General features: G+C 74.7%; 46 protein-coding genes. 23 read left to right on the top strand and 23 right to left on the bottom strand.

What is annotated here, in order from left to right; genetic code table 11:
* Window positions 1–126 precede the first annotated feature (126 nt).
* Window positions 127–765, bottom strand: a complete 639-nt coding sequence (locus ABT122_RS23940) for a CGNR zinc finger domain-containing protein (RefSeq protein WP_351555807.1) — start codon at window positions 763–765, stop codon at window positions 127–129.
* Between the two features lie 165 nt (window positions 766–930).
* On the opposite strand from ABT122_RS23940, the gene ABT122_RS23935 reads away from it, so the two are divergent.
* The 4 genes from ABT122_RS23935 to ABT122_RS23920 are packed head-to-tail and all read left to right on the top strand — an operon-like array spanning window position 931 to window position 3,833.
* Window positions 931–1,386, top strand: coding sequence for a VOC family protein (locus ABT122_RS23935; protein WP_351555805.1), 456 nt, complete (start codon window positions 931–933; stop codon window positions 1,384–1,386).
* Between the two features lie 46 nt (window positions 1,387–1,432).
* A complete protein-coding gene (locus ABT122_RS23930) occupies window positions 1,433–2,362 on the top strand; it encodes a pyridoxamine 5'-phosphate oxidase family protein (RefSeq protein ID WP_351555802.1) in 930 nt (309 codons plus the stop codon).
* Window positions 2,363–2,412: 50 nt separating this feature from the next.
* Window positions 2,413–2,616: a ferredoxin gene (locus tag ABT122_RS23925; protein WP_351555799.1), complete on the top strand. Its 204-nt coding sequence runs from the start codon at window positions 2,413–2,415 to the stop codon at window positions 2,614–2,616.
* Window positions 2,613–3,833 carry an NAD(P)/FAD-dependent oxidoreductase gene (locus tag ABT122_RS23920; protein WP_351555796.1) on the top strand — a complete coding sequence of 407 codons (1,221 nt, stop codon included), beginning with the start codon at window positions 2,613–2,615 and terminating at the stop codon, window positions 3,831–3,833. Before ABT122_RS23925 ends, ABT122_RS23920 begins: the two co-directional genes overlap by 4 nt.
* A 24-nt stretch (window positions 3,834–3,857) precedes the next feature.
* Here ABT122_RS23920 and ABT122_RS23915 read toward each other — a convergent pair whose 3' ends face one another.
* From ABT122_RS23915 to ABT122_RS23895, 5 genes are all read right to left on the bottom strand, one after another.
* Window positions 3,858–4,064 carry a ferredoxin gene (locus ABT122_RS23915; protein ID WP_351555793.1) on the bottom strand — a complete coding sequence of 69 codons (207 nt, stop codon included), beginning with the start codon at window positions 4,062–4,064 and terminating at the stop codon, window positions 3,858–3,860.
* 3 nt (window positions 4,065–4,067) lie between these two features.
* A complete protein-coding gene (locus tag ABT122_RS23910; protein WP_351555790.1) occupies window positions 4,068–5,318 on the bottom strand; it encodes a cytochrome P450 in 1,251 nt (416 codons plus the stop codon).
* A gap of 320 nt (window positions 5,319–5,638) precedes the next feature.
* Entirely contained in the window at window positions 5,639–6,079 is a 441-nt protein-coding gene (locus ABT122_RS23905; protein ID WP_351555787.1) for a GNAT family N-acetyltransferase, read from the bottom strand.
* Between the two features lie 10 nt (window positions 6,080–6,089).
* Window positions 6,090–6,917 (bottom strand): ABC transporter permease, encoded by an 828-nt coding sequence (locus ABT122_RS23900; protein WP_351555785.1) that lies wholly within the window; start codon window positions 6,915–6,917, stop codon window positions 6,090–6,092.
* A complete protein-coding gene (locus tag ABT122_RS23895) occupies window positions 6,914–7,828 on the bottom strand; it encodes an ABC transporter ATP-binding protein (protein ID WP_351555782.1) in 915 nt (304 codons plus the stop codon). Before ABT122_RS23895 ends, ABT122_RS23900 begins: the two co-directional genes overlap by 4 nt.
* A gap of 101 nt (window positions 7,829–7,929) precedes the next feature.
* Here ABT122_RS23895 and ABT122_RS23890 point away from each other — a divergent pair, with 101 nt between their 5' ends.
* On the top strand, window positions 7,930–9,144 hold the full coding sequence (locus ABT122_RS23890) for a sensor histidine kinase (RefSeq protein WP_351555779.1): 1,215 nt from the start codon (window positions 7,930–7,932) through the stop codon (window positions 9,142–9,144).
* On the opposite strand, the gene ABT122_RS23885 is transcribed toward ABT122_RS23890, so the two are convergent.
* The 3 genes from ABT122_RS23885 to ABT122_RS23875 all read right to left on the bottom strand — a co-directional run bounded on the left by ABT122_RS23885 (window position 9,108) and on the right by ABT122_RS23875 (window position 12,643).
* On the bottom strand, window positions 9,108–9,785 hold the full coding sequence (locus ABT122_RS23885; protein WP_351555777.1) for a response regulator: 678 nt from the start codon (window positions 9,783–9,785) through the stop codon (window positions 9,108–9,110). The two genes, ABT122_RS23890 and ABT122_RS23885, sit on opposite strands and share 37 nt — an antisense overlap.
* A gap of 405 nt (window positions 9,786–10,190) precedes the next feature.
* Window positions 10,191–11,540 (bottom strand): IS21-like element helper ATPase IstB, encoded by a 1,350-nt coding sequence (gene istB, locus ABT122_RS23880; RefSeq protein WP_351555816.1) that lies wholly within the window; start codon window positions 11,538–11,540, stop codon window positions 10,191–10,193.
* A 137-nt stretch (window positions 11,541–11,677) separates the two neighbouring features.
* On the bottom strand, window positions 11,678–12,643 hold the full coding sequence (locus ABT122_RS23875; RefSeq protein ID WP_351555774.1) for an NAD(P)/FAD-dependent oxidoreductase: 966 nt from the start codon (window positions 12,641–12,643) through the stop codon (window positions 11,678–11,680).
* Window positions 12,644–12,720: 77 nt separating this feature from the next.
* On the opposite strand from ABT122_RS23875, the gene ABT122_RS23870 reads away from it, so the two are divergent.
* The 6 genes from ABT122_RS23870 to ABT122_RS23845 all read left to right on the top strand — a co-directional run bounded on the left by ABT122_RS23870 (window position 12,721) and on the right by ABT122_RS23845 (window position 16,436).
* Complete coding sequence (locus tag ABT122_RS23870; RefSeq protein WP_351555771.1) at window positions 12,721–13,320, top strand: helix-turn-helix domain-containing protein; 600 nt, start codon at window positions 12,721–12,723, stop codon at window positions 13,318–13,320.
* Between the two features lie 190 nt (window positions 13,321–13,510).
* The gene (locus tag ABT122_RS23865; protein WP_351555768.1) at window positions 13,511–13,852 is read left to right on the top strand and encodes a hypothetical protein; all 342 of its coding nucleotides are present in this window, start codon (window positions 13,511–13,513) and stop codon (window positions 13,850–13,852) included.
* A 35-nt stretch (window positions 13,853–13,887) separates the two neighbouring features.
* Window positions 13,888–15,102 carry a helix-turn-helix domain-containing protein gene (locus tag ABT122_RS23860; RefSeq protein WP_351555765.1) on the top strand — a complete coding sequence of 405 codons (1,215 nt, stop codon included), beginning with the start codon at window positions 13,888–13,890 and terminating at the stop codon, window positions 15,100–15,102.
* Between the two features lie 88 nt (window positions 15,103–15,190).
* Complete coding sequence (locus ABT122_RS23855) at window positions 15,191–15,550, top strand: hypothetical protein (RefSeq protein ID WP_351555762.1); 360 nt, start codon at window positions 15,191–15,193, stop codon at window positions 15,548–15,550.
* Entirely contained in the window at window positions 15,547–15,780 is a 234-nt protein-coding gene (locus ABT122_RS23850; protein WP_351555759.1) for a hypothetical protein, read from the top strand. Before ABT122_RS23855 ends, ABT122_RS23850 begins: the two co-directional genes overlap by 4 nt.
* 92 nt (window positions 15,781–15,872) lie before the next feature.
* Window positions 15,873–16,436 carry a GNAT family N-acetyltransferase gene (locus ABT122_RS23845; protein WP_351555756.1) on the top strand — a complete coding sequence of 188 codons (564 nt, stop codon included), beginning with the start codon at window positions 15,873–15,875 and terminating at the stop codon, window positions 16,434–16,436.
* 104 nt (window positions 16,437–16,540) lie between these two features.
* Here the strand turns inward: ABT122_RS23845 and ABT122_RS23840 are convergent, their stop codons facing one another.
* A complete protein-coding gene (locus ABT122_RS23840) occupies window positions 16,541–17,101 on the bottom strand; it encodes a peptidoglycan-binding domain-containing protein (RefSeq protein ID WP_351555753.1) in 561 nt (186 codons plus the stop codon).
* Window positions 17,102–17,579: 478 nt separating this feature from the next.
* Window positions 17,580–17,984 carry a pyrophosphohydrolase domain-containing protein gene (locus tag ABT122_RS23835; protein WP_351555813.1) on the bottom strand — a complete coding sequence of 135 codons (405 nt, stop codon included), beginning with the start codon at window positions 17,982–17,984 and terminating at the stop codon, window positions 17,580–17,582.
* A gap of 484 nt (window positions 17,985–18,468) precedes the next feature.
* Between ABT122_RS23835 and ABT122_RS23830 the strand changes: the two genes are divergently transcribed.
* The gene (locus ABT122_RS23830) at window positions 18,469–19,533 is read left to right on the top strand and encodes an alpha/beta fold hydrolase (protein WP_351555750.1); all 1,065 of its coding nucleotides are present in this window, start codon (window positions 18,469–18,471) and stop codon (window positions 19,531–19,533) included.
* A 65-nt stretch (window positions 19,534–19,598) separates the two neighbouring features.
* Here the strand turns inward: ABT122_RS23830 and ABT122_RS23825 are convergent, their stop codons facing one another.
* Window positions 19,599–20,477: an alpha/beta fold hydrolase gene (locus ABT122_RS23825; protein ID WP_351555747.1), complete on the bottom strand. Its 879-nt coding sequence runs from the start codon at window positions 20,475–20,477 to the stop codon at window positions 19,599–19,601.
* Between the two features lie 258 nt (window positions 20,478–20,735).
* On the opposite strand from ABT122_RS23825, the gene ABT122_RS23820 reads away from it, so the two are divergent.
* The 6 genes from ABT122_RS23820 (at window position 20,736) to ABT122_RS23795 (ending at window position 31,068) form a co-directional block, all read left to right on the top strand.
* Entirely contained in the window at window positions 20,736–21,209 is a 474-nt protein-coding gene (locus ABT122_RS23820) for a hypothetical protein (RefSeq protein ID WP_351555744.1), read from the top strand.
* 592 nt (window positions 21,210–21,801) lie between these two features.
* Window positions 21,802–22,791, top strand: coding sequence for an alpha/beta hydrolase family protein (locus ABT122_RS23815; RefSeq protein ID WP_351555741.1), 990 nt, complete (start codon window positions 21,802–21,804; stop codon window positions 22,789–22,791).
* A complete protein-coding gene (locus ABT122_RS23810) occupies window positions 22,788–24,968 on the top strand; it encodes a vWA-MoxR associated conflict system protein (protein WP_351555738.1) in 2,181 nt (726 codons plus the stop codon). The genes ABT122_RS23815 and ABT122_RS23810 overlap by 4 nt, the downstream gene beginning before the upstream one ends.
* Window positions 24,965–25,996, top strand: a complete 1,032-nt coding sequence (locus ABT122_RS23805) for a MoxR family ATPase (protein ID WP_351555735.1) — start codon at window positions 24,965–24,967, stop codon at window positions 25,994–25,996. Before ABT122_RS23810 ends, ABT122_RS23805 begins: the two co-directional genes overlap by 4 nt.
* 376 nt (window positions 25,997–26,372) lie before the next feature.
* On the top strand, window positions 26,373–29,981 hold the full coding sequence (locus ABT122_RS23800; protein ID WP_351555732.1) for an SAV_2336 N-terminal domain-related protein: 3,609 nt from the start codon (window positions 26,373–26,375) through the stop codon (window positions 29,979–29,981).
* A 94-nt stretch (window positions 29,982–30,075) separates the two neighbouring features.
* Window positions 30,076–31,068: an ABC transporter substrate-binding protein gene (locus ABT122_RS23795; RefSeq protein ID WP_351555729.1), complete on the top strand. Its 993-nt coding sequence runs from the start codon at window positions 30,076–30,078 to the stop codon at window positions 31,066–31,068.
* A 278-nt stretch (window positions 31,069–31,346) separates the two neighbouring features.
* Here the strand turns inward: ABT122_RS23795 and ABT122_RS23790 are convergent, their stop codons facing one another.
* Window positions 31,347–31,502, bottom strand: a complete 156-nt coding sequence (locus ABT122_RS23790; RefSeq protein ID WP_351555726.1) for a hypothetical protein — start codon at window positions 31,500–31,502, stop codon at window positions 31,347–31,349.
* A 530-nt stretch (window positions 31,503–32,032) separates the two neighbouring features.
* Window positions 32,033–33,046, bottom strand: coding sequence for a ferric reductase-like transmembrane domain-containing protein (locus tag ABT122_RS23785; protein WP_502976195.1), 1,014 nt, complete (start codon window positions 33,044–33,046; stop codon window positions 32,033–32,035).
* A gap of 325 nt (window positions 33,047–33,371) precedes the next feature.
* Here ABT122_RS23785 and ABT122_RS23780 point away from each other — a divergent pair, with 325 nt between their 5' ends.
* On the top strand, window positions 33,372–33,998 hold the full coding sequence (locus ABT122_RS23780) for a hypothetical protein (RefSeq protein ID WP_351555721.1): 627 nt from the start codon (window positions 33,372–33,374) through the stop codon (window positions 33,996–33,998).
* Between the two features lie 77 nt (window positions 33,999–34,075).
* Entirely contained in the window at window positions 34,076–34,675 is a 600-nt protein-coding gene (locus tag ABT122_RS23775) for a sigma-70 family RNA polymerase sigma factor (RefSeq protein ID WP_351555718.1), read from the top strand.
* A gap of 340 nt (window positions 34,676–35,015) precedes the next feature.
* Here the strand turns inward: ABT122_RS23775 and ABT122_RS23770 are convergent, their stop codons facing one another.
* The 5 genes from ABT122_RS23770 to ABT122_RS23750 form a co-directional block, all read right to left on the bottom strand.
* Window positions 35,016–36,080 (bottom strand): ParB/RepB/Spo0J family partition protein, encoded by a 1,065-nt coding sequence (locus ABT122_RS23770; protein ID WP_351555715.1) that lies wholly within the window; start codon window positions 36,078–36,080, stop codon window positions 35,016–35,018.
* Window positions 36,081–36,544: 464 nt separating this feature from the next.
* On the bottom strand, window positions 36,545–37,780 hold the full coding sequence (locus ABT122_RS23765) for an ABC transporter permease (protein ID WP_351555713.1): 1,236 nt from the start codon (window positions 37,778–37,780) through the stop codon (window positions 36,545–36,547).
* Complete coding sequence (locus ABT122_RS23760; protein WP_351555711.1) at window positions 37,777–38,577, bottom strand: ABC transporter ATP-binding protein; 801 nt, start codon at window positions 38,575–38,577, stop codon at window positions 37,777–37,779. The genes ABT122_RS23765 and ABT122_RS23760 overlap by 4 nt, the downstream gene beginning before the upstream one ends.
* On the bottom strand, window positions 38,574–39,872 hold the full coding sequence (locus tag ABT122_RS23755; protein ID WP_351555709.1) for an efflux RND transporter periplasmic adaptor subunit: 1,299 nt from the start codon (window positions 39,870–39,872) through the stop codon (window positions 38,574–38,576). Before ABT122_RS23755 ends, ABT122_RS23760 begins: the two co-directional genes overlap by 4 nt.
* A gap of 17 nt (window positions 39,873–39,889) precedes the next feature.
* The gene (locus ABT122_RS23750) at window positions 39,890–40,471 is read right to left on the bottom strand and encodes a hypothetical protein (RefSeq protein ID WP_351555706.1); all 582 of its coding nucleotides are present in this window, start codon (window positions 40,469–40,471) and stop codon (window positions 39,890–39,892) included.
* Window positions 40,472–40,728: 257 nt separating this feature from the next.
* Here ABT122_RS23750 and ABT122_RS23745 point away from each other — a divergent pair, with 257 nt between their 5' ends.
* Both ABT122_RS23745 and ABT122_RS23740 read left to right on the top strand, forming a co-directional pair.
* Window positions 40,729–41,379, top strand: a complete 651-nt coding sequence (locus ABT122_RS23745) for a response regulator transcription factor (RefSeq protein ID WP_351555703.1) — start codon at window positions 40,729–40,731, stop codon at window positions 41,377–41,379.
* A gap of 117 nt (window positions 41,380–41,496) precedes the next feature.
* Window positions 41,497–42,786, top strand: coding sequence for a sensor histidine kinase (locus ABT122_RS23740; protein ID WP_351555701.1), 1,290 nt, complete (start codon window positions 41,497–41,499; stop codon window positions 42,784–42,786).
* 124 nt (window positions 42,787–42,910) lie between these two features.
* Here the strand turns inward: ABT122_RS23740 and ABT122_RS23735 are convergent, their stop codons facing one another.
* From ABT122_RS23735 to ABT122_RS23720, 4 genes are all read right to left on the bottom strand, one after another.
* Window positions 42,911–47,830 carry a non-ribosomal peptide synthetase gene (locus ABT122_RS23735; protein WP_351555810.1) on the bottom strand — a complete coding sequence of 1,640 codons (4,920 nt, stop codon included), beginning with the start codon at window positions 47,828–47,830 and terminating at the stop codon, window positions 42,911–42,913.
* An 85-nt stretch (window positions 47,831–47,915) separates the two neighbouring features.
* A complete protein-coding gene (locus ABT122_RS23730) occupies window positions 47,916–50,021 on the bottom strand; it encodes an ABC transporter ATP-binding protein (RefSeq protein WP_351555699.1) in 2,106 nt (701 codons plus the stop codon).
* Window positions 50,018–50,260, bottom strand: a complete 243-nt coding sequence (locus tag ABT122_RS23725) for an MbtH family protein (protein ID WP_351555696.1) — start codon at window positions 50,258–50,260, stop codon at window positions 50,018–50,020. The genes ABT122_RS23730 and ABT122_RS23725 overlap by 4 nt, the downstream gene beginning before the upstream one ends.
* Before the next feature lie 331 nt (window positions 50,261–50,591).
* Window positions 50,592–53,561: a helix-turn-helix transcriptional regulator gene (locus ABT122_RS23720; protein ID WP_351555693.1), complete on the bottom strand. Its 2,970-nt coding sequence runs from the start codon at window positions 53,559–53,561 to the stop codon at window positions 50,592–50,594.
* A 484-nt stretch (window positions 53,562–54,045) separates the two neighbouring features.
* Here ABT122_RS23720 and ABT122_RS23715 point away from each other — a divergent pair.
* Window positions 54,046–56,043, top strand: a 1,998-nt coding sequence (locus tag ABT122_RS23715) for an AAA family ATPase (protein ID WP_351555690.1), incomplete at its 3' end; no start/stop codon positions are given.

Genomic DNA, 56,043 nt, shown 5'->3' with positions numbered 1-56,043 from the left:
GGCCGGAGCGGCCGGTGCCGGGCCGGAGCGGCCGGTGCCGGGCCGGAGCGGCCGGTGCCGGGCCGGAGCGGCCGGTGCCGGGCCGGAGCGGCCCGGGGAGAGGCGCGTTCTCCCCGGGCCGCCGTGTCAGTCCCGCGCGGCGGGGCTCTTCGCCGGCGCGTCCCGGCCCTCCCGGTCCGCCGCGCCCTTCTCCCCGTCCTGGAGGTGCCGGGCGTAGTGCCGCAGTGCCTTGGCGCGGTTGCCGCAGCCCGCCATGGAGCACCAGCGCCGGGTGCCGTTCTTGGAGACGTCGTAGAAGTGCAGCACGCACTGGGGGTTGGCGCAGGGGCGGATGCGCGCGGGGCGGTCGGCGAGCAGCCCCAGGTAGTTGTCGGCGGCGGTCCAGGCGGGCCGCCAGGACGGCTCGTCCAGCTCGACGCCGATCTCGGGGCCCTCCGGGCCGAGGGTGTGCCGGACGGCCCCGTGCGCCAGGACGGCGTTGAGCGCGGCGACCGCCTCGGCTGGGTAGGGCGGGGTGGCCGTGATGAGGGTTTCGAGTGCCGTGCGCGCTTCCAGCAGATACCGCAGGGTGTGCTCATCGGCTGGAATCCGATGGTCGCGCAGGGCCTCGCCCGCGGCGTCGCCGGCCAGCCAGATCGTCAGCCCCTCAAGGGAATCCAGCAGGTCATGCGGGCCCGTGGCGTCGATCCAGCGGGTGTTGAGCAGGTCAATGGCGAGCGGCTCGCCGGTCAGCGGACGGGGGTCCGCCTCAAAGGGTCGCGGCACGGAACGTCCTTCCTTGGCGGGAAGTCGCGTGTCTCGCGCTCCCCTCTATCCACACTAACCGGTCACAACAAGATTACCGGTTGCGCTCCCGCTACCTAACCCCTAAAGTCATTTTCACCGGTTACGGGGATGTCCCGTAACCCCTACGGAGGGCATGGGACGAAGATGAGCAAGGCCACAACCCTGCAGACCGGTCACGTCGGGCTGAACGTCACGGACCTGGACCGCTCGCTCGCCTTCTACCGCGAGGTCTTCGACTTCGGGGTGATCGCCGAGGGCAAGGAGGAGGGCCGGCGCTGGGCCTTCCTGGGCCGCGACAACCAGCTCCTCGTCACCCTCTGGCAGCAGAGCGAGGGCGCCTTCCGCACCGACGCCCCCGGTCTGCACCACCTCTCCTTCCAGGTGGAGTCCATCGAGGCGGTCAACGCCACGGCCGAGGTGCTGCGCGGCCTCGGCGCGGAGTTCACCTACGACGGAGTGGTTCCGCACGGCGAGGCCGGCACCTCCGGCGGGATCTTCTTCACCGACCCCGACGGCATCCGGCTGGAGATCTACGCGCCCACCGGCGCCGACCCGGCCGACGCCCCCACCCCGGGCGCGCCGACCTGCGGCTTCTTCTAGACAGCAGCGCGAGAGACATCACAGCGCACGACCGGAAGGGAATGCCGTGGCCGACTACCACCGGGGCGAGGCAGCCGTACAGGACCGCGCGGGCCTCCTCGACCACGCGAAGTCCTCGCTCGGCGCCATCAACGACGCCATCCCCGAGATCGCCGCGGCATTCCTCGCCGAACAGCCGATGATCGTTGTCGGGGGCACCGACACCACGGGCCGCATCTGGGCCACACAGCTGACGGGGCCGCCCGGATTCCTCCGGGCGGCCACGCCCCGGGTCCTCACCATCGGCACCCTGCCCATCCCCGAGGACCCCCTGGCGCACCTGCTGACCGGGGCCGGGCCGGCCGGCGGGGCCGTACCGCTCGGCATGATCGCCATCGAGCCCGCGACCCGGCGCAGAATGCGGATCAACGGCCGGGCGGTCCGGGACGGCGACGGACTGAGGGTCGACCTCGACCAGGTCATCGCCAACTGCCCCAAGTACATCCAGAAAAGGGCCCCGCACACCGCCGGCCCGGCCGGCGGCGGCGCCGGAGCGCGCACCGTGACCGACAGCGACGCGCTCGACGAGGCCCAGCGGCGCGCCGTCCGCGCGGCGGACACCTTCTTCATCGCCACCGCGTCGGACCGGGGGGACACCGACGCCTCCCACCGGGGCGGCAACCCCGGCTTCGTCGAGGTGCTGTCCCCCACGCGGCTGCGCTGGCCCGACTACACGGGCAACGCCATGTTCCTGACGCTGGGCAATCTGGCGCTGAACCCGGCCGCCGGAATCGTCCTGCCCGACTGGGCGACCGGCTCCACCCTCCATCTGTCCGGCACGGCGCACACCGTGTGGGACCCGGAGGAGACCGCCCGCGTCCCGGGCGCCCAGCGCCTGGTCGAGTTCTCCGTCGAGGCGGTACGGGAGATCTCCGCCGCCTCCCCGCTGCGCTGGAGCGACCCCGCGTACTCCCGCTTCAACCCCCCGGTGCGCTGAAGCCCCGCCGCCGGGCGGCACCCATCCGCACCCTCCCACCGGAGCACCCCATGCAGATCACCGTGGACATGAAGGTCTGCGAGAGCCACGGGCAGTGCGTCTTCGCGGCGCCCGAGGTGTTCTCGTTCGACGACGACGACTACCTCGTGCACGAGGCCACCGCACCCGAGGCCCTGCGCGACAAGGTCGAGAAGGCCGCGTCCGCGTGCCCGGTCCGCGCCATCACCCTCTCCGCAGCCCCGGCCGTCCGGTGAGCCCGGTCCGCGAGCACCTGGTGATCGTGGGCGCATCCCTCGCCGGGCTGCGGGCGGCCGAGGCCCTGCGCGGCCAGGGATTCACCGGCGGTCTGACCCTGATCGGCGCCGAGGAGCACCTCCCGTACGACCGTCCGCCGCTCTCCAAGGCGGTGCTCACCTCCGACGCCGAGCAGCCCCCCGACACCGCGCTGCCGCTGCCGGCGGCGCTGGACGCGCGGTGGCTGCTGGGCCGGCCCGCCACCGGGCTCGACCCGGACGCGCACACCGTCACCCTCGCCGACGGCACCCGGATTCCGTACGACGGGGTGCTGATCGCCACCGGGGCGACGGCCCGCGCCTGGCCCGAGGCCTTTCCCCGGCCACCGGCCGGGGTGCTGACCCTGCGCGGCCGGGACGACGCGGCGCGGCTGCGGGAGCGGCTGCTCCCCGGCCGGCCCGTGGTGGTCGTCGGCGCCGGGTTCCTCGGCGGCGAGATCGCCGCCGCCGCGCGCGCGCGAGGCGCCGAGGTCACCCTGGTGGAGGCGGCGGCGCAGCCCCTGGCGGGGCCGATCGGCGCCGAGGGCGGGGCGTTCGTGGCCGGTCTGCACCGGGCGGCGGGGATCGATCTGCGGACCCGCACCACGGTCACCGCGTTCACCTCCCGGGAGGGCCGGCTCACCGGGGTCACGCTCTCCGACGGCTCCCGGCTCCCGGCCGAGACGGCGGTACTGGCGCTCGGTGCCGAGCCCGCCACCGGCTGGCTCGCGGACTCGGGGCTCGACACCGGCGCCGGGCTGCGCTGCGACCCGTATCTCCGCGCGCTCCGCCCCGACGGGAGCGTCGTCCCCGACGTGGTGGCGGCGGGCGATGTGGTCCGGGCGCCGTACGCGCTCGCCGGGGGCACCCCGCTGCTGCTCGGCCACTGGACCAACGCCGCCGAACAGGGCGAGGCCGCGGCCCGCACCCTCCTCCAGCCGGAGCGTCCGCAGCCGTTCGACAGCATCCCGTCCTTCTGGTCGGATCTGCACGGCACCCGGCTCCGCTCGGTGGGGCTGCCCGCGCTCGCGGACACCACCGAGGTCCTCGAACTCGACGAGGGGGCACGGCGGCTGGAGATCGCCTACCACCGCCACGGCCGGCTGATCGGCGCGCTGACCATCGGCCGCACCAGCCGCCTCGCCGGCTACCGGGAGCGGCTCCGGCACACCGCCGGGCAGTCACCGGTGCCGGTCTGACCGGCCGTCCGGCCCCCTGCCGGGCTATCGAGAGGTGATGTCCGGGAGGAGGATCGCCCCGGCGGGGCAGGAGCCCGCGGCGAGACGGACCGCGCCGAGACGGGCGGCGGGCGGGGCGGGGTCCAGGAGGAGCACCCGGCCGTCCTCGTCGTCCTGGTCGAACACCTCGGGGGCGGTCAGCGCGCACATCCCCGCGCCGACACACCGCTCACGGTCGACGGCGAGCCCCATCGCCTACTCCTCGTCCCAGGTGACGGGGAGCCGCTGCACCCCGTACAGCCCCGGGCCGCCGCGCAGCGGCACCTCCTCCGGCGGGACGGCGAGGCGCAGCCCCGGGAAGCGGGTGAGGAGGGCGGGGAAGGCCACCCGCATCTCGACCCGGGCCAGTTGCTGCCCCAGGCACTGGTGGATGCCGTGGCCGAAGGCCAGATGGCCGGTGGCCCGGCGCCGCACATCGAGGGTGTCGGGGTCGGGGAAGCGCTCCGGGTCGCGGTTGGCGGCGCCCAGCGCGATGGTGACGGACTCGCCCGCCCTGATCAGCCGGCCGTCGATCTCGACATCCTCCAGGGCCGCGCGCACCCCGGTGTGGGCGATGCTCAGATAGCGCATCAGCTCCTCGACGGCCGTCTCGGCGAGACCGGGATCGGCGCGCAGGGCGGCGGCCTGGGCGGGGTTGCTCAACAGGGCGAAGGTGCCGAGCGCGAGCATATTGGCGGTGGTGTCGAGCCCGGCGGCGAGCAGGAAGCCGCCGATACCGGCGAGTTCCTCCTCGGTCAGGTCGGTGGTGGTGAGATCGCTGAGCAGGTCGTCGGTGGGGTGGGCGCGCTTTGCCGCGACCAGTTCCCGGACGTACTCCGTCAGCGCGGCGAACGCGGTCATCATCTCGTCGATGGTCGCGCCGGTGCCGCTCACCTCGGCGGCGAGACGCTTGAACTCGTCCCGCTCGGACGGGGGCACACCCAGCAGTTCGCAGATCATCAGCGCCGGAATGGGGTGCGCGTACATCCCCACCAGATCGAGCCCGGGGCCGTGGCGCTCCATGGCGTCGAGATGTTCGGCGGTGATCTCCTCGACCCGCTCGGTGAGCGCCCGCATCCGGCGGACCGTGAACTTGCCCGCGAGCAGGCGCCGGTAGCGGGTGTGCTCGGGCGGGTCGACGCCGGTGAGGTCGCCGATCGGCGCCGCGGGCAGCTCACCGACCGCGAGCCCCGGGAACGGGTTGTGCATCAGTTCGAGCCGTGAGCTGAAGCGGGGGTCGGCGAGTATCGCCCGGACGGTGGCGTGCCCGGTGCCCAGCCAGCCCACGTGTCCGTCGTCGTAGCGCAGCCGGCGCAGCGGCTGCTCCTCGCGCAGCCGGGCCAGCGCGGCGGGCGGATCGAAGGGGCAGCCCTCGGTCCGGTCGGCCGGAAGGGTGAGCGGCTCGTCGTCGGGTAACGCGGGGTTCTCCCCGGCGGCGGGGGCGGCGGTGCGGGGTTCCTGACGCATGGTGTCCTCCTGTACGGGAATGGTGGGCGCGGCCCGCGGGCCGGTCAACGGGGGCGGTCCGCAGGGCCGGTGATAGGCCGGTGACGGATCGCCCCCGGGGTCGCGGGCGGCGCCGGTGACCGGGCCCCGGCGGGCCGGAAGCGACCGCCCGGGCGGGCCGGGCCCGGCGGGCGGTGGCAGCCGCGGCCGGAAGCCGCCGGGGGCCCGGGGTGGCGCCACCGGGCGGGGGAGATCCATAGCGCCACTATGGCATCACACTAGCGCCACCACAAGCCCAAGTGGTGCCAACGTAGCGCCACGGCAACCCCGCTGACGGAGCGTCACACTCTTCGGTGCATCCCCACCGACGCGGGCGCGGTCTCCGTGAAGCCGTACCGCGCGTACAGCCGGCGGGCCTCCCCGTCGGCGATGAGCGAGACATACGCCCCGGCGGGGGCCCGCCGCTCCAGCTCCCCGGTCAGCTCGGCCATGATCCGTTTACCCAGGCCGCGGCCCTGGTGCTCCGGGAGGACGCAGATGTCGACGACCTGGAAGAAGCACCCCCCGTCCCCGACGATCCGCCCCATCCCGACCGTCTCGCCGCCGTGGTGCACGGTGACGCCGTGCCAGGTGGCGGGCAGCCCGATCACCGCCGCCTCGACCGGCCAGACGGTGAGACCGGCGGCGCCGCGCAGCCGCCCGTACAGCTCGACCGCCGGGACGCCCACCCGGAGTTCATAGGGGTCGCCATCCCGACGGTAAGAGTCACTATTCCTATTCATGCCTTACACATTAGCGTCCGGCGATGTCCCGCCCCCGCATCCGTACCGCCGCGACGGCCAGGGGCAGCAGGGCGTACAGACAGAGCACGGCGGCGGCGGCCCACGGCGGCAGCACCGCGCCGTAGACGCTGTCGTCGTTGCCGGTGCCCGCGAGCTGGCCGGGGAGGCTCCCCGGCAGCAGGGAGGTGACCCGGTCGCCCCAGAGGCCCGGCAGATGCTGGGTGAGCAGCGGCCCCACGTACAGCAGCACGACCACGGTCACCACCGCCCCGGTCGTGGAGCGGAGCAGCGCACCGAGACCGAGGCCCAGCAGGGCGAGCGCCATCACCGAGGCGCTCAGGGCGAACAGCAGGCCCGGGGTGTGGGACGACTCGTCGGAGAAGAAGGGGACGGGCCGGTCACCGACGATCGCCCGGGTGAGCCAGGAGGTCGTGAACACACCGGCCAGCCCGGCGGCCAGACCGGTGACCCCGACGACCCCGGCCTTGGCGCCGAGCAGCCGCACCCGGCCGGGGACCGCGACGACCGTGGTCCGGATCATCCCGGTGGCGTACTCCGAGGTGATCGTCAGCGTGCCCAGCACCGCCAGCGCGATCTGCGCGACCACCGCCACCAGCGGTTCGAGCGGCGAGAGGGCCACCCCTTCCCGCTCCGCGCCGGAGAGCCCGTCCCAGGTGCCCGCGATCGAGGCCGCGAGCACACAGGCCAGGGCCACGGCGACGGCCACCGTGCCGAGCAGATGGGCCGTGGAGCGTACGGTGCGCAGCTTCAGCCACTCGGCCGCGAACACATCGGCGGTCCCGCTCGCGCGGGTCCCGCTCACCGGGGCCGGGCTCATCGCGCCGCCTCCGTCGCACGGTGATCGGCGGCGCCCGCGGTCAGCTCCATGTACGCCTCCTCCAGGGACGCGGTGCGCGGGGTCACCTCCCACACGGCGATCCGGTGCGCGGCGGCCAGGTCGCCGATGCCGGAGACCTCCATCCGCGTCACGGTCAGCCGGTCGCTCCCCGGCTCCCGCACCACCCCCGCCCCCGCGTTCTCCAGGACGGTCGCCAGCTCCGCCGCGCGCGGGGACCGGACGAGGACGCCCTTGCCGAAGCGCTCGGTCAGCTCGGTGACCGAGGTGTCGGCGATCAGCCGTCCGCGCCCGATGACGACCAGACGGTCGGCGGTCAGCTCCATCTCGCTCATCAGATGGCTGGAGACCAGGACGGTGCGGCCCTCGCCGGCCAGGGCCCGCATCTGCTCGCGGAACCAGCGGACACCGTCGGGGTCGAGCCCGTTCACCGGCTCGTCGAAGATCAGCACACCCGGATCGCCGAGCAGGGCGGCGGCGATGCCCAGGCGCTGCCGCATCCCCAGCGAGAAGGTGCGGATCTTCCTGGACGCCACGTCGGCGAGCCCGGTCCGGCCGAGAACGGCGTCGACCCTGGCCCTGCCGATGCGGTGGGTCCGGGCGAGCCAGCGCAGATGGGCGACCGCGCTCCGGCCTCCGTGCACCGCGCTCGCGTCCAGCAGCGCGCCCACCCGGGTCATCGGGCGGTCCAGCGCCGCGTAGGGGGTGCCGTCGACGGTGGCCCCGCCCGACGTGGGGACGTCGAGCCCGAGAACGACCCGCATGGTGGTGGACTTGCCCGCCCCGTTGGGGCCGAGGAACCCGGTCACCCTGCCCGGCCGGGCCCGGAAGGACAGCCCGTCGACGGCGGAGGTCCGCCCGTACCGTTTGGTCAGCCGATTGACTTCGATCATGGCCGCCATGCTCGGGCGGGCGGACGCGCGGCGCATCGGGCCGCCGTATGACATCCCCCGGCAGGAGGTGCGGCCGCCGCGGGTCCGGATACCGTCGCCGGGTGGACGACTCCGGACCGCGCACCCTGTTCGCCCAGCCGCTGACCGGGCGGCGGCTGATCGCGTTCGACGCCCTCGCCGCGGTGGTGTTCACCGCCGTGGCCGTACCGGCCGCCCGGGACTCCGGCTGGCCCGCGTGGGCACAGGTACTGATCGCGCTGGGGGCGGGCGGGCCGGCCGCCGTCAGGCGGCTGTGGCCCGTGCCGGTGTTCTGGGTGGTGCTGGGGGTGTCGCTGGTCGCGGAGGTGTGGCTGGGCGCGCGGACCCTCTTCGCCGCCCCGGCCTTCGCGCTCTACACGGTCGCCGTCACCCAGCCGCCCCGCCGCTGGCTGCCGACACCGGCCATCGCCGCGCTGGGCGCGGCCGGGATGTTCGGGCTGACCGCGACGGGGGCGTCGGAGACCGGGGGGTTCGATCCGGTGCGGGTGCTGTCGGCGGCGGGGGTGCTGGGCGGGACCTGGACGATCGGGCGCGCGGTGGCCGAGCGGCGCGCCTTCGCCGAGCGCTCGGCGCGGCAGCTCGCGGCCCGCGCGGTGGTGGAGGAACGGCTGCGGATCGCGCGCGAGCTGCACGACATCGTCACCCACAGCATGGGGCTGATCGCGATCAAGGCGGGGGTCGCCAACCATGTGGCCGAGGCCCGGCCGCAGGAGGCGCGGGACGCCCTGAGGATCATCGAGTCCACCAGCCGGGGCGCGCTGACCGAGATGCGCCATCTCCTCGGCGTCCTGCGCTCGGAGAGCGCGGGGCCCCCGGAGAACGGCCCCGAACTGAGCCCCGCCCCGGGGGTGCCCGCCCTCCCCGGGCTGATCCGGCGGGCGGAGGCGGCCGGGGTCCGGGTCACCGCGGAGGTGGCGGGGGCGGAGGGCGTGCCGGAGGGGGTGGGGCTCTCGGTGTACCGGATCGTGCAGGAGGCGCTGACGAATGTCGCCCGGCACGCCCCGGCCGCGCGCTGCCGGGTGTCGGTCCTGGGCGGCGACGGGGAGGTACGGGTGGAGGTCACCGACGACGGTCCCGGAAGCCCCGGAACCGGAACCGGAACCGGGGTGGCCGGGGGTGGCGGTCACGGTCTCATCGGGATGCGGGAGCGGGCCGCGCTCTACGGCGGCAGCCTCACGGCGGGCCCCGCCGACCGGGGCGGGTTCCGGGTGGTGGCCCGGCTGCCGTACGGGCGGGCCGCTCAGCGCGGAGCCGCCACCACCAGGCCCGTCTCATAGGCCGTGATCACCAGTTGGACGCGGTCGCGGGCCCCCAACTTGTCCAGCAGACGGCTCACATGGGACTTCACCGTGGGCAGCCCGATCCGCAGCCGCCCGCCGATCTCGGCGTTGGAGAGCCCCCGGGCCACCAGGACGAGCACCTCCCGCTCCCGGTCGGTCACCCCGCCCAGGTCCGCCGGGAGACCGGCGATGTCCGCGTGCCGCTCGGGCAGCCGCCCGAACTCGGCGATCAGCCGGCGGGTGATCCCCGGCGCGAGCAGCGCGTCGCCGGCGGCGACGACCCCGATGGCGGTGAGGAGTTCGGCGGGCGGGGTGTCCTTGAGCAGGAAGCCGCTGGCGCCCGCGCGGAGCGCCGCGTACACGTAGGTGTCGAGGTCGAACATGGTGAGGATGAGCACCCGGACCCCGGCGGGTCCGTCCGGCCCGCAGATGCGCCGGGTCGCCTCGATGCCGTCGGTTCCCGGCATCCGCACATCCATCAGCACCACATCGGGGCGCTCGCGCTCGGCCAGCGCGACGGCCTCGTCCCCGTCCGCGGCCTCACCGACCACCTCGACCCCCGGTGCGGTCTCCACCAGCACCCGGAAGCTCCCGCGCAGCAGCGCCTGATCGTCCGCGACGACCACCCGGATCGGCATATCGGCGTGCCTCCGTCCGTCGGGGGGAAGGGTATCGCGGGGGGGGTGGGGTGGGTGCCGGGGGCGGGAGCCGGGAGCCGGGTCCCGGGCGTCGGGTCCCCGGGGCGGAGGGTCCGTCCTCAAACGCCGGACGGGCTGAACGACTCCGGAACCGACCGCCCTTCGGAGCGTGGGCACCCCGGGGCAGGGGTCCGTCCTCAAACGCCGGACGGGCTGGATGATGCCGAGAGCCGTCCTCGAACGCCGGAGAGGCCGGATGATGCCGAGAGCCGGCCCCAGACGCCGGAGAGGCCGGATGATGCCGAGAGCCGGCCCCAGACGCCGGAGAGGCCGGATGATGCCGAGAGCCGGCCCCAGACGCCGGGCGGGCTCAATGGCGCCAGCTCCGGGTATCGGGGGTCCGGGTCAGTGGGGGTCGGATGCCGAGGTCAGGGATCGGTCGAGGGCGTGGCCCCGGAGGCGGTAGCTGTCGCCCTTCAGGGTGACCACGTCGGCGTGGTGGGCGAGGCGGTCGATCATCGCGAAGGTCACCGGGGTGTCCCCGAAGACATCGGTCCAGCGGCCGAAGGGCTTATCGCTGGTGACGACCACCGAGGCCCGTTCGTAGCGGTGGGAGACGAGCCGGAAGAGCAGATGGGTCGCCTCGGCGTCGAAGGAGCTGTAGCCGATCTCGTCGACGATCAGCAGGGCGTACCGGTCGAGCCGGGCCAGTTCCTCCGAGAGCCGGCCGGCGGCACGGGCGTCGGTGAGGCGGGACACCCACTCGGCGCCGGTGGCGAAGAGGACCTCGTGCCCGGCCCGGCAGGCCCGCATGCCCAGGGCGATGGCCAGATGCGTCTTGCCGGTGCCGGGCGGGCCGAGGAAGACGGCGTTGCTCCGGGACTCGACGAACTCCGCCGTTCCCAGACGGGTGATGGTCTCCCAGTCGATGAAGCGCTGGTGGTCGTCGTCGAACTCCTCCAGCACCTTCCTGGCCGGGAACCCGGCCGCGCGAATCCGGGCCTCCGCGCCCGCGCCGTCGCGGGACTCGCGGGCCTCACCGCTCTCCCGGGGCGTGCCCTTGCCCTGGGCGGGGATGAACTCCCGCAGGACGACCGGGGGCGTCGGTCCCCGTCCCCCCGGTGGCAGTTCGGGCAGCTCCCCGATCTCCGGCAGCTCCGGCAGATTGAGGTCACCGGAGGGCAGGGTGGCCCGCCGGCCCGCCGGGTGGCCGTGGGCGGAGTGGCCGCTCTCCATGGGGCCCGACATATAGGCGAGGATCGCGGCCGAGAGGATGAACGCCATATGGATCACCGTTCCCCACAGCAGTGAGTGGTGGGAGGTGTGGTCCACGTCCACGAACATCTGGAGCAGGTGGACGGAGGAGATACCGACGATCGCCGTGGCCAGTTTGACCTTCAGCACATTGGAGTTGACGTGTGACAGCCACTCGGGCTGGTCGCGGTGGCCCTGGAGGCCGATACGGGAGACGAAGGTCTCGTACCCGCCGACAATGACCATGATCAGCAGATTCGCGATCATCACCACGTCGACGAGCTTCAGCACCGCGAGCATGACGTGGGTCTCGTTCACCTGGCCGCTGATCACATGCAGGATCAGATGCCAGAGCTCGTTGAAGAACTTGTAGACGTAGACGCCCTGCGCCGCCACCAGGCCGAAGTACAGCGGGGCCTGGAGCCAGCGGGTGGCGAACAGCGCGTAACCGAGTGAAGGAGCCGCATAGCTCCGGAAGTCGTGCTTGGGGGGCGCGGACATGGCCTGGCCGAGCAACAGCGTCTCCAAAGGTGACATGGCGAAGTACGGGCGCAGCCCGCGTACACGCCTCCAACGACCCCGTGCGCGGGGGCGTCACGGACACCACGCCGGCAACCGGGGCACGACCCCCGGGCGGGCTACTCCTCACGTGCCGGGGCGGCGCTCCGGCGGCGGGCGACGGCGCGGGCGGTCTCCTCCTCCACCAGACCGTGGTTGATGCCGATCGCGGCGGCCGATCCCATGCCGGCTGCGGTGATCACCTGCGAGCGGGGGTCGGCGACATTGCCCACCGCCCACACCCCGGGGACACCGGTGCGGCCCGACGCGTCGGTGACCGTCCACCCCTGGTCGTCGACGGGGCAGCCCAGTCCGCTCAGCAGGGTGTCGCGCGGCACCATGCGCGGCTGCACGAAGACCGCGTCGCGCGGGACGGTGCGGCCGTCGGCGAGTTCGACCCCGCGCAGCGGGCCGTTGTCCGTGATCAGCCGCCGGACCTCGCCGCCGACGATCCGGACCTCGCGGGCGGCCAGGCGCTCGCGCTGCTCCCCGGTGAGCTCCAGGGTGTGGGTGAAGAGGGTCACGTCACCGGACCACTGGAGGAGGAGCAGGGCCTGGTCCACGGCGCGCGGCTCCGTGGCGAGCACCCCGAGGGGCCGGTCGCGGACCTCGTGGCCGTGGCAGTAGGGGCAGTGCAGGACGTCCCGGCCCCAGCGGTCGCGCACGCCGGGGAGCGCGGGGAGTCCGTCGCGGAGGCCGGTGGCGACGAGGACCCGGCGGGCGGGGAGGACGGGGCCGCCGGAGAGCCGGACGAGGAAGCCTCCGCCGGCGGCCGGGGTGATCTCGTCGACCGTGCCGTCGATCAGGTGCGCCCCGTACCCGGCGGCCTCCGCGCGCCCCGCCTCCAGGAGCGCGGCGGGGGCCATGCCGTCCCGGGAGAGGAAGCCCCGGATCTGCCCGGCCGGGGCGTTGCGCGGCTCCCCGGCGTCCACGACCGCCACCCGGCGGCGGGCACGTGCCAGCACCAGGGCGGCGCTGAGACCGGCGGCGCCGCCGCCCGCCACCACGACGTCGTACATGTCCGTGACCGTGTCTGTGTGGTTCATGCCGGTGAGGCTGCGCCCGTGGGCCGGAAACAGCAATCATTGTTGCCATTATCGGGACGGCGCGGTGCAATGGGGGCATGGACCACACTCCCGCCGTCTCCAAGGCCCTGGCCGAGGTCGGCCCCCGCCTCAAGCGCCTGCGCACCGAGCGGGGTGTCACCCTCGCCGCGCTCGCCGAGGCCACCGGCATCTCGAAGAGCACCCTGTCCCGGCTGGAGTCCGGGCAGCGCCGCCCCAGCCTGGAGCTGCTGCTGCCGATCTCGGGGGCCCACCAGGTGCCGCTGGACGAGCTGGTCGGCGCCCCGGAGGTGGGCGACCCCCGCGTCCGGCTCACCCCCCGGCGGGCGCACGGCAGCACGGTGGTGCCGCTGACCCGGCAGCCCGGCCCGCTCCAGACATTCAAGATGGTCCTGCCGCGGGACCGGAGCACGCCGGAGGTCGTCACGCACGAGGGGTACGAGTGGCTGTACGTCCTCGCCGGGCGGCTGCGGCTGGTGCTGGCCGACCACGATCTGATCCTCGGCCCGGGAGAGGTCGCCGAGTTCGACACCCGGCTGCCCCACTGGTTCGGCACCACGGGCGAGGGCCCGGTGGAGGTGCTCAGCCTCTTCGGCCGCCAGGGCGAGCGCATGCACGTCCGGGCGAGGCCGGCGCCACGGGAGACGCCCGGGGGCTGAGGGGGCCGCCGGGACCGGTCCCGGGTGCGTGCCGCGCGCGGGTCCGTCCTCGGACGCCGGGCGGGCCGGGGCGTCCGGCGGCCCGGCGTACCCCGGCCGGTCGCCCAGCGGATGCCGTCCCCGGCGAAGACCGGCAGGGTGATCGTGAACAGGGAGTTCCCGCACCTTCCCGCACAGACAAGGACGGCCCATGTCCGTGACCCACCGCCGGCGCCTCGCCGGTGCCGCCGGGGCGGCACTTCTGACCCTCACCGTCGCGGGCTGCTCCGGCCTCGGCCGGTCCGCGCTGGGCACCGTCAACTACGACACCCCGGGCCGCCGCCATCTGACGGTGTCGAACCCCCCGGTCACGGGGTGCCACAAGACGGTCGACGAGGGCGCGGTCTTCTTCGACAACAACACCCTGGTGGACATCGTGGTGTACCCGACGGACGACTGCTCCGGCGAGGACTCGATCTACATCCCGACGACCACGTCCGACGTGGTCGCCCCGGGGGCGCCGCCCTGGCGGGCGTACAGCATGATCCACTGACCGTACGGCTCCGGAAGCGGCCGTACGCTTACGGCATGACCGAGCACCTGGGTGACCGCCTGGGACGGCTGCGGCGCCTCTCAGGGCAGACACAGGAGGGGCTGGCTGAGCGTTCCGGCGTATCCGTGGATGTGATCCGGAAACTGGAGCAGCAGCGCAAGCACAGCGCGCGGCTGCCCACGCTGCACAGCCTGGCCAGGGGGCTGGGGGTGGAGCTGACCGCGCTGCTGGGAGACCCTCCCGGCGTGCCCTCCAACGGGGAGGCCGACCCGCCCCAACTGGTCGCCGTGCGCCGGGCCATCGTCCCGCCGATGTTCGCGCCCCCGCCCGAACCGGCCGAACCGGCCCGGCTCTCCGCGCCGCTCCTGCGGACGGAGATCGCCGACGCCTGGACGCTCTACCACCGGGCGGAGTTCGCCCCGCTGATGGAGCTGCTGCCGGGGATCATCGCGGACGCCCGCTTCCTGGCGGCCGTCGGCGGCGCCGACCAGCGGGCCGCCGGGCAGGCGGCCCTGGGCAAGGCGCTCCAGCTCGGCGGGCATCTCGCCATCCGCCTGGGCAAGACGGATCTGGCGCTCGCCGCGCTGGAACGGGCCATGGCCGCCGCCCGGCAGTCCGCCGACCCGCTGCTGGCACCCATGATCAGCAACTCGGTCGCCTGGAACTACCAGCGCCAGAACCGGCTGCCGGACGCCGAGCGGCTCGCACTGCACGCCGCGGAGACCATGGAGCGCGAGCACGGGGGGTCCGCCGAGGGGCTGCGTGTCTGGGGCGGGCTGGTGATGTCCGCCGCCACGAGTGCCGCCCGTGGCGGCGACTACACCACCGCCGACGGCATGATGCGCGCGGCGGAGGACGCGACGGCCCGGCTGCGCAGGCTCCCGGCGCCGGTGGACAGCAGAATGGTGTCCGTCTTCAGCCGGTCGTCCGTCCGTATCGAACGCGTCCGCCTGGCGGTCCAGCACGCCCGCCCGGACGAGGCTCTCACCCTCGCCCGGGGCCTGCGCCTCAGCGCCGACACTCCCCCGTCCTGGCGCACCTGGCTCCTCCTCGACGTGGCCCGCGCCCACGCCGATCTCGGCAACCCCGAAGGCGCGGTGAAGGCGCTGACCTCGCTGCGGCGGATGGCTCCGGGGTGGATACGCCATCACACCCACGCGGTGTCCGTCGTACGGGACCTGTGGGCCGGGACGGTGCACCCTCCGGGGCTGCGCAGGCTCGCCGAGTTCCTTGGCATCGCCACCCGGTAACCGGGCGGAACTGGGACGTTCCGTCCCTGTGCCCACGTTGCCGCGGGCGAGAGGCTCGGAGGGTACCGAGCGGAGAGGACAACCGACCATGAGCGCCACGGTCCAGCGGCAGACGCGGCCCATCCACGCCGACGAGATCACCGAGCTGATCGCGCTCATACGGCTCGGCGGGGTCTGGGGCATCGCCCCCGGCCAGGTCCCGCGCGGCGGATGCGCGGAACCCTCGCACGACATCCCGCGCCGGCTCGAAGCCGCCCTCGCACGGCTCGCCGCCGAGGCGCGCGTCTTCGGCGGGGCCGGGAGCGAGCCCGTGGCCGTGGACGGGTGCCGGGTGTGCGGGGTGCTCGGGGAGGAGCGGGAGACCGCGCGGGCGCAGCGGGACGCCGCGTCGATGGTGGAGGTCAACGCGCTGATCGCCGCTCATCCGCACCGGGGCGGTGCCGCATGACCGAAGAGGCGCGGCCGTACGAGCCGGGGCCCGGGGAGGTCGCGAAGGACACCTCCGCGGAGAGGGTCGGGCGGGTCATGGGGCAGGTGGGGGGCCGGTACCAGCTCAGGCCGCTCGGCGGAGGACGGGAGTGGGACGTGCTGCCGGAGCATCTGGGGCCCGCCACCCGGGCCGAGCTGCTCAGCGCCTGGGTCGCGGAGGTCAACGACCGGAGCCGCAGGGGGCTGTGATCCGGGGGAACCGGCTGAGCGGGCCGTGCGTTCATCCGGTACCCGGTTTCCGGCCAGGCGCCGGGCGCCCACCGACCCCGCAAGGACCGCGCATGTTCGAACTCGTCGACCCCATCAAGACCGAACGACTGGTCCTCCGTCCCTTCACCGCGGACGACGAGGACGACATGTTCGCGTTCGAATCCCGGGACGACGTGGCCCGCTACCTCTTCAACGAGCCCCGCACCCGTGAGGACAATGCCCGGGAGCTGGCTCTCCGGCAGCGGCTCACCGTCCTGCGCAAGGAGCAGGACAGCCTGATGGCCGCCGTCGAGCTGGACGGCACGGTGATCGGATATGTGCTGCTCGTCTGGCGGAGCGAGGAGCACCGGCAGGGTGAGTTCGGCTATGTCTTCCACCCGGACCACGGGGGCCGGGGCTATGCCACGGAGGCGGCCCGGGAGATGCTCCGCATAGGGTTCGAGCGGCTCGGCCTGCACCGGATCATCGGCCGCTGCGACCCGCGCAACACCGGCTCCGCGCGGGTCATGGAGCGGCTGGGGCTCCGCAAGGAGGCCCACTTCGTGGAGTCGGAGATCTTCAAGGGCGAGTGGGGCGGCGAGCTGCACTTCGCGATGCTGGCGTCGGAGTGGCGGGAGTCCCACGGCGCGGAGTGATCCGCGCCCCGGCCCCGGCCGGGAGCGGGCGATCCGCGGAAGAGCGCCGGCCCCACCGCCCACCGGGCGGGACCGGCGCTCTCCGGTCTCCGGGAGCCGTGCTCTCAGTCGCAGGTGTTGTCGTCGTAGCCGGCGTCCCGCCGGTGTCCGGCGCCGTCGTAGAAGGAGTAGACGCCCTGGCCGTCCCGCCGGAGACCGAAGCTCCAGTCCCGGCCGCGGTAGGTCACATTGAGCTGCTCGCCCCGGCCCTCGCTGCCGCCGGCGTACCGGAGGTTGTTGTCGGCGCGGCCGAAGGTCAGGTTGCCGACCACACCGTCATTGTCCAGCTTCCACCTGGACTGCAGGGACCTGGTGGCGTGCTCCGTGTTCTCCCCGAAGTGCCCGTCGATGTCCGCCTGGTCGAAGGTGGACAGGTCCTTCTCCTGGGCGCCCTCCGCCCAGAGGACCTTCTGCCACAGGCACACGGCGTTGGAGTTGTTGTGCGCGCCGAGGCCGTGGCGCAGTTCTCCCTCGTCGCCCCAGTCCCCGGCGAAGGTGTCGTAGCCTCGCACATAGCCATCGCTCATCGCGGCGGAGGCGGGCGTGACGCCGGCCGCCAGAGCGCCGAGTGTCAGGAAGCTGATCGCGGCGGCGGTGAGCCGGCCGCCTCTCGTTCTGTGTCGCACAGAGCTCTTCCCTCCTGGGATGGAGATACCTGATGGGTCCGGGCTGCCGTCCTCTGTCTGTCTGCTGTGGCGGTAACGATGCACGGCGGGCATAAACAAACCCTGAACGGCCTGACCGGCCGGGGTCTCGCGGGCATGGGGGCCGGGTTCACGGGCGCGCCGGACTCCCGGGGAGCCGGACGGTGCCGGCTCCGTGGCGTCGGGCGTCGGGCGTCGGGCGTCGGGCGTCGGGAACAGGACGCATCGGTCGCGGCGGCACCGTCGTCCCGGGCAGGCCGTTGATCCCGGGGAAACGGCCTGAGACGCAAAAAACTCCCGAGGTCGTCTCTTTCGGATCGTGCCGGGCTCGCGAGCCCCGGCACCGCGCCTCGCCGCGTTGTCGCCGGTCGCCGACGCTCCGCGTGGGCTCCCTCCTCCGCCTCGCGATCCACGGCACCGGACCCCGCTCACCGATCCGGCCCGATCCGAAAGAAAATCCCTAGGCGTCCTGGGCCGCCCAGCCCTGGCGGCGCAGGACCGCGGCCACGTCCGGGGGCTGGTAGTGGTCGCCCTTGAGGACCTTGCCGTCCGCGCGGCGGACGGGAGTGCCGTCGGGGCCCAGCTTGGACATATTGGCCCGGTGGACCTCGGCGAGGACCGCGTCGAGGTCGATGCCGTGGACGAGCGCGGTGCCGTAGGCGACATAGACCACATCGGCCAGCTCGTGCGCCAGGCTGTCGAGCGGCCCGAGGACGGCGACCTCCTCGACCTCGGCGACCTCCTCGGCCAGCAGGTCGTGACGGTGGGCGGCGAGCTCCGGCGGGACCTGCGCCGGGACGGCCCGGGTGTCGAGACCGAAGGCGCGGTGGAACTCCTGGACCAGGGTGGCGGGCGACTGCTTCACCCAGCCGACTCTACGTGCCGGGACGCCCGGGGAGACCCGCGCACGGTGGAAGAAGGTCAGCCCGACGGCGACCAGCGCCGCGCCGAGCAGCACCACGCTCAGGGTGTGGCCGATGCCGGTCTCGGAGAGTATCGGCTGGACGCCCCCGGCCGGGCCCTCGACGGGCTTCCCCGCCCACACTGGTTCCGCGAGCACGGTCACGGCCCCACCCCTCCCCGTTCGAGCCCTGCGCCGGCGCTGCCGCCGTCTCCGAAGACGGCGGCGGTGGCGACTTGGTTGTTCACGTACCCGGGGAAATCCCTCGAACCGGACTTCCCCGCCACGGCGGTCGAACAACCATCGGACGGCGGGCGGAGCGCAGCGGGAGGGGTGGCGCTCACCCGGACAGCCGGTGTTTTCACTCTCCCGGCGCGCGGAGCGCGCGGCCGTGCACCGGGGCGCGAACGCTGGGGAGGGAGAGCCCTCCGGCAGAGAAGAGCACCCCATGGCCGTGCCGCCCGCCCCCGCCGCCGCCCCGCGCCCCGGACGCCGGATATCCCGGATATCCCGGATATCCCGGATATCCCAGCCGGCCCGTATCCCGAACCTGGCGCGGGTCTCCTGTCTCACCCTCGCCCTCGCCGCCACCGCCGCCGGCACAGCAGCCGCTCCCGCCGCGGCCTCCGCCTCCGTCTCCGTGTCCCCCTCCGGAGAGGAGCGAGCGGGCGGCCCCAAGCCCACCGTCGTCCTGGTGCACGGCGCCTTCGCCGACGCCTCCGGCTGGAGCGAGGTCGTCGAACGGCTCCGGCACCACGGCTACCGGGTCGTCGCCCCGCCCAACCCACTGCGCGGACTGAGCAGCGACTCCGCCTCCCTCGCCGGGGTCCTCCGGGGCATCGAGGGCCCCGTCGTCCTCGCCGGCCACTCCTACGGCGGCGCGGTCATCACCGGGGCCGCCGCCGGGAACCCCGCCGTCAAGGCCCTGGTCTATGTCTCGGCCTTCATGCCCGACGAGGGCGAGACCCTGGGCGCGCTCTCCGCGAAGTTCACCGGCAGCGCGCTCCAGCCCGCGCTCCGGCCCGTCCCGTACACCGACGGCACCACCAGCGGCAGCGATCTGTACATCAGGAACGACCGGTTCCATTCCGTCTTCGCCGCCGATCTCGCCGCCGGACAGACCCGGGTGATGGCCGCGGGACAGCGCCCGATCGCCGCGCGGGCCTTCGAGGAGAAGGCGGGACCGGCGGCCTGGCGGACCATCCCCTCCTGGTTCGTCGTCGCGAAGAACGACCGGGCCATCGCCCCCGACCTGGAGCGCTTCGAGGCGGAGCGGGCCGGTTCGCACACTGTCGAGGTCGACTCCTCGCACGTGGCGATGATGTCCCGTCCGGACGATGTCACCGAGGTGATCCGCCGGGCGGCATCCGACACGGCCGGGCCCCCCGTGCTCGCCGCGACGGGCGCCCGCACCGAGGCCCTCGCCGCCCTCGGCGCGCTGGCGGGCGCGGCGCTCCTGACGGGCGCCGCACTGCTGCGGGCGGGCCGCGGACGCCGGGGCCCGGGTGCCTGAACCGGCCCCGCGCCCCGGGTGCCCGGACCGGCGGCGGCGCCCGAGGCCGTGCGGCGCCCCGCTCCTCAGTGCCGGCCGATGAAGTCCAGCACCGCCGCGTTGAGCGCGGGCGCGTTCTCCTCGTGCGTCAGATGGGACGCGTGGGCGATGCTGATCCGCTCGGTGTCGGGGAGGAGTTCCTCCAGCCGGTCCATCAGCCGGTGGAATATCGGCGCCGTGTGCACCCCCGTCACCAGCAGGGCGGGGGTGCGGACCCGGCGTACCGCCTCCGTGTCCAGCGGCGGCATCCCCGCGTCGAAGAGCCCGGCGCGGAGCGCGGAGAGGTTCTCGCGCATCTGCGGCAGCCGCTCCGGTTTCAGCGCGGCGTACGCCCGGTCGTCGAGCACCCCGCGCAGAAAGATCCGCATCGCCCGCTCGTCGTCCCCGGCGGCGAACGCACGCCCGGCCGGTGTGACGGTCCTCAGCTGGAATTCGGCCAGGAGCCGCAGCGCCCCGGGGTGCCCCAGCAGCTTCAGCAGCTCCACCGGGCGGGGCCGGGGGCTCAGATAGAGCGGCACCACCGGCGGCTCCTCCAGCACGAGGCTGCGGACCGACTCCGGCCGCCGCACCGCCGCCAGCAGACTGATGAACGCGCCCCAGGAGTTGGCGACGAGATGCGCGGGGGCGGCGCCGACCTCGTCGAGGAAGGCGAGCAGATCATCGACATGGGGCTCCATCGGGTTGGCCGTCCCGGGCGGGATGTCCGGGTTGGGCCTGGCGTAGCGCCTGCTGTAGGCGATGGCCCGGTGGGACGCGCCGACGACGGGGAGCTGGGCGTCCCACGTCCGCAGATCGCTGAGGTCACCGTGGACGAAGACGACGGGATCGCCGTCACCGGTCTCCTGGTAGGCGAGGGAGACTCCGTTGACATCGGCGGTTCGGGTGCGCGCTTGGGAAAAGGTCATCACTGGTCCTGTACGTCAGAGGCCGGGAATAAGCGGTGCATGGGTCTCCGGACATCGGTGGGCCGGCTCGGTCCGGCGCCGGAATTCTCCGCGCGGGAACCCCTCGCGCGGAAGGGCCCGCCGCCGCGGTGCGCCTCCCCGCCGCCCCACGGAGGGTCAGCCTTCCCGGTTCGTACGGCCCCCTAACAGACCTGCGGTGATGACCCGTACGGCGTACACGGGCGTGCGGGCCGGCCCGCCCGCTCCTTGACTGGTGCCATGGAGCGGACGGAGAAGGCGGGCGCGCGGTGGCGCGGGGCTGTGGCAGGGGCCGGGATCACGGTGGCGCTGACGCTCGTGGCGGCCGGGTGCTCGGACGGGGGCGGCGGCGGCGCGTCGGATGTCGCCTCCCGGGCGGTGTCGGCGGTCTCCTCGGCAACGGCGTCCGCCGGGAAGCGGCTCGACGAGATCAAGGGCGGGGTCGACGCCCGGGCCGATGTGAGGCTCGGCTCCCCGGCGACCGACTCCGACGGCCGCGCGACGGTCGAGGTGAGCGCGCGGAACACGGTGGAATCGGCGAAGTCCTTCGCCGTGCGGGTCGACTACCGCGACTCCAGCGGGAATCTGCTGGACACGGTGGTGGTCACGGTGGCGGATGTCGCCGCCGGAGCGACCAAGGACGCCACCGCGCGCAGCAACCGCAAGCTCTCCGGCGAGGTCAGGGCGGAGCTGGGCACGACGCTGCGGTACTGACCCCGATCCGGCGGAGGCCCCGGCGCCGGGGAAGCGCGGACCGCGCACCCGGCACCCTCCGGCACCGCCGCCTCCGGCAGCACGACGGCCGCGCCCGCCCGGCGCAGACGCACGCCACCGGCACCCGGGCGCCGGGACGCTGACGGTACGACGCCGGGACGACGACCACCCGCCGGGGCGCCCCACACCGAGCCGGCCACACCACCGGACCGGCCGTCCGGGCATCCCGACGCCGGGACGACGACCATCCGCCGCGGCGCCCCACACCGAGCCGGCGCCGGGAACCGCCCGACCGGGCACACCACCCGACCCGGCGGAGGGCGGCGCCGGGCAGAGCCCGGACCACGCACCCGGCACCCGGCGCCCGGCGGCCGGCGGCCGGCGGCCGGCGGGCCGGTTCCGTGCGAGGGCTCCCCGGGGCTCCCCTGATCCCGGCTCTCCAGCCCCTCCGGGCACGGGTCTTGATAGCGTCCTCGCACTGACGCGCACGGGTCCGCGGCCGTGCGGCGGGTGGCACGGGAGGTTGCGCACGGTGGGAGAGCACGGGGGCACGGATCGGGCCGGGGCGGGGAGCGGGCGGGGCGGGCGGCCCGTGATCGTCTTCGTGCACGGCGTCGGCGGGCCGCGCGACCCGGACGCTTCGCGGCAGAGCTGGACCAGCGCCCTCGCCGAAGGCGCCCGCGCGGCCGGTCACTCGGCCGCGATATCCGGGCTGACCGGCGGCTGGGACGTGGAGACCGTCTTCGCCCACTACGAGGAACTGTTCCACCCCGACTCCGGCGCCGAGCCGCAGGGCGCGGGCGGCGTGGTGGACGCGGCGGACCGGCTCGACGAGGAGCAGGCCCGGATAACGCTCGCGCTGATGGGCGAGTTCCTCGAACGGGAGGCCGAACGGCCCGAGAACCGGGGCGACGCCCGTCTCGCCCGGGCGCGCGCCCAGCTCTCCCCCGAGGCGCTGGCCGGCGCGGAGGCCCAGGGCCTGCTGGGCACCGCCCGCCATGTCATCGACGCCTGCTCCCTGTTCGCCTCGCTGCCGCTGGCGCGCCGCCTCGCGCGCTGGGCGACCGCCCACGAGGCGCTGCGGGACTGGTCGCAGCCCGGCCGCTATCTCGCCCGCCACGCCGAGAACGGCCACACCACCCCCCTCGACCAGCGCATCCGGGAGCGGGTGCGGAGCTTTCTGGACCCGGAGCGGCCGACGATCGTCATCGGGCACTCCCTGGGCAGTGTGATCGCCCTGGAGACCCTCGCCGACGGCTACCCGGGCGAGGTGCCGCTGTTCGTCACCATCGGCTCCCCGATCGCCACCCGGGCCGTCGTCTGGCCCCGGCTCCGGCCCAGCCCGCCCACCACCCCGGCGTGCGTCGGCCGCTGGCTGGACTTCGCCGACCGGGACGATCTGATCGTGCCGCGCCATCCGTTCGACGACATCGTCCTGCCCAACGAGGCCGGTGTGCGGCCGGAGTCGGTGCCGCTCGACTCCTGCCGCCTCTGGGTCCACAGCGCCACGACCTATCTGCGCAGGCCGGAGCCGGCCGGAGCGGTGATGGAGGCGCTGGCCTCCCTGTCCGCCGCTTCATGACCGCCGCCACCGCCGCCCCGGGGCCCGCCGGGCCGCCCCGGCAGGCGCTGGTGGTCGCCACCCAGTGCGCCCGGGAGCGGAAGCTGACCGGTCTCGCCCCGGTGGCCGCCGCGCTCTTCGACGCGCTCACCGACCCCCGGACCGGCGGCTGCGAGCCCTCCGGCGCCGACGGCACGGACGAGGTGCGCTCCGGGGCGGCGACCAGGCAGCTCATCGACGAGACGGTCCGCGCGGCGATCAAGTGCGCGGGGGAAGCGGGGGCGGTGCTGGTCCTCGTCTTCATCGGCCACGGCCAGGCGCCCGCCGACGCCACCACCCTGCACTACATGGCGAACGACTCCGCGCCCGGCGAGGCCGGCGGCTCGGTCGACGTGGGGGCGCTGCTCGCGGCGGCGGCCGACCAGCCGGGGATCGGCGGGGTCGTCGCACTCGTCGACACCTGCCACGCGGCGGCCGGCGCGCCGCCGGCCGCCAATCTCGCCGGCGGCTACGCCCAAGGCCTCAAGCGGGTCACCGTCCTCGCTGCCACGGCCGCCCACCGGCCCGCGTACAGCCTGGACTTCAGCCGCGCCCTCACCTCCGTGCTGCGCGAAGGTGTCCCGGACGCCGGGGAGTTCCTGCTGCCCCGGCACGCCAAGCGGGTACTGGGCGGGAAGCTGTCGAACCAGAACGTCATGATCAACGACTTCGACGGCGACCCGGACGCCGTGGACGAGCTGTGGCTCGCCCACAACGCCTGCCATCTGCCCGCCGGGGGCCGGCCCGGCGGCTGTCTCGGCGAGACCGGTGGGGCGGACCTCGCCGACGCCCTCGCCGCCTGGCCCGGGGCCCCGCTCCCGCCGCCCGGCGGCTGGACCCGCGCGGAGCTGGTCGCGCTGACCGCCCGGGCCATCGGCTCGCCCGCGCCGGAGGCCCTGTGGGTACGGGAGGTCGCCGGGGCCCTGGTGGCCGCCGTCGACACCGCCGCGTTCCTCACCGGCTGGGCGTCGGGCCTCACCACGGCCCGGCTCCGGGACGCGGTGACCCTGGTCAACCGGCTCTCCGCGACCTCGGGACCGGCCCACCCCCCGCTCCGGCCGCCCGCCGGGCTGACCGGCGGGGAGCTGCTGCGCCATCTGCTGGAGTACGCGGCCCTGCGCACCGCCCCCGCGAGCGCCGGCGGCACCGGGGGAGGGCTCGCCCGGTGTGTGGCGGCGGTCGCCGATGTCTGCGGCCTGGACTGCTCGGACGGCCCCGCCCGGGAGTGGGCACGGCGGACCGACGCCGTGATCGCCCTCGCCGACGCCCGGGACGGCATCGCCGAGCTGCGCGCCCGGCGCGAACCACGGCTGGTGATCAGTCTGCACGCGGCGCGGGTCGACTGGCCGGAGTCGCTCTCCGTCTGGCTGCGCGAGGGCGACCGCTGCGACCACCGGCAGGAGTTCGGCTGCGAGCCCACCCGGGCGGGGGTCGAGGAGATGCTCCCGGAGATCCTCGACTGGGCGGAGGCCCTGCTGCCGCCGGGGGCTCCGGTGCGCCATGTCGACATCGTGGCCCCCAGCTCCGTCCTGCTGAGCTGGCAGCCGGAGCGGGCCCGCGCGGGCCTGTACGAGCTGGGTGTCGACCGCACCGTCACCCTGCGGTGGGCGCACCGGCTCTCCGTGCCGGGGCGGCTGGGCCGGATGAACAGGGTGGCGCGCGAACAGCTGCGGGCGCTGGCGGAGCCCGCCCCGGGCGGGCGGGCGCCCGTCGACTGGCTGGACGCGGACGCCGCCGGGGATCTGGCGGCCCTCGGGGAGTTCCTCCGCATCGGCCGCTACCAGCGGGCCATCGGGGTCGACCACCGGCCGCCGCACCTGGCCGAGGTCGCCGACGCGCTGCTCCCGTACACCCCGATCCTGCTCTGGCCCGGCGCGGAGGACGGGCGGGCGGGCACAGAGCAGCGGCGGAGCCTGGACGAGCTGTGGTCCCGGCTGCCGGCCGGTTTCGGGGACGCCTACCGGCGGCGCCGGCACGCCGACGCGGGCCTCGCCCCCGCTCCCGGGACCGACGACGGCCCGCTCCTCGACGCGCTGGCGGAGCTGCGGGCCGTCTGGCACGACCTGGAGTGGCTGGACTTCTGCCAGTGGTTCGAGACCGCCCGCTCCCCCGCTCCCTCCCCGGCCCCCGCCCACCCGTCTCCCCGAGGAACCCGATGACCTGGAACGCGTACTACACCGGCGACGGCACCCCGCGCGATGTGACCCTCGCGGGACCGCCGCCGTGGCGCACCTTCCCGCGCCGGCCCGCCCCCCGGACCTTCCAGCCGCCCGAGGGCCTCACGGACGCGGTGAACGCGGCGCTCTATCTCCGCCGGCCACTGCTGATCACCGGCTCGGCGGGCACCGGCAAGTCCACCGTCGTCGAACAGGTCGCGGCCGAGCTGAAGCTGGGGCCGGTGCTGCGCTGGCACATCACCTCGCGGAGCACCCTGGCCGAGGCGCTCTGCGGCTATGACGCCCTGGCCCACATCCACGCGCTGCGGCTGCGCCAGATGGCGGCGAGCCCGCCGCCGGGGCCGGGGGACGACGCCACACGGGCGGACCGGGCCGAACAGGCCGACCGGACCGGACAGGCCGAACAGGCCGAACAGGCCGAACAGGCCGACGAGATCGCGCCCTTTCTGCGCCTCGGCCCGCTGGGCACCGCGCTGCTGCCCGGCGGGGGCAACCCCCGGGCGCTGCTGATCGACGAGATCGACAAGAGCGACCTCGATCTCCCCAGCGATCTCCTGGACGTGCTGGAGCGCGGCGAGTTCGAGATCCCCGAACTGGCCCGGCGCCCCCGGGCGGGCGTACCCGTCCGCACCTGGGACACCCGGGGCACCCACCCGGTGACCGACGGGGTGGTGCGGTGCAGCCAGTTCCCGTTCATCGTGATGACCAGCAACGGGGAACGGGACTTCGCGCCCCCGTTCCTGCGCCGCTGCATCCGGTACGCGATGCCCGCCCCCACCGCCGACACCCTGCGCCGCGCGGTGGAGGCGCATCTCGGCGAGGGCACGGCCTCCGTGGGCCCGGTCCCCGAGCTGATCGAGGGCTTCGCCGCCCGGATCGTCCGCGGCGAGGGCCTGGCCGTGGACCAGCTCCTCAACGCGGTGGCCCTGGTGACGGACGACCGCGCGCCCGGGGGAGAGCAGCGTGAGCGGCTGCTCGCGCTGCTGACCCAGCGCCTGAACAGTGCCTGAGGAGCCGGGGAGGCCGGCAGGTCCGGGGGAGGCCGCGGGTGCCTCCGGGGCGGCCCCCGGCGCTGGGGCTCCCGGTGGCGGGAGGCCCACGCCCGATCCGGCGGGCGGCGCCACGGGTGACCCCACGAGTGGTACGGGGAGCGACCCCACGGGCCCGCTGCCGGGCGGGACAGCGGACGGCCACCCGGGCGGCCCGCTGCCGGGCGAACCCACAAGCAGCCCCCCGCCCGCCCCCACAGGCCATCCCACCGACCCACCGCCCGCCGGACCCGGCGGGATCACCAGCGGTGCGGCTCCCCCGGGCACGGGCGCCCCCACGCCCGATCCAGCGGGCAGTGCCACGGGTGACCCTCCGCCCGGCCTCACAGACGGCGCCATGCGCGACGCCACGGTCGGCCCCACGGGCGGCGCGGGGAGCGACCCCACGGGCCCGCTGCCGGACGAACCCACGGTCAGTCCCCCGCCCGCCCCCACAGGCCATGCCACGACCCATCCCACCGACCCACCGCCCGCCGGACCCGGCGGGATCACCAGCGGTGCGGCTCCCCCGGGCACGGGCGGGCTCGGGCGGGTGCTCACCGACGTGCTCGTCGAGCTGCTGCCCGAGGGGACCGACTCCGCGGCCCTCGCGGATGTGCTCTGGCTGGCGGCGGGGAGCACACCGGTCCCGCCCGCGAACCCTTCCGCCGGGGAGGCGGCGGGCCCCGGGGGCGCTGTCGAGCGGGCGGGCGGGGCGCGCTCGGCGGGCGAGCCCGACCGGCCGCGTGCGGCGGACCCCGCCGCCCCCGCCCCCGCGCCCGTTCCCGAGCCGCGCCCCGCGCTCGCGCTGTACGAGACGCTGCCCGGCACCCCGGCACCCCCGGGCACCCCGGTGACCGTCGCCGCCGGGCCCGCGCTCCCCGGGCGGCTGCGGCTCGCCCGGGCCCTGCGCCCCTTCAGCCTCCGCTGGACGCAGGGCCCGCGCCGGGTGCTGGACCTGGCGGCGACCGTGCGCCACAGCCTCCGCGCCGGTGAGCTGCTTCCGGTGCTCGGCCCGGCGCCCGAGCCGTGGTTCGATGTGCTGCTCGTCGTCGACGACAGCCCGTCGATGGCCGTGTGGGCGGACACCGTCGCCGAGTTCACCTCGCTCCTCGCCGGCCTCGGCACCTTCCGCCGGGTCGACACCGTACGGCTCCTGCCGGGCGACGAACCCCGCGTGGTGGACCGCGCCGGGCGGACCGTCGCCCCGGGCCGGGTGGCGGCGCCCGGCGGGCGGCGGCTGGTGCTGGTGGTCTCCGACTGCACGGCCGGCGGCTGGTACGCGCCGCGGAGCTGGCAGTTGGTCCGCCACTGGGCCGCCCGGGTGCCCGTCGCCCTGATCAATCCGCTCCCGGGCAGGCTGTGGGGGCGCACGGCGCTGGATCTCCCCGCCGTCCGGGTCACCCACCGCACCCCCGCCGCCGCCAACCGGGACCTGGAGTTCACCGCGCCGCTGCTCCCCGCCCCGCCCCCGGCGCCGGGCGGCGGCCCGGTCTGGGTCGCGCTCCCCACCCTGACCTTCTCGCCCCACTCGCTGGGCCGCTGGGCGCGCGGGTTCGCGCACGGCGCGCCGGAGGGGTACGACGCGGTCCTCCTCCCCGCTTCGGGCACGCTGCCCACCCCCTTCGACGCGCCCGGGCCCGCCGGGGCCTCCCCGGACGCGGCGGAGGCGTTCCTCCGCACCGGGACCCCGGCCGCCGTCCGACTGGCGGCGCTCTGCAGCCCGTTCAGCCGGATCGGGCTGCGGCTGCTCCAGCTCATCCGGCAGGAGGTGGTCCCCGAGGCGGGCCTCGGGGAGGTCGCCGAGCTGCTCACCAGTGGTGTCCTCGCCGTCGAGCGCACCGGGGGCGCCCCGCCGGTGCTGGTCTTCCAGGGCACGGCCCGGCGCCGGTTGACCTCGGCCCTGGCCCGCCGGGACGCCTGGCTGATGCACTCGGCCCTCACCCGCTACATCGCCGCCCACCCGCCGTCCCCCCGTGGCCTGGGGGCCGTCGCCGTCGAGACCTCCGGCTCCCCCCTCCCGGACGATCCACGGGACGACGAGGAGCTGCGGCCGTTCGCGGAGGCGTCGGGGGAGCTGCTGAGGGTCCTGCGGGGTGGGGGGCGGGCGGCACCGGTCGTGCCGAAGCCGGACCCGGACCCGGAGCCGGAGCCGGAGGCCGAACCGGAGACCGAACCGGAGACCGAACCGGAGCTGGAGACCGTCTCACCGCTTCCGGACCCGGAGCGCAGTGCGGCGGTGCTCATCGGCGTCTCGGCCTACACCCGCCTTCCGCGCCTGTGGAACGTGGCGGACGCGCTGGACGAGATGCGCGGCCTGCTGACCTCCCCCGCCGGGTGGAATCTGCCCGACTACCGCTGTGTGACCGTGCTGGACCCTCCGGACGCCCGAGCCGTGCTGGAAGCGGTCCAGGCGGCCTGCGACCGGGCCGAGGACGCGCTCTTCCTCTACATCGCGGCGCGGACGCTGGAGAGCGACGGGCCGGAGCTGCCCGCCTGGGCGGTCCCGGACTCCGTCCCGGGGGAAGCACGCGCCACCGGCGTGCCCTTCGACAAGGTCCTGAGGATCGTCCACGGTTCCTCCGTACGCCGGGTGATGGTGGTCCTCGACCACACCCTGGGGATGGAGTCCACACGGGAGCTCACGGAGTCGGGCACCCGGCTCTCCCGCTCCCCCTCGACCCACCTCATGGTCTGCGAACCCCTCCTGGACCGCCCGCGCGCCGCGTCGATCCACCGGTTCGTCGAGCAGGGGCTGCCCGGCGGGCCGCGTTTCCTCGGGGTACCGGAAGTACTGACGCATCTGGCGGAGCTGTCCGGCCGGCAGGGGCTCACCTCCGCCTCCTGGACGGAAGGGCGGCTTCCGCTGGCATTGGGCCGCAACCGGCTCGCGGGGGAGGGCAGCCCGCTCGAATTCGCTCGCCGGAGCGTGTACGGACAGATGTACCGGATCATGCCGTTCGGCGCCGAGGCGGAGCTGCTCCCGGATGCGGAACGGCTGCTGACGGCGCTGCTGTGGTTCATGGGGCCGGACCCCGCACGTACCGTGCGCTCCCTCTCCCCGGGGGACCCCTCCCCGTTGCTGGATGAGCTGACGGAGTATCTGGAGCGGCGCGGGTTCGATCTGCGGCCCGGCACGCTGGACGGCGGCCCGGACTATTTCTGTTCGCCCAACGGGTCGTCGTCGCTCTTCCCGTTCGAGGTCAAGGTCCGGGCGGAGGGCCGGGGCTCCGGGGACTCCCTGCCCTGGAGCCTCAACCGGCTGACCCAGTACCCCTCCCCCATCGCCTTCCTCCTCGTCCTGGAGCCCTCCCGGAACCCCGTGCCGCCCCCGCTCGGCGAGCGGGTCTCGGTCGTCGACACCAGCCGGGGCGGGGAGCCGGACGAGCGGTCGTGCGTGGTCACCCTCCGGCTGCCGGTCTCCCTCACGTCCGCACAACCGGGCCCGGACGAGGAGGAGCACGTACCGGAACGGCCCGAGGACCTCTGGGAGTCCTATGACCGGTCCCTCCACGAGGTGCTGCGGGACGCCGTCGACGGTGCCTGCGAGAACCTCGCGGGACGGGAGGTCGCCACCCTCCTGGACGGCTATCCGCACCGGGACGGCGGCGGACTCGACCTGGAGGACGTCGACATACCCGCCCTGCTGGACTCCCCGACCGTGAAGTCCGTCCACCCCGACCGCTCGACCCTGGACTGGCACAGCCATGAGGAGTACGACCACGGTCTGGTCGTCGGCGAGGTGACCGTCGAGGCCGAGATCACCATCGAGGGGTTCATGACGAAGTCCGCGTTCGCGTTCCACGAGCACGAGGTGGATGTCCTCGACGGGGACTGGAACGACGACACGGTCTGGGCGTCGGTCAGCCGCTCGGTGGTGCTGACCTTCCACGCCCAGGTCGAACCGCCCCCCTTCGACGCGGAGCTCGAACTGCAGGCGGTGGCGAGCCCCGGCCCGCGCCGGTAGCCGATCCCCCTGTCGGGATTCAGCCAAACACACTTACACTTAGCCAAGCCTTACCAAACCTGCGTCGGGTCCCCAGCACGAAAGCGGAATGTCCATGATCAGCACGACCTCCTCGCGCCGCCGAACTCTCGCCCTGGCCACCGCACTCGCCGGTGCTCTCACGCTCACCGCCTGCGGCTCCGGCTCGGACTCGGGCTCGGGTTCCGAGGACAAGGGCGCGGACAAGGCGGCTTCGAAGACGACGGTCGTCAAGACGGCCATGGGCGATGTCAAGGTGCCCGCCGAGCCGAAGCGCGTCGTCGTGCTCGACACCGCCGAGCTGGACTCCGTGATCACCCTCGGTGTGAAGCCGGTCGGCGCCACCCGCACCGACACCCCCTCGGGCTTCCCCGGCCATCTGCCCAAGGAGTCGGTCGAGGGCGTCAAGCTGGTCGGCGAGATGCCGGACCCCAGCCTGGAGACCATCGCGGCGCTCGACCCCGATCTGATCCTCACCAGCAAGATCCGCCACGCCGACAAGTACAAGGAGCTGTCGGCCATCGCGACCACCGTGATGACCGAGTCCACCGGCCTCCCCTGGAAGGAGAACTTCCTGACCCACGCGAAGGCGCTGGGCAAGGAGGCCGAGGCGGAGAAGGCGATCGCCGGCTACAAGAAGCAGACCGCCGCCGTCACCGAGGCCCTGGGCGGCAAGGAGAAGGCCGCCGGCACCGAGGTCAACATGGTGCGCTTCATCGAGGGCGCGGACATCCGCATCTACGGCAAGGAGAACTACATCGGCACGCTGCTCGCCGATGTCGGTCTGGGCCGCCCCGCCATCACCGACAAGGCGGAGGAGGGCTTCATGCTCAATGTGAGCCCCGAGAAGATCGACACCGCCGACGCCGATGTCATCTTCCACTCCACCATCGGCGACCCGAAGAAGGCCAAGGCCACCGAGGTCCTCGGCGGTCCGCTGTGGAAGAACCTCGGCGCGGTGAAGAAGGGCAACGTCTTCCCGGTCGAGGACGAGCTGTGGATTCAGGGCATCGGCTACACCGCCGCCGGCAAGATCCTCCAGGAGATGCAGACCGCGCTCACCAAGTGACGCATGACGCGGTGACGCGGTGACGCGGTGACGCGGTGACGCGGCAGCCCACCGGAGCACGGCGAACCGCCCGGCACGGGCCTCCCCTCGGGGAGGTCTCCGCGCCGGGCGGTTCGCCGTCCGGGCCCCCGGGGCCCCCGGATCAGCCGGGGTCCCAGCTCTCGTCGTCCTCGGAGGCGCCGTTGAACGGGGTCACGGTCATCGTCAGTCGCGGTACAGCCGCCATCGTCCTCATCCTCACGTGTGTCGTCATCGTCATCACCCGCTCCCGCCCGGCCTCAGCCGAGCCGTCGGCGGTCGCGCCCACGCATGCCACGCATGCCGCGCGGACCGTTCGCCGGTGCCGTGTCGCCGAGCCCCGGCTCGCCCTGCGAACAGGGCATATCGGGGCCGGGCGGGGTGGCCGGTACGGCTCGGGGCAGGGTCGTGGTCATCTTCATCACCTTGAGAGGGAGGTACGCGGCGAGGTCTTCCGTCGGCGGCCATGGTCCGGTGGGGCCGGCGGCGGCGGTTCCACTCGCGTGTGCCGGGTGGAACGTCGGTCGGGCTCCCGCGCGGCCCCTTCCCCCGCGCTCGGCCGGCCGGCCGGCGCGCGGAGGCGCACGCCGGCGGCAGGCGTTCGGGGAGGAGGAGAGGGGTCCGCTCCGTGGACGTAACGACGCGCGTCAACGCGTGCGATACCCACGGATGCGTACTGCGAGAACTCGGAAACTGCGTCGGGGCCGAGCGCCCGGACGCTGATGCGTCACGGCACTCACCGGGTGGTGGCGGTGTCCGCCTTTCCTGTGGTCATGCCCCGATCCTGACAGGGGGTGGGGGTACCCGCAACGCAGTTTTCACGGCGTGATGAGCCGCCGGGAGCGGCCCCCGAAATTCCCTTCCGCACAGGCGAAAGCCCCCGCGCGGCGGCTTGCCGAACGGGGGCGGAGGGTGTCTCGCGAACGCCTGGGCGGGGGCCGCCGGGTCAGTCGTGGTTGTGGGTGGAGGAGGTGTCGGCGGGGGGTTCCGTACGGCCGCCGTCACGGCCCGAGATCACCACCGCGAGCAGCACCGCGATGGCCGCGGCGGCCAGTACCCGGCCGGTGAGCCGCAGGCCCCAGCCGGCCGCCGAACCCGAGCGCGCGCCGGGCGCGGTCAGCCGCTGGGAGCGGCGCGCCGGACGGAGCAGCCGCACCAGGAAGAGGGCGGCGATGGGGAGTTGCAGCAGCCAGATGGAGGTGCGGAACCAGCCATCGTACCAGACGTTGGTCCCGTACAGCAGGGTGTGCCACACGCTCAGCACATAGACCACGAGGACGAAGCGGTGCATCACCCGCCAGGTCCTGGGGCCGATGCGGTGGCGTATGTAGAAGAGCAGACCGAGCGGGATCGCGAGATAGAGGGCGGCCTGGCCGATGGGGATGGCGATTCGGCCGGTGCCGGACTCGTAGCCGCCGGGCACGAAGGACTCGACGAAGGCCGTCCAGGTGCTGCCGTACCAGGTGTCGGTGTCGTGGCGGATCAGCTCGGCGGCGAAGGCCAGGGCGTGCGCGAAGATCAGGGCGATGGTGTTGATGCTGGTGGTGCGGTGCAGGCGCTCCAGCCGGGGGACCGACATCGGCAGCCAGGACGGGCGGGGGCCGGAGAGCAGCAGCCCGAGGATGACCGTGCCCCAGGCCCACAGCAGCGCCGACCAGCCGAAGGCCTGGCTGACGAAGTAGACCCAGAACGCGCCGGTGTCGGCCATGAAGGGCATGACCGTGACCGTGGAGGAGGTCTTCGCGCGGATGCGGAGATAGAGGATCACGAAGATGACGGCGGTGATGGCGAGGGCGACCGTGCCGTCCAGGACGCTGTTGCGCAGGTCCGAGCGGAGGGTGATCCGGGGCTGGGAGCGCTCCCGCGCGCGGGGGATGGAGACCAGGCCCTGTCCGCCCTCGGCTCCCGATCCCGCTCCCGTGCCCTCGGCTCCCGATCCCGATCCCGATCCCGATCCCATGCCCTCCGCGCGCGTGCCCGTGCCCGCCGCCGTCGGCCCGGGGTGCTGCCCGGCGGCGCCGTCGGGGGACTCCGGCTCCGGAGTCGCTCGCTCCGTGTTCGGCTGCATCGGCTCGGCTCCGCTCCTCGCTGAGACCCGCGCGGGCCCGGGGCGCGTGCGGGGCGTGTCGGTGGAGGTGTCGGACACGGTGGCCGGAAAGTTCCCGGCACTCCTCAGTGACGTGCATCACTGTGTCCGGGTGTCCGGGCAAAGGGCGTGATCGGGCGATGTGTCGGCATCAGCGGGTCTTCCCCGGACCCCAGGTCCCACTGGCACCATGACTCCCATGGGAGCCGGACCCGCACTCCGCCTCGCCCACACCGCGGTGCTCGCCGCTGTGTGCGTCGTGGTGTCCGGGCTCGGCCATGCGCTCTCCTCCGACGGTGCGTCACCCTCCCTCTGGGGATATCTCGTGGTGATCCCGCCGGTATGCGCGGCGGCCTGGCGGCTCACCCGTACGGAACGCTCCGCGCGGTGCGTCGTCGCGGCGAGCGCCGCCGGGCAACTGGCGCTGCACATGCTCTTCGGGCTGGTGGCCCATCCGCCGGCCGGGGGCGGCGGGCTCCATCCGCCCGGGCACACGGGGATGGCGCGGGCGCCGTCCGGCGGTGTGCTCGATCCGTCCGCGCTCACCCCGCTGACCGGTGCGATGGGGATGGCCCATCTGCTCGCCGGGGCGGTGTGCGGGTGGTGGCTCTGGCGCGGGGAGCGGGCGCTCGTGCAACTGTCGCGCGCGCTCCGGCTGTTCGCCGGGGGGCGGCTGCGCTTCGTCCGCACGGTGCTGTGCGGGGTGTGCCTCCCGCCGGTCCCGCTCCGGGTACCGCCCGGCCACGGGGCGCCGGTCCGGGCGCCCGCGTCCCTGGTGTCCCTGCGCGCGCTCCCCCGGCGCGGGCCGCCCGCGCTCTCCTTCTGATTCGTCACCTCGTCACCTCATCCATTCCCCACGGGAATCCCTGACGGGCTCTGCCCGGACATGAAGGACGTTTTGTGATGCTTTCTTCCCATGTTGTCGAGACCGAGCGCGACCGCGACGCGGAGATCACCGGCTGGGCGCTGGCGGCCGGGCTCGGCGATCAGCGGGCCGCCGAGCTGTTCGTGGGGGCCACGTACGAGGACGTGCGGCGGTTCGTCGCGCACCTCACCGCCGATGTGCGCGGGGCCGAGGATCTGACCCAGGAGACCTATCTGCGCGCCCTGCCGAGTCTGAGACGGTTCGCCGGGCGCTCCTGCGCCCGGTCGTGGCTGCTGGCGATCGCCCGCCGGGTGGTGGTGGACCGCTACCGGAGGGCGGCGGTACGGCCCCGTGTCGCCGACACCGCCGACTGGCTGAGCGCGGCGGACCGGGCGCAGCCGCGCCATCTGCCCGGGCTGGAGGAGGCGGTGGCGCTGGGGGACGCGGTGCGGGGGCTGGAGCCGGGGCGGGGGAGGGCGTTTGTGCTGACGTGTGTGGTGGGGTTGTCGTATGCGGAGGCGGCGGAGGTGGTGGGGTGTCCGGTGGGGACGATACGGTCGCGGGTGGCGCGGGCCCGTCGTGACCTGGCGGCCATCTGGCACGCCCCCCACCCCCCGTCCCTCCCCTCAGCCGCCTAGCCCCCACCGCCCCCGCACGACGGGCAGCCCGAGCAACCCCAGCCCGTCTGGGGGCACCTCCCAGAGGCAGCTCCGGGAGAGCTTGAGGACGGACCCCGCGCCACAGGCAACCCGAGCAAAACCCAGCCCGTCTGGGGGCACCTCCCAGAGGCAGCTCTGGGGGAGTTTGAGGACGGACCCTGCGCCACAGGACCCCGCACCCTGCGGGCCACGGTCGGGGGCCAGCCCCCGAACCCCCGCGCCTCAAACGCCGGCGAGGCTGAAAAGAGGCAGCTCCGGGAGAGCTCGAGGACAGACCCCGCACCACAGGAGACCCGCACCCCGCGGGCCGGGTCCGGGGTCAGGGGGAAGGGGTCACCTGGCGTTCAACCTTCGCCGCGAACTCCGCCCAGATCTTGGCGTGATCCCGCGCCAACTGCGCCACCACCCCACCCCAGTGCGGCGGCACATGATCCACCAAGTGATCCCACCCCGCCGCCTCCAGCGTGTGCATGTTCAGCAGGCGCAGCAGCGTGCGCCCGCTCTCGCTGAAGCGGAGGGAGGGGTCCGCGCGCAGCCGGGCCACCAGGAGGGCGCGGTCCTTGATCATCGCGCGGTCGACCGGAGGCGGCTCCGGAGGCGCGGCCGGAGCGGCGGCACGGGCCGGGCGGCCCCCGCAGCCGCCCGCCCCCCGCTCCCCCGGCACCGGGTCCTCCCCCCGGCTGAGCCGGTTCCGCACATCGCGCGCCGTCTCCGGCGAGATCCCCGCCGCCTGCGCGATCTGCCGCAGCGAGAGCCCCGGGTTCTCGGTCATCAGCGCACTCGCCAGCCTCCGCCCCACCGCCCGGTTGACCGGCCGCACCCTCCCGTCCTGCCCGATCCGGGCGCTGTCGGCGGACGCCACCCCCGGCACCCGTTTCCGCATCCCGGCGACCGTGCGCGCGGCGATCCCCGTCACCGCCGCCACCATCCGGTCCGACCACTGCGGATGCGAGGTCATGATGCGTTCGGCGGCCTGTTTGCGGTCCGCCAGTGAGAGCGGCAGACCGTGGGCGATGTTCATGCTGACGGCGACCACGAAGGCGTCGGCGGCGTCGCCGTCGAAGAACCGCACGCCGATCGTGCCCTGCCGCCGCAGCCGCGCCGCCTTGAGCCGGTGCATCCCGTCGATGACCCGGTTCGTGGGCCGGTGCACGATGATCGGCGGCAGCTCCGCGTGCGCCGTCGCGAGCGCCTCCACATGGTCCGTGCTCTCACCGAGAATCCGCGGCGAGTCCGCGGAGTGCAGCGCGTCGACGTCGACCTGGACAACCGGTTCCTGAACGGGCTGGACGAACTGCGCGAGCTGTACGTGCTGCGCGTGCTGCTGCTGTGTGTGCTGCGCCTGCTGTACGTGCTGCTGTACGTGCTTGGTCCCCGACTCCACTGAGACTCCTCACGATGTGATCCCACCCGGGAGCGACCACCCCGTGCCCGTCCACCGAGAGACCCCACGCCGGCGCCGGGCGGCGCGCGTGGTGTCGGGACCGGGCTCCGCCGGAGTGATCGTGGTCTGCTGAAGAAGACGTGGTGGCGAGAAACTTCCCCCCGTCGCGCACCCTCCCCGTCGCACGCTTTCCCAGGTGGAGGCCCCCGCTTCACCCCCCTGCCGGCGTGAGGACGGGTCCCCCGACCCCCTCACTGCTCAGCTCAAATCCGACTATAACAACGCGTGTTCCCGTGCGTACCCATAGAAGTCCCCTATTCCGGGACCCCGCATCCCCTAGGGCCCTCCCCGGACCCCGCCGGGAACAACCGCAAGGGGGTACGGACCACACCCCACCGGTGGCCCGTACCCCCCTCGTTGCCCTCACGGACACCCCCCAAAAAACGGTGTCCGCGCGGGCGGTCTCACACGGTGCGCAGCGCCTCCGTCGGGGAGAGTCGCGCCGCCCGGATCGCGGGCAGCAGCCCCGCGAGCGCACCGATCAGCAGGGCGGAGACGATCCCGCCGACCCAGGACTCGACCGGGATCACCACGGCCCAGTCCTGGGTACTGGCGTAGATGGCGGTCGACGCCACCCCCGCCCCGACCCCGACCGCGCCCCCGATCAGCGCCAGCATGACCGCCTCGGCGAGGAACTGGCCGCGCACCTGGCTCCTGGTCGCCCCCAGCGCCCGCCGCAGCCCGATCTCGGACCGCCGTTCCAGAACCGAAATGATCATGATGTTGGCGACACCGACCGCGCCGACGATCAGCGCCACCGCCCCGAGGCCGAGGAAGAGGCTGTTGAAGGCGCCCTCCGCCGCCGCGCGCGCGGTGAGCGCGTCGGACGGCTGGCTGACGTCGACCTCCCCCGCCGCCTGCGGGTTCGCGGTCTGCGCGAGCACCGACTGCACCGCGCCCACCTGGTCGGTGGCGGACCTGACGTACACCGTGCTCGGCGGGCCGCCGACGGGCTTCCCCGCCACGACGCTGACATGGTTGAGATAGTCACGCGCCGCCGGATAGCCGATCAGCGCGCTGGTGTCGATCTCGCCGGTGAGCGCGGCCGGCTCCAGGATGCCCACGACATAGAACCACTGGCCGCCCAGCCAGACCCGCTGCCCCGGATAGACCCGGGTGATCCCCATCCGCTCGGCGGCGGTCGCGCCGAGCACGGTCACCGGCTTGGTGGCGGTCGCCTCGTTCAGCCAGCGCCCGTGGGCGACCCCGGTGGCGATCACCGGGAGCAGATTGAGGCTCGCCGCCCTGACCTGGAGGGCGTTGGTGTTGGTGGAGGGGACCAGCGGGCTGCGGTACGCCTTCGCGTCGGCGACCGTCCCCACATGGGCGATCTCCTCGACCGGGTCCAGCATCGAGAGCCGGGCGGGGGCCTCCAGCGGGAGCTGTGCCTCCTTGCCGCTGAGGGTCTGCCCGTTGGTGACCTTGAGCAGATTGGTGCCGAGCCGGTCGATCTCCGCGAGCAGCCCGGCCTGGGAGGACGAGGACAGCCCGAGGACGGCGACGATCGCGGCCACCCCGATGGCGATCCCGAGCGCGGAGAGCGCGGCGCGCAGCGGACGGGAGCGGATGCCGATACTGGCCAGCCGGGCCTGGTCGCCGAGGCGCAGCCGGGCGGGGGCGGTGAGGTCCTCGGCGTTCATCCGCTCTCCTCCCCCGCGCCCGCGCCGCCCGTGCTGTTCCCGCCGCCCGTGCTGTCCGAGACGATCCGCCCGTCCAGTACGTGCACCTGGCGCGGGAGCCGGGCGGCGAGTTGCGCGTCGTGGGTGATGACGACGATCGTCGCGCCCTCCGCGTTGAGCTGGTGGAGCAGTGCCACGATGGCGGCGCCGGTGGTGCTGTCGAGATTTCCGGTGGGCTCATCGGCGAGCACGATGGCGGGCCGCCCCACCAGCGCCCGGGCGATGGCCACCCGCTGGCGCTCGCCGCCGGACATCTTCCCCGGCCTGAAGCCCTCCCGGTGCCCCAGCCCGACCTGGGCGAGGGCGTCCGACGCCCGCCGGCGCCGCTCGTGGACCCCGGTGCCCGCGTACAGCAGCCCGTCCGCGACGTTCTCCAGCGCCGTGGCGTACTCGGCGAGGAAGAACTGCTGGAAGACGAAGCCGATACTGCGGGCGCGCAGGGCGGCCAGCCGCCGGTCGTCCAGTGTCGCGATGTCGATGCCGTTGATCCGTACGACCCCTTCGGTGGGCCGCTCCAGGGTGCCCATCACCTGGAGGAGGGTGGTCTTGCCGGAGCCGGAGGGGCCGACGATCGCGACCAGTTCACCCCGGCGGACGGTGAAGGAGACCCCCCGGAGCGCGGCGACCGGCGGCTGTTCGCCGTAGGTCTTGGTGACCGCCGTCAGCTCCAGGACGGCGGGTGCGACGGACGCGGAAGGCGCCGCGGGCGCCGCGGACACGGCGCCCGGGACCGTCCGGGGCGAGGGAAGGGTGGTCATGTCGAGGGCACCGCCACCCGGTCGCCGGCCGCGAGCGCGCCGGTCACCTGGACCTGCCCCCCGGCGCTGTCGAAGAGCCCGAGGGTGACGGGCACGGTCTCCCGCCCGCCCGCCGCGGTGACCCGCTCCACCGCGTACCGCCCCCCGGCGAGACCGACGAGCGCGGTCACCGGGACGGTCAGGGCCTTCTTCACCCCGGCGGTGGTGATCTGGACCTGGACGGGGGCCTGGTCGAGGCTGCCCGCGTCCTTGGGGCGCTCCAGGGTGATGTAGACGGGGAGCGCGGCGGTGGACGCGCCGGAGGCGGAGGCCTCCTCGCGGTCGCCGCCGTCGCCGTCGCCGGACGAGGAGGTGGCGATGGTGCCGATCCGGCTGACCCGGCCGGGGGTGGTGCGGTTGTCGGGGAGGGTGACCCGCACCCGGTCGCCGGTCTTCACCCCGGTCTGCTGGGAGGCGTTCAGCTCCACCCGCACCTGGCGGCTGGTGGTGCCGGCCTCCACGACCGGGGAGCCGGGCACGGCCCGGGTGCCGAGCTGGGCGACCGTCCTGGTGACCCGCAGGGGGCCGGGGAGCAGCACCGCGTCGCCGAGCTTCAGCCGCCCGGTCTCCTCGGCGCCGATCTCGTCCTGGAGGTTGATCAGCGCCTCCCGGGTCTCGGCGCCGAACTCGTCGGAGTCCTCGTCGATCTCACCGGAGCCGGCGTGGCCGAGGGCCAGCAGATTCCGGTTGAGCGCCTTGACGTCCCGGCCCTCGTCGCCGTACGCGAGATCGCGGTAGAAGGGCCGCGAGCCGCAGAGCAGGGGGACGGGCCGGTCGGCCACGCCGTAGAGGGTCTCGCCGCACTTGATGACATCGCCGACGGCCGGGAGGGAGGTGTAGATGCCCCGGGACTGGTTGACGGCGGTGTGCGCGCCGCCGTCGGGGCGGGCGGCGTACGAGAGGGTGCCGACCTGGCTGACCTGCGCGGAGAGCGGACCCTCCCGTACGGTCGCGACCGCGCCGCCGCGCTCCTGGTCCGGCGCCGCCACCGGGTCGCCGCCGAACGGGTCGGTGACGGCGACCGCCCCGCCCGCCGCGGCCACCAGGACCACGGCGGCGGCGACGAGCAGGGGTCCTCTGCGCCGGCGGCGGTGCCGGCGCGGCTCGGGCTTCCCGGCGGGCGCGCCCGGCGCGACCGTCCCGGCCGGCGCCTGGGCCTCCGCTTCCTTCCCCGGCTGCGTCTCCGGCTCCGGCCCCGTCACCGGGCCGGTCGCCGCCCCGGCCCTCGGCGCCGTCTCGGGTGCCTCGTCGCTCATCACTGCCACCGCCGGTCTCAGTTGGGTCCGGGACCGGGGGCGACGCCGCCCGGCATGTGCTTGCGGCAGGTCTCCTCGGCCTTCTTGAAGACCTGGGACTCGGGGTCGAGTTCCGGGCCGCGGTTGAGCTGGAGGCGCCCCTCGACCGGGTCGGGGAAGGCCGGTACGCCGTTCTCCCGCATGCAGGAGACGAACTTCAGCAGCTGCTTCTCCTGGTCGCTGCCCGCGCCGGAGCCGCTCGCGAGGCCCGGGGGCTCCTTGTCCTTGCAGGCCTGCTGGGCCGACTTGTAGGTGGCGTTCTCCGGGTCGAGCGGCCCGCCGCGCTGCACCTGGAGCCGGAGCCGGCCGTCGACGGGGTCGGGGAAGGAGGCGACGCCGTTCTCCCGCATGCACTGCGAGTACGCCACCAGGGCCGCCGTGCGGTCGGCGGTGCCGGTCCCCTCCCCCTTCGGGGCGGAGTTGCCGCCGTCGTCGCCGGAGCCCCCGTCGTCGGACTCCCCGCAGGCGACGGCGGTGAGGCTGAGCACGGTGATGGCCGCGAAGGCCATCGCGGCCCTGGCGGCGGCGCGTCGGCCGCCGGGTGCGTGTGTCCTGCTCATGTGCTGGTCCCTCCGTGTCCTCGGGCCGTCCGTGTGGGCGGTGGGCCCGCTGGTGACGCCGATGCGTTGCGGTGTGACGACTCCGTTCTACGAGTCGTCCGGTCACAGCGCGGTTCGCACCGGGACCTGACGGTGACGGGCCGGCGCCGGGTACGTTGAGGCGGGCCGGCGCGCTGTGACCGGTGTGCGACCGGGGGGCGGGCAGGCTGGTGGGCACCGTCCGGGGACCGGAAGGTGCGTTCGGCGGAGGGCGGGCGATGAGAGTTCTGGTGGTGGAGGATCAGGCCGAACTGGCCGCGTCCGTGGCGCGGGTGCTGCGGCGCGAGGGGATGGCGGTCGATGTCGTCCACGACGGCGCGGAGGCGCTGGAGCGCGCCTCGGTGGTCGACTACGACGTGGTGGTGCTGGACCGGGACATCCCCGGGGTCCACGGCGACGAGGTCTGCCGGACGCTGGTGGCGGGGGCGACCTCGCGGGTGCTGATGCTCACGGCGTCCGGCACCATCGCGGACCGGGTGGAGGGGCTGAGTCTGGGCGCCGACGACTATCTGCCGAAGCCGTTCGCGTACCAGGAGCTGATCGCCCGCATCCGGGCGATCGGACGGCGGTCGCAGCCGGCGGTGCCGCCGATCCTGGTCCACGGCGATCTGAGCCTGGACCCGGCGCGGCGGGTCGCCACCCGGGGCGGGCGCGAGCTGGCGCTCAGCCCCAAGGAGCTGGCGGTGCTGGAGTATCTGCTCGCGGCGCAGGGCCGGGTGGTCTCGGCGGAGGAGCTGCTGGAACGGGTCTGGGACGAGGCCGCCGACCCGTTCACCACCACGGTGAAGGCGACGGTGAGCCGGCTGCGGTCCAAGATCGGCAGCCCGGCGCTGATCGACACGGTCCCGCGCGGCGGCTACCGCATCTGACCCACGGCCCGCGCCCTGCCGCGCCCGCCACCGGCCCCTGACCAGCACCGGCCCCCGCCCCAGCCCGTCGTCCCGCCGGCCCGCGCCCGTGCGCGAGCCGGCCGAGAGGCCGCACCCATGCCCCGTACCCTCCGCGCAGCCCCCCGCGCCTCCCGCGTCCCGCGCCTCCCCCGGCTGCCGCGCCCGCCCGCCCGGTTACGGCCGAGCCGGGTCCGCACCCGGCTCACCCTGCTCTACGGAACGCTGTTCACCGTCTCCGGCACGGTGCTGCTGGCCATCGTCTATCTGCTGGTGAGCACCCGTCCCCGGAATGTCGTCACCAAGGTGCGGCGCGCCCCGGGCCCTCCCACCCCGGGGTCCGGCCAGGGGCCCACCGAGGGACCGGGGAACGGGCCGCTGCTCGACCTCGGCAAGGACATGCGGCGGCAGGCGGAGCGGCAGCACGAGTCGATGCTCCAGAACCTGCTGGTGCAGTCGGGGATCGCGCTCGCCATCATGATCCTGATCTCGCTGGCCCTGGGCTGGCTGGTGGCCCGGCGGGTGCTGCGCCCGCTCTCCACCATGAACTCCGCCCTCCAGTCGATCACCGCGCGCAATCTCCACGAACGGCTCGCCGCCGAGGGGCCGCGCGACGAGATGAAGGACCTCTCGGACACCGTCGACGGGCTGCTGGAGCGGCTGGAGACGGCACTCGGCACCCATAAACGCTTCGTCGCCAACGCGGCGCACGAACTGCGCACCCCCCTCACCCTCGAACACGCCCTGATCGAGGAGATGCTCATCGACGAGGACGCGGGCCCCGGGGAGCTGCGCGCCACCTTCGGGCGGGTGCTGGAGATCTGTCAGCAGCAGGGCCGGCTGCTGGACTCGCTGCTGACCCTCACCACCGGCGAACGCGGCCTGGACCGACGCGCCCCCCTGGACCTGGCCCGGCTCACCGAGCAGGTCGTCGCCGCCGCCCGCCCCGAACTCGACCGGCGCGGGCTGCGCGTCGGCACCCGGATCACCGCCGCGCACAGCCACGGCGACCCGGCGCTGGTGGAGCGGCTCATCGCCAACCTCCTCGACAACGCCACCGACTACAACATCCCCGGCGGCAGCGTCGAGATCCACTGCGGCACCCGCGCGGGCCGCGCGGTCGTCTCGGTCACCAACACCGGCCGTCCGATCCCCGCCGACCAGCTCGACCGCCTCTTCGAACCCTTCCACCGGCTGGACCGCACCGCCGGCCGCGACGGCCACCACGGCCTGGGCCTCTCCATCGTCCGCGCCATCGCCCAGGCCCACGACGCCCCCCTGACCGCCACCGCCCACCCCTCCGGCGGGCTCCGCGTCGATGTCTCCTTCCCCCGCCTCCCGGAACCGGCTCCCGAGGAGACCGCCACCGCCGGGGCCGTCCCCCGCTAGGGGGTTTCTCTCGGATCAGGCCGGACACGGGAGGCTCCCGGGGCGGCGCGCGCCCCGGGAGCCGTGGTGCCGGTGGCCGGATGGCCGGATGGCCGGATGGCCGGGTGGCCGGGTGGCCGGGTGGTCAGGACCTCGTGGCCGCCTCCCCGGAGGCGCGGACGGCGAAGGTCGCCTCGAACTCCTCGATGTCGTCCTGGGCCAGGGAGATCAGCGAGAAGTCGGACGGCGTGTGGCCGCCGCTCGCGCCCTCGGTGACATGGGCGACCAGACCCCGGAGCATCGCCGCCCAGGCCCCCAGCAGCTCTTCGAGGAGCGGGGTGCCCAGCAGACCCACCGGGCTCTCCAGAAGGACCGTCAGCTCCGGGCCGCCCGGGAGGTCACGGACCGAGCCCCCGGCCTCCAGCGGGTGGCGGGCGGCCATCTCCGGGTCGATGGTGCCGCCCATCGCCCGCTCGCCCGCCGGGCTCCAGTCGGGGCGGACGCCCCGGGTGTCGCCGTCGGCGGCCGAGGCGAAACGGCCCATGTAGTTGAACGCGACCTGCGGGGTGGGCAGGGCCGCCAGGGTGGGGGCCGTCGCCGGGTTGAGATGGCGGAGCATCCCGTACCCCAGTCCGTCGCCGGGGACGGACCGCAACTGCTCCTTGACGCGCTTGACCAGCCGGCCCGCCGCCGCGCCGCCGGAGCGGACCTCGGCGAAGTCCAGCACCCCGGGGTCGAGCCGGACCGGGTGGACCCCGGTGAACCAGCCGACCGTGCGGGTCAGATCCATCTCCCCGGTCAGCGGCTCCCGGCCGTGCCCCTCCAGCGCGACCAGCATCCCCCCGTCGAACCCCTCGCCCCGGGAGCGCCGCCACTCCCCGACGGCGGCGACCAGCGCCGCGAGCAGCACATCGTCGACCCCGGCGTGGAAGGCCGCGGGGACGCTGGTGAGCAGCGCGGTGGTCACCTCGGCCGGCAGGGTCAGCGGCACCCGGTCGAAGCCGTGCGCCAGCTTGTCCTCGGCCGGGTCGAGCGGCCGTTCGCCCAGGATCAGTTCGGACCCGGCGAGCATCTCCGTCCACCGCGGCAGCTCGCTCACCCGCTGCTGGCTCCGGGCCTGCTCGGCCAGCTCCCCCGCCCAGCGGCGGAAGGAGGTCCCCACCGGTTCGAGCGCGACCTCCGCGCCCGTCTCCAGCGTGCGGTACGCCAGCGCCAGATCGGGCACGAGAATCCGCCAGGACACCCCGTCCACGACGATGTGGTGCGCGGCCACCAGAAGACGGCCCGGCACCCCCGGCCCGAGGTCGAACCAGACGGCCCGCACCATCTGCCCCGCGTACGGGTCGATCCGCCGGGCGGTCTCCCGGGCCTCCGCGTTGACCAGGGCGGACAGCTCCTCGTCGGTCAGCCCCGCCGCGTCCACCCGGCGCACCAGATCCGCCGCCGGCGCGCGCCCGCCCGCCTCCGGGACCAGCAGCCGCTCCGCTCCGCCGGGCTCGTCGGCGGCGACCAGCTCGGCACGGAGCAGATCGTGGTGGTCCAGCACGGCCGCCAGGGCCGCCGTGAGCCGCGCCTCCTCCAGCTCCGCCGGAACCGCCAGCAGCATCGACTGCGTACCGGAGCGGGCCACCGAACCGGACTGCCCGGCCAGCTCCCGCATCACCGGCGTCAGCGGCACATCGCCGGTCGCCACGTCGTCGACGGCGTCCGCGCCCTCCCCGTTCTCCACGGTCCCGGCGACCCGCGCCAGCTCCGCCGGGGTCTTCAGCTCGAACACCTGGCGCGGGGTGATCACCACTCCGGCCCTGCGGGCCCGCGACACCACCAGCATCGACATGATCGAGTCGCCGCCGAGGCCGAAGAAGGAGTCCTCGGCGCCCACCTTCTCCAGGTTGAGCACCTCCGCGAAGAGCCCGCAGAGCAGCTCCTCCACCGGGGTCGCGGCGGCCCGTCCGGTGACCCGCCCGGCGAAGTCCGGCGCGGGCAGCGCCTCCCGGTGCAGCTTGCCGTTGACCGTCACCGGCAGCCCGTCCAGGGCGATCACCGCGACCGGGACCATGTAGTCGGGGAGCCGGTCGGCGACATGCGCGCGCAGCGCCTCCTGGTCGACCGTCCCCGCGTCCTCCGGGACGACATACGCCACCAGCCGTTTGACCCCCGGCTGGTCCTCGCGGGCGATCACCACGGCCTGCCGGACGGCGGGGTGCGCGGCGAGCACCGCCTCGATCTCGCCGGGCTCGACGCGGTAGCCGCGTATCTTCACCTGCCCGTCGGCGCGCCCGGCGAAGAGGAGTTCCCCGTCCGGGCTCCACCGCGCCAGGTCCCCGGTGCGGTACATCCGCCGCCCGGCCGGGCCCGCCGGACCGCCGCCCGCGGGCGCCGGGAAGGGGCAGGCCACAAAGCGCTCGGCGGTGAGCGCCGCCTGTCCGACATAGCCGCGCGCCACCCCGGACCCGGCGATGTACAGCTCGCCCGTCACCCCCGGCGGCACCGGGCGGAAGGCGTCGTCCAGGACATAGGCCGAGGAGTTGTCCATGGGGTGGCCGATGGGCACCAGATCGGGCACCTCGCGGCCGGCGGTGAAGGCGATCTGGGTGGTGAACGCGGTGGTCTCGGTGGGCCCGTAGGTGGAGCGGACCACCAGGCCGGGGTGGGTCTCCAGCAGGACGCGGATGGCGTTCGCGGAGACCACGTCACCACCGGTGGACACCTCGCGCACCCCGGTGAAGATCTCCGGGTGCTGCTCGGCGAGCACCCCGAAGAGCCCGGCCGTCGCATGGACGTTGGTGACCCGCCGGTCCGCGATGAGCCGCCCGCGCGCCACGGCGTCGACCTCCCCCGGCGGTACGACGACCAGCTCCCCGCCCCGCAGCAGCGGCACCCACAGTTCGTAGGTCGACGCGTCGAAGGCGTGGTTGGCCTGGACGAGGACGCGCTCCACGGTCTCGTCGCGCCAGCTCCCGTCCAGGCAGAAGCTCAGCACATTGCCGTGGGTGGCGCCGACGCCCTTGGGTTCGCCGGTGGAGCCGGAGGTGTAGAGGACGTACGCCAGATGGTCGGCGGTCAGCGGTACGCCCGGGTTCTCCGCGCCCGGGCCCTCCACCAGGGTCTCGAAGGCCACCGGGAAGAGGGCGGCGCTGAACGGGTTCTCGCCGCCGAGCCGGCCGGCGGTCCCCCGGTCGAGCAGGACGAGGGAGACCTCCGCTTCGGCGGAGCGGCCGTGCAGCGGCACATAGGCGCCCCCCGCCTTGACCACCGCGAGCAGCGCGGTGACCAGCGCGGCGGAGCGCTCCAGCACCACGCCGACCCGGCTCTCCGGGCCGACCCCGGCGGCGATCAGCCGGTGCGCGAGCCGGTTGGCGCGTGCGTTGAGCTGCGCGTACGTCAGGGTCTCGGCGCCGTCGGTCACGGCGGGCGCGTCCGGGGCCGCGGCGGCCCGGCGCTCGAAGGCGGTGGCGACGCAGCCGCCGGGCAGCGGGCGGGCGGTGTCGTTCCAGCCCTCCAGGACCCGGTGGCGCTCCTGCTCGTCGAGGAGTTCGGCCCGGCCGACGAGGGTGGACGGGTCGTCGGCTATCTGGGTCAGCAGCCGGACCAGCCGGGCCATCAGGGACTGGACGGTGCCCTCGTCGAAGACGTCGGGGCGGTAGTCCAGGCGGAGTTCCATCGCGTCGGCCGGGGTGACGACCAGGGTGAGGGGGTAGTGGGCGGCCTCCTCGCCGCCCGCTCCGGTGATCCGGATCTGGCCGTCGGCGGGGGCCGCGTCGGGTGTGCCGCCGCGGGCGCCGGGCGGGGGGCCGCCGTGCAGCGGGCCCGCGGCGCCGGGCGGCCGGGCCCCGTGCGGCCCTTCCGTGCCCGGGGGCGGCCCGGGGGGACGGCCCTGGGGCGGTCCCGGCGGAGGGCCCTGGGGCGGCCCGGGCGGGGGGCCGTCGCGCCGGGGGCCCGGCGCGCCGCCCGGACCGGGTTCGCCCGTCTGGCCGCGCGGCCCCGTGCGCGGCTGCTGGACCGGCCCGCGCGGATAGTTCTGGTAGACGACCAGCGCGTCGAAGGTCGCCCCGGGGCCCGCCACCCGCTGGATCTCGGTGAGACCGAGGTGCTGGTGCTCCAGCATCGCCGAGTGCTGGCCCTGGAGCCGCTCCAGGACCGCGCTGAACGGCAGCGCCGGGTCCAGACCGACCCGTACCGGCACGGTGTTGATGAAGAGCCCGAGCATCCGCTCCACGCCCGGCAGATCGGCCGGCCGGCCGGACACGGTGGCGCCGAACACCACATCGCCGCGCCCGGAGAGCAGGCCGATCAGCACGGCCCAGGCACTCTGCACGACGGTGTTGAGGGTCACCCCGTGGCTCTGCGCCACCCCGCGCAGCGACTCGGCGAGGCCGTATCCGGCCCGGGAGACGACATGCTGGAGCATCACGGGCGGGCCGCCCCGGTCGGCGGGGCCGACCAGCGTCGGTTCGGGGGCGTCCGCGAGCAGCTCCCGCCACGCGGCGCGGGCGACGTCCTTGTCCTGGCGGACCAGCCACTCCAGATAGGTGCGGTACGGAGTCACCGGCGGCAGCACCCCGGCGTCGCCCCCGGCCCCGTACACCTCCCACATCTCCCCGAAGAGGATCGGCAGCGACCAGCCGTCCATGAGGATGTGGTGGATCGTCACGACCAGCCGGTGGCGCTCCGGGCCGAGTCTGACCAGCAGCACCCGCAGCAGCGGCGGTACGGCGAGGTCGAACCGCGCCCGGTCCGCGTCGGCGGCGCGGGCCTCGGCCTCCCGGGCCGCCTCCTCGTCCAGTCCGGCGAGGTCCACCATCCGCCAGGGCAGCGGGGCCCGCTTGGCGATCACCTGGACCGCGTCGCCGGAGCCCCGGGTCTGGAAACCGGCCCGCAGGCTGGCGTGCCGGTCGAGCAGCGCCTGCCACGCGGCCCGCAGCCGCTCGGGCTCCACCCGTCCTTCGAGGGTGAGCACGCGCTGTCCGACATAGACGTCGCGGGGCGCGTCCTCGTCGTAGGCGGCGTGGAAGAGCAGTCCTTCCTGGAGTGGCGCGAGCGGCCACACGTCCTCGACCTGCATCTGGGTCAACGTCTTCTCCTTCTCACCGGGCATGACGCGAGGGCGTCGGAGCGGGGGGCCACCGAGGGGGCGGTTGTCGTGGGCATCAGCGGGGCGGCGGGGGCAGCAGATGCGGCCTTCCGCCGCCCCCGCCGGGCGGCGGGAGCAGATGGGGTCGGCCTCCGCCGCCGGGGAGCGGGCCGAGCGGCCCTCCGTGCGGGCCCCCTCCCGGCCCGCCGTTCGGACCCCCGTGCGGACCCCCGTGCGGTCCGCCGGCGCCGTGCGGTCCGCCGGCGCCGTGCGGTCCGGTGGGTACGGGGCCGGGGGCGCCGGGCCCCCGGGTGAGCTGGGTCCGGTACAGCTCCGCGTACACCCCGTCCAGCGCGAGCAGTTCGTCGTGGACACCGCGCTCCACGATCCGTCCGCCGTCGACCACCAGGATCTGGTCGGCGTCGCGGACGGTGGCGAGCCGGTGGGCGATCACCAGCGAGGTGCGGCCGGCCAGCGCGGTCCGCAGCGCCCGCTGCACCGCCGCCTCGGACTCGGAGTCGAGATGGGCGGTGGCCTCGTCCAGGACCACCACCGACGGGGCCTTGAGCAGCAGCCGCGCGATGGCGATGCGCTGCTTCTCGCCGCCGGAGAAGCGGTAGCCGCGATCGCCGACGACGGTGTCGAGCCCGTCGGGGAGCGAGCTGATCAGCCGCCAGATCCGGGCGGCGTCGCAGGCCTCGATCAGCTCGCGCTCGCTCGCGCCGGGACGGGCGTACTCCAGGTTGGCGCGGAGCGTCTCGTGGAAGAGGTGCGCGTCCTGGGTGACCATGCCGACGGTCTCGCGGAGCGACTCCAGCGTGAGATCGCGGACGTCGTGGCCGCCGATCCGCACGGTGCCCCGCTGGGGGTCGTAGAGCCGGGGCACCAGATGGGTGAGGGTGGTCTTGCCGGCGCCCGACGGGCCGACCAGCGCGGTGAGCTTCCCGGCCGGGGCGCGGAAGCTGATGCCGTCGAGGGTCCAGGAGTCGTCGGGCCGTTCGGGCGCGGGGGCCGCGAGCGCCTCCAGCGAGGCGAGGGAGACCTCGGAGGCCGCCGGGTAGCGGAACCGTACGTCCTCGAACGCGACCTCCGGCGCGGTGGCGGCCGGCGCGGGCAGGGCGCGGGCCCCGGGCCGTTCGGTGATCAGCGGCTTGAGGTCCAGCACCTCGAAGAGCCGGTCGAAGCTGACGAGCGCCGTCATGACCTGCGCCTGGGCGTTGGAGAGCTGGTTGATCGGGCCGAACAGCCGGGTGAGCAGGGTGGCGAGGGCGACCAGGGTGCCGATCTGGAAGGCGCCGTCGATGACCAGCGAGCCGCCGATCCCATAGGTGACGGCCGTGGCGAGCGAGGCGAGCAGGGTCACCGAGAGCAGCAGCAGCCGGGAGTGGACCCCGGTGACGATCCCGAGGTCGCGGACCCGGGCCGCGCGGTCCGAGAAGAGCCGGGTCTCGTCGGCGGGCCGGCCGTAGAGCTTGGTCAGCAGGGCGCCCGCGACATTGAACCGCTCGTTGAGCATGGTGCCCATCTCGGCGTCCACCTGCATGGACTCCCGCAGCAGCCGCTGGAGTCTGCGGCCGACGACCCGCCCGGGAAGGATGAAGAAGGGCAGCACCACCACGGCGAGGACTCCGACCGCCCAGGAGAGATAGAAGATCGTGCCGAGCACCAGCAGCAGCACCAGGGTGCTGGACATCACCATCGACAGCAGCGAGGTCATCGCCTGCTGGGCGGCGACCACGTCGGTGTTGAGCCGGCTGACCAGGGAACCCGTCCGGGCGCGGGTGAAGAAGGCGAGCGGCTGGCGCTGCACATGGTCGAAGACGGCGGTGCGCAGGTCGTAGACGAGCCCCTCGCCGATCCGGCCGGAGAGCCGGCTCTCCAGGAGCCCGGCACCCGCCTGGAGCACCGCGAGCGCGCCGACGGTGAGGGCGACCCGGACCACCACGGAGGTGTCCCGGGGAAGGATGCCGTCATCGATGAGGACCTTGAACAGCAGCGGGGTGGTGACGATCATCAGCGCGTCCAGCGCGGTGATGACCAGCAGCGCGGCGACGGTGCCCCGGTAGGGCCGGAGATAGGGCAGAACGCGCCGCAGGGTGCCCGGGGTGATCTGCTGCCGGTCCGGGGACTCGGGGCCGAATCCGCCCCGCACCTGGATGAGGGGGCCCGGTCCACCGATCATGAGACGGGAACCCGCGCGGTGGTGGCGGGCGCGCCGCCCATGGCGGTGACCAGGCTCAGCGGGCGCATGTCCGTCCAGACCCGCTCGATGAAGTCCAGGCAGGCGGTGCGGGCGCCGGGGCCGTGGGCGACCGCCCAGCCCCCGGGTATGTCCGCGAACGCGGGCCAGAGGGAGAACTGGCCCTCGTCGTTGACGAGCGCCAGAAAGGTACCGTCCGCGTCGTCAAAGGGGTTGGCCACAACAAATCCTTTCCTTGTTCCTGGGGAACCGGATTGTGCTGAGCGAAGGCATGACCGTGCGGGATATCAATCACTCCGGGACGGCGCATTCCGGGATGGCGCATTCGGGGACGGCGGAGCGCTTTCCCGCTCCCCCTGCCGAGGCCCCAGAGTCACACGGCGCGCGGCGCGCGGACAAGAGTCGCCCGCGCTGTCCGAGTGCGGAGTTGATCATTGGTAATTCGGGCCGCGTCCCCATGCCGCGTCCAAATGGTGTTCTTCCGCAGTTGGACGACGCGCCCGGCGGGTACTCCCGGGCGGAATGGGGTGACGGCCGGCGGGAGAACCCGCGTCAGGCGGGGTGGCCTTCGAGCGGGAGCATCAGATGGACGGGGAGGTCGGTCCGCCGGTGCACCCGGAGCTTGCGGTAGACGCGGGTGAGGTGCTGTTCCACCGTGCTCATCGTGATGTGCAGGTGCTGGGCGATCTGGCGGTTGGTGTAGCCGCTGGCCGCGAGGCCGGCGACGCGCCGCTCGGAGACGCTCAGCCCGGCGAGCGGCCCCTCGCCGCCGTCCCGCTCGGGCGGTTCGGGCAGTTCGGCGGGGAGCAGCAGGGGCCGCGCCTCCTCGGCGGGCTCGACACCGCACTCCGCCGCGAGCTGCCGGGCCCGCTGTTCCATGGCCCGGGCCGGGCCCTCCTGGCCCCGGGCGCGGCAGACGTCGCCGAGGTCCGCGAGGGCGCGGGCCAGCTCCAGCCGGTCGCCCGCCCGCTCCAGCAGCCGCACCGCCGTTCCCAGCGCCTTGGCGCGGGCGGGCGCGTCGCAGGCGGCGGCGAGCACCCGCAGCGATATTCCCCGGGTTCTGAACTGGCCCGGGCGGATGCGTTTCAGCTGTTCCGACACGAGCCGCCCGGCGGCTTCCCGCTCGCCCAGCGCGATATGGGCGCGGGCGAGATCACTGCGCCAGGGAACGAATGCGGGGGTGTCGAATCCCCAGCGGATCATCAGTTCGCCGCATGCCTGGAATTCCGCGAGTGCGGCCTGCGGTCGGTCTATCATCAAATAATAGTTTCCCCGGGCCTGGAGATAGGGGAGACAGACCGGAGTGTGGAACATCGCGTCCGGAACCGGAATGTCGAGGCACTGTTCCGCCTCGTCGTGCCGCCCCCGCGCGATGAGCGCGGAGAGCAGCACGGAGACCGGAAAGCCGAGGGCGACACCCCACCCCTGGGACGGAATCAGGGTGAGCGCCTCGTGGGTGGCCTTCTCGGCGCTCTCCAGCTCCCCGCGCCGCAGATGGACGGCGGCACGGAGCGCGAGGAAGAGGGCGTTGCCCAGCGGGGGGCCCTGTGCGGCGGCGGGGCCGAGCCGCTCGCAGGCGCTCTCCGCGCGATCGGGCTCGTCGGAGTGGACCAGGGCGGCGACGGCGGCGAGCGCCGCCATGGAGCCGGGCGCCCGGCCGGGGTGCCGCAGAATGCGCTCGGCGCGTACGAGGGTGTCCTGCCCGGGGTCGGCGGCGGGGCCGGGAGCGGGGCCGGGGCCGGCCGGTTCGGCACCGGGCGGTTCGGCGCGGGCAGGCTCGGCACCGGGCGGTTCGGCGCGGGCAGGCTCGGCACCGGGCGGTTCGGCGCGGGCCTGGGCGCGGAAGGACGTCAGCAGGGCGGCGGTCTCGTGGGAGCGCGGCGGCGCGGACGGGAAGGGGGCGGCGGGGGCGCCCTCGCACGGGACGGAGGGAGAGCCCCCGCACGGGGCGGAGGCGGCGGGGGCCGCCGGGGCGCGGTCGAGGCCCGGGTAGCCGAAGGGGAGCCACCACAGGGGAGCCGGGGGGCCGGGGCGCCCCGCCGGACGGTCCATCAGACCGAGCGCCTCGTCGACGCGGCCGAGCCAGAGCAGCCAGGAGACCGGCAGGGCGGCGCGGGCCGCCGGCAGCGCTCCGTCCCGTACGGCGAGCACCAGTTCGGGGAGGCGGCGCGCGGCGACCGCCGGATCGAGCTGCCACTCCGCTTCGGTGAGGTCGAGCAGGACGGCGGGCCGCTGCTCCTCGTCCGCGCACTCCTGGAGGGCGAGCCGGAGCAGCGGGATCGCCCGCTGCCGGTCCCCGCCCGACCGCGCCTGCCGGGCCGCGTCCCGGAGCGCGGCGACCGCCCAGGGCGCGTCCGCCCGGTCGGCGGCGAGCAGCCGGTGCGCCACGGCGGGCGCGGGCGCGCCCAGGCCGTGCAGCACCTGCGCCACCCGGACGTACAGCGCGGTACGGGCCTCGGGCCGCATCCCGCCGAGGACGGCGGCCGGGACGGCCGGGTGGCGGAACCCCCCGGGGCCGAGCAGTCCGGTGGCCCGCAGCGCCTCCCGGGCCGGGCCCACCGACTCGGCGTCGTACTGCGCCAGTTCGCCCAGCGCCGCGTCCGACACATCCTCCCCGAGGACCGCCATGGCCTGCGCGAGCGCGGTGGACTCCGAGTGGAAGAGACAGGTGAGGACGGCCTGCCGGAAGGATTCGCCGAAGACGGGCACGGCGCGGGGCGCGGGCCCGGCGCCGAGGGTGTCCTCGATCAGCGCGTGCGCGAGGAGGGGGTTGCCTCCGCTGGCCGTGTGGCACTCGGCGGCCAGCCGCTCCACGGCCGGGGGCGCGAAGTGCCCGGCCAGCAGGGCGGCCGTGCCCTGTTCCGTCAGCGGTCCGACGCGCAGCCGCCGGGCGCCGGGCCTGCGGAGCAGTTCGGCGTGGACCAGGGGGTGCGGCCGGGAGGCGCGCACTGCCTGGGTCAGCACCAGCAGCACCCGCGCGCCGCCCGGCCGCCGCACCAGGTGGAGCAGCAGATGCAGCGAGGACGCGTCCGCGTGGTGGATGTCGTCCACCCCGATGACCAGGGGGGCGCCGCCCGCCGCGGTGAGCAGGATCTCGCCGAGGGCGCCGAGGACGCGGGCGGGGACCTGGAGGGCCGCGCCCGGTTCGGTTCCGGCCGGGGTCACGGTGGTGTGCGCGGTGGCCGGTTCGGCACCCGGGCCGCCGTGGGTGCCGGCGGCGCGCGCGCCCTCCCGCAGCAGCCGGTCGGCCCGCGCGATCCGGCGGGCCGTCAGGGCCGACGCCTGGAAGAGCTGGCCGACCGCGCCGAGTGGAAGATCGCGCTCCACCCGGGAGGCCGAGGCGGTGAGGAAGACCCCGCCGGACGCGGTGACACGGGCCCCGAAGGCGTCGAGCAGAGTGGTCTTGCCGGTGGCGGCGGCCCCCTCGACCAGCACCACCCGGCCCGGGGGCCGCTCGTCGGCGAGTGCCTCCTCCAGTATCCGGAGTTGCTCGGTCCGCTCCACCACGCTCATGCCAGGCATGTCCCCCGCCCCCCAAGCAGCCGCCCTCCTGCCTGCGCGTGCCCGCCGAGCCGCCGAGCCGCCGGGCAGACGGCGCCACGGCCGGCGCGGGGCCGGACAGGGAGCCGCTCCTGCTGACTCTCGCACCGACGGGCCGTCAGGACAAACGTCTGTTTGTGGCCTGTTTCGAGCATGAACAGAGCCTCGGCGAGCGGCCCGAGGGGCGCGCGACAGGCGCGCGCGCCGGTGCGGAGGGCCCGCGCGGACCACCCGTACCGCGCGCCGCACAGCCCCTCCACAGCCGTTCCACATCCGCCTCACAGCGCATCACCAGCCAGAACAGCCCACTGGGGCCACGCCGGGTCCCCACCGAACCCGGATGGCGCGGTGACCTTCCTGTGACGGCGCCCATGGTCTACTCCTCACGCACGGCTCCACCGCCGTCACGGTAAGTCCAGTCGACGTCGTGACCAGAGGAAATACGTCATCCGTTGGGGATACGTCTATGCAACTGATCGAGCGGGAACGGGAGCTGGCGACGCTGCGCGGGCTCCTCACCGGAAGTCTGGGCGGGCAGGGGGGCGTTGCGCTCATCAGCGGAGCGGTGGCCTCCGGCAAGACCGCGCTGCTGCGCTCCCTCTCGGCGGACGCCGAGGCGTCCGGGGCGCTCCTCCTCCGCGTCACGGCGGTCGCGGCGGAGCGCCGCACCCCGCTGAGCGTCGCGCACGCCCTGCTGCGCGCGCTCCCCGGACACACCGGACGGCCGCTCGCGCCCGCGCGGGCCGGGGAGCCGTCCCCCGACACCCTGCGCGGGTTCTCCGCCGCGCTGCTCGCCGGGTCCGCGCGCACCCCGCTGGTCATCGGCGTCGACGACACGCACCACGCGGACCCCGCGTCCCTGCGCTGTCTGCTCCACCTCGCCCACCGATTACGGTCCGCCCGGATTCTGCTGGTCCTCACCGAGCGCGGCGGGGGCTGGCCCGACGATCCGCTGCTGCACGCCGAGTTGCGGAGCCGGCCGCACTGCGTCCGGATCGGTCTCGGCCCGCTGTCGCGCGCCGGGCAGACCCAGCTGCTCACCGAACGGCTCGGCGCCGCGAAGGGGCTCCGTCTCGCCGCCGCCTGCCACAGCCTCACCGGGGGGAATCCCCTGCTGGTACGGGCCCTGCTGGCCGATCACCGACGGCTCGGCCCGACCGTGGGGCCCGCTTTCACCCAGGCGTGGACGGAGTGTCTGCACCGGGGGGAGCCGGGGCTCCACGAGGTCGCCGGGGCGCTGGCGGTCCTGCCCGACGCGGCCCCGGCGGGGCTGGTGGGGCGGCTGCTCGGCCGGGACACGGCGCGGGTGGCGCATCTCGTCGCCACCATGGACGCGGCGGGGCTCCTGGACGCCGGGCGCTTCCGCCACCCGGTGCTGCGCACCGCCCTGCTCGACGCCATGCCCGCGCGGGGGCGGGCCGCGCTCCACACCCGCACCGCCCGGCTGCTCCACGACCACGGCCACGCCGCACTGAGCGTCGCGGAGCACCTGATCGCGGCCTCCAGAGCCGGGACGGCGGACCCGGGGCAGGGGGCGCCCTGGGCGGTCGCCGTGCTCCAGGAGGCGGCGGGGCGGGCCTGGGCCGAGGGGGAGCGGCAGCTCGCGCTGGTGTGTCTGGGCACGGCGCACGGGATCTGCCCAGAGGGGCCGGAGCGGGTGCGGGTGGTGGGGGCGCTCGCGCGGGCGCGGTGGCGCACCGATCCGGTGACGGTGCTGCCGCTGCTGCCGGAGTTGTGCGGTGCGGCGCGCGAGGGGGGGCTGGACGGGCGGGGTGCCGCGGGGCTCCTCGGCGCCCTGCTGTGGTTCGGCCGCACCCGGGAGGCCTCCCGCCTCCTCGCCCTCCCGGCCCCTCCGCCCTGGCACGCGGCCACCCTCCTGGCAGCCTGCGCCTACCCCGAACTGCTCCCCCCTCCACCCCCTGAGCAAGCCCCTCCCCCACCGCCCCCCCGCACCACCCCGACCTGTCCACCACTTGAGAACGAACCCCGAGCCAACCCAGCCGGCCCGCCGCTTCAGGACGGACCCCGACCAATCCGAGCCCGTCCGGCGATTGAGGACGGACCCCGCACCACGGGACCCCGCACAGTGCGGGCCACGGTCGGGGACCAGCCCCCGAACCCCCGCGCCTCAAACGCCGGCGAGGCTGAATATGCCCAGCCCCTCGAAACGGCTGGGCCTGCTCAAGTCCCGGAAGCCGCCGGGCATGCCCGGATCACCGCAGAGGCCAAGGCTGCCCAGCCCACCGGAGAGCCGGGCACCCACCCCCCGGCAAACCCGAACACCCCAGCCGGTCCGCCCCTTGAGGACGGACCCCGACCAATCCCAGCCGGCCCGCCACTTGAGAACGAACCCCGAGCCAACCCAGCCCGCCCGCCACTTGAGAACGAACCCCGAGCCAACCCAGCCCGCCCGCCACTTGAGAACGAACCCCGAGCCAACCCAGCCCGCCCGCCACTTGAGAAC

The sequence above is a fragment of the Streptomyces sp. NPDC001985 genome, from assembly GCF_040296845.1.
Lineage (GTDB): Bacteria > Actinomycetota > Actinomycetes > Streptomycetales > Streptomycetaceae > Streptomyces.
Note: the sequence above shows the minus strand (reverse complement) of the source record. Positions and strands in the feature narration are given on the sequence as shown.

Bases quoted from the DNA above. Each gene is read 5' to 3' on its own strand.
- ABT122_RS23935 (WP_351555805.1), top strand. From the start codon at position 931: ATGAGCAAGGCCACAACCCTGCAGACCGGTCACGTCGGGCTGAACGTC.
- ABT122_RS23925 (WP_351555799.1), top strand. From the start codon at position 2,413: ATGCAGATCACCGTGGACATGAAGGTCTGCGAGAGCCACGGGCAGTGC.
- ABT122_RS23915 (WP_351555793.1), bottom strand. From the start codon at position 4,064: ATGGGGCTCGCCGTCGACCGTGAGCGGTGTGTCGGCGCGGGGATGTGC.
- ABT122_RS23910 (WP_351555790.1), bottom strand. From the start codon at position 5,318: ATGCGTCAGGAACCCCGCACCGCCGCCCCCGCCGCCGGGGAGAACCCC.
- ABT122_RS23905 (WP_351555787.1), bottom strand. From the start codon at position 6,079: ATGAATAGGAATAGTGACTCTTACCGTCGGGATGGCGACCCCTATGAA.
- ABT122_RS23900 (WP_351555785.1), bottom strand. From the start codon at position 6,917: ATGAGCCCGGCCCCGGTGAGCGGGACCCGCGCGAGCGGGACCGCCGAT.
- ABT122_RS23895 (WP_351555782.1), bottom strand. From the start codon at position 7,828: ATGATCGAAGTCAATCGGCTGACCAAACGGTACGGGCGGACCTCCGCC.
- ABT122_RS23885 (WP_351555777.1), bottom strand. From the start codon at position 9,785: ATGCCGATCCGGGTGGTCGTCGCGGACGATCAGGCGCTGCTGCGCGGG.
- istB (WP_351555816.1), bottom strand. From the start codon at position 11,540: ATGTCCGCGCCCCCCAAGCACGACTTCCGGAGCTATGCGGCTCCTTCA.
- ABT122_RS23875 (WP_351555774.1), bottom strand. From the start codon at position 12,643: ATGAACCACACAGACACGGTCACGGACATGTACGACGTCGTGGTGGCG.
- ABT122_RS23870 (WP_351555771.1), top strand. From the start codon at position 12,721: ATGGACCACACTCCCGCCGTCTCCAAGGCCCTGGCCGAGGTCGGCCCC.
- ABT122_RS23865 (WP_351555768.1), top strand. From the start codon at position 13,511: ATGTCCGTGACCCACCGCCGGCGCCTCGCCGGTGCCGCCGGGGCGGCA.
- ABT122_RS23860 (WP_351555765.1), top strand. From the start codon at position 13,888: ATGACCGAGCACCTGGGTGACCGCCTGGGACGGCTGCGGCGCCTCTCA.
- ABT122_RS23855 (WP_351555762.1), top strand. From the start codon at position 15,191: ATGAGCGCCACGGTCCAGCGGCAGACGCGGCCCATCCACGCCGACGAG.
- ABT122_RS23850 (WP_351555759.1), top strand. From the start codon at position 15,547: ATGACCGAAGAGGCGCGGCCGTACGAGCCGGGGCCCGGGGAGGTCGCG.
- ABT122_RS23845 (WP_351555756.1), top strand. From the start codon at position 15,873: ATGTTCGAACTCGTCGACCCCATCAAGACCGAACGACTGGTCCTCCGT.
- ABT122_RS23830 (WP_351555750.1), top strand. From the start codon at position 18,469: ATGGCCGTGCCGCCCGCCCCCGCCGCCGCCCCGCGCCCCGGACGCCGG.
- ABT122_RS23825 (WP_351555747.1), bottom strand. From the start codon at position 20,477: ATGACCTTTTCCCAAGCGCGCACCCGAACCGCCGATGTCAACGGAGTC.
- ABT122_RS23820 (WP_351555744.1), top strand. From the start codon at position 20,736: ATGGAGCGGACGGAGAAGGCGGGCGCGCGGTGGCGCGGGGCTGTGGCA.
- ABT122_RS23810 (WP_351555738.1), top strand. From the start codon at position 22,788: ATGACCGCCGCCACCGCCGCCCCGGGGCCCGCCGGGCCGCCCCGGCAG.
- ABT122_RS23805 (WP_351555735.1), top strand. From the start codon at position 24,965: ATGACCTGGAACGCGTACTACACCGGCGACGGCACCCCGCGCGATGTG.
- ABT122_RS23800 (WP_351555732.1), top strand. From the start codon at position 26,373: ATGCGCGACGCCACGGTCGGCCCCACGGGCGGCGCGGGGAGCGACCCC.
- ABT122_RS23795 (WP_351555729.1), top strand. From the start codon at position 30,076: ATGATCAGCACGACCTCCTCGCGCCGCCGAACTCTCGCCCTGGCCACC.
- ABT122_RS23790 (WP_351555726.1), bottom strand. From the start codon at position 31,502: ATGACCACGACCCTGCCCCGAGCCGTACCGGCCACCCCGCCCGGCCCC.
- ABT122_RS23785 (WP_502976195.1), bottom strand. From the start codon at position 33,046: ATGGGATCGGGATCGGGATCGGGATCGGGAGCCGAGGGCACGGGAGCG.
- ABT122_RS23780 (WP_351555721.1), top strand. From the start codon at position 33,372: ATGGGAGCCGGACCCGCACTCCGCCTCGCCCACACCGCGGTGCTCGCC.
- ABT122_RS23775 (WP_351555718.1), top strand. From the start codon at position 34,076: ATGCTTTCTTCCCATGTTGTCGAGACCGAGCGCGACCGCGACGCGGAG.
- ABT122_RS23765 (WP_351555713.1), bottom strand. From the start codon at position 37,780: ATGAACGCCGAGGACCTCACCGCCCCCGCCCGGCTGCGCCTCGGCGAC.
- ABT122_RS23760 (WP_351555711.1), bottom strand. From the start codon at position 38,577: ATGACCACCCTTCCCTCGCCCCGGACGGTCCCGGGCGCCGTGTCCGCG.
- ABT122_RS23755 (WP_351555709.1), bottom strand. From the start codon at position 39,872: ATGAGCGACGAGGCACCCGAGACGGCGCCGAGGGCCGGGGCGGCGACC.
- ABT122_RS23750 (WP_351555706.1), bottom strand. From the start codon at position 40,471: ATGAGCAGGACACACGCACCCGGCGGCCGACGCGCCGCCGCCAGGGCC.
- ABT122_RS23745 (WP_351555703.1), top strand. From the start codon at position 40,729: ATGAGAGTTCTGGTGGTGGAGGATCAGGCCGAACTGGCCGCGTCCGTG.
- ABT122_RS23740 (WP_351555701.1), top strand. From the start codon at position 41,497: ATGCCCCGTACCCTCCGCGCAGCCCCCCGCGCCTCCCGCGTCCCGCGC.
- ABT122_RS23735 (WP_351555810.1), bottom strand. From the start codon at position 47,830: ATGCAGGTCGAGGACGTGTGGCCGCTCGCGCCACTCCAGGAAGGACTG.
- ABT122_RS23730 (WP_351555699.1), bottom strand. From the start codon at position 50,021: ATGATCGGTGGACCGGGCCCCCTCATCCAGGTGCGGGGCGGATTCGGC.
- ABT122_RS23720 (WP_351555693.1), bottom strand. From the start codon at position 53,561: ATGCCTGGCATGAGCGTGGTGGAGCGGACCGAGCAACTCCGGATACTG.